This is a genomic window from Achromobacter veterisilvae (genome assembly GCF_900496975.1).
In the GTDB taxonomy this organism is placed as follows: domain Bacteria; phylum Pseudomonadota; class Gammaproteobacteria; order Burkholderiales; family Burkholderiaceae_B; genus Achromobacter; species Achromobacter veterisilvae.
The window spans coordinates 55271-111077 of record NZ_UFQC01000009.1 but is presented as its reverse complement, the minus strand read 5'-3'; the positions used below and the strand labels follow the sequence as shown (position 1 = coordinate 111077).

Annotated in this window: 54 protein-coding genes (2 of these 54 cut by a window edge); 15 read left to right on the top strand and 39 right to left on the bottom strand. The window is 68.5% G+C overall.

Translation table 11 applies throughout. The features are described 5' to 3' along the window. The 7 genes from rlmD to surE form a co-directional block, all read right to left on the bottom strand. On the bottom strand, positions 1-436 hold the 5' portion of the coding sequence (gene rlmD, locus AVE30378_RS10270; protein WP_129240750.1) for a 23S rRNA (uracil(1939)-C(5))-methyltransferase RlmD. Its footprint begins 1007 nt before the window's first position; only the first 436 of its 1443 coding nucleotides appear in the window; it begins with the start codon at positions 434-436; its stop codon lies beyond the left edge, outside the window. 117 nt (positions 437-553) lie between these two features. Next, entirely contained in the window at positions 554-1306 is a 753-nt protein-coding gene (locus AVE30378_RS10265) for a TorF family putative porin (RefSeq protein ID WP_129240749.1), read from the bottom strand. Positions 1307-1609: 303 nt separating this feature from the next. Further along, positions 1610-2215, bottom strand: coding sequence for a hypothetical protein (locus AVE30378_RS10260; protein ID WP_129240748.1), 606 nt, complete (start codon positions 2213-2215; stop codon positions 1610-1612). A 167-nt stretch (positions 2216-2382) separates the two neighbouring features. Next, positions 2383-3162, bottom strand: coding sequence for a 3'-5' exonuclease (locus AVE30378_RS10255; RefSeq protein ID WP_129240747.1), 780 nt, complete (start codon positions 3160-3162; stop codon positions 2383-2385). After that, on the bottom strand, positions 3159-4010 hold the full coding sequence (locus tag AVE30378_RS10250) for a peptidoglycan DD-metalloendopeptidase family protein (protein ID WP_129240746.1): 852 nt from the start codon (positions 4008-4010) through the stop codon (positions 3159-3161). The genes AVE30378_RS10255 and AVE30378_RS10250 overlap by 4 nt, the downstream gene beginning before the upstream one ends. Positions 4011-4027: 17 nt before the next feature. Continuing rightward, positions 4028-4852, bottom strand: coding sequence for a protein-L-isoaspartate(D-aspartate) O-methyltransferase (locus AVE30378_RS10245; RefSeq protein ID WP_165360143.1), 825 nt, complete (start codon positions 4850-4852; stop codon positions 4028-4030). Beyond that, a complete protein-coding gene (gene surE, locus AVE30378_RS10240; protein ID WP_129240745.1) occupies positions 4837-5595 on the bottom strand; it encodes a 5'/3'-nucleotidase SurE in 759 nt (252 codons plus the stop codon). Before surE ends, AVE30378_RS10245 begins: the two co-directional genes overlap by 16 nt. Before the next feature lie 190 nt (positions 5596-5785). Here surE and plsY point away from each other — a divergent pair, with 190 nt between their 5' ends. Further along, the gene (plsY, locus tag AVE30378_RS10235; protein WP_129240744.1) at positions 5786-6424 is read left to right on the top strand and encodes a glycerol-3-phosphate 1-O-acyltransferase PlsY; all 639 of its coding nucleotides are present in this window, start codon (positions 5786-5788) and stop codon (positions 6422-6424) included. Positions 6425-6451: 27 nt separating this feature from the next. Here plsY and tsaD read toward each other — a convergent pair whose 3' ends face one another. Beyond that, entirely contained in the window at positions 6452-7483 is a 1032-nt protein-coding gene (gene tsaD / locus AVE30378_RS10230; protein WP_129240743.1) for a tRNA (adenosine(37)-N6)-threonylcarbamoyltransferase complex transferase subunit TsaD, read from the bottom strand. 75 nt (positions 7484-7558) lie between these two features. Here tsaD and AVE30378_RS10225 point away from each other — a divergent pair, with 75 nt between their 5' ends. From AVE30378_RS10225 to AVE30378_RS10215, 3 genes are all read left to right on the top strand, one after another. Further along, the gene (locus AVE30378_RS10225) at positions 7559-8851 is read left to right on the top strand and encodes an NCS2 family permease (protein ID WP_129240742.1); all 1293 of its coding nucleotides are present in this window, start codon (positions 7559-7561) and stop codon (positions 8849-8851) included. A 212-nt stretch (positions 8852-9063) separates the two neighbouring features. Then, positions 9064-10080: an LLM class flavin-dependent oxidoreductase gene (locus AVE30378_RS10220; protein ID WP_129240741.1), complete on the top strand. Its 1017-nt coding sequence runs from the start codon at positions 9064-9066 to the stop codon at positions 10078-10080. A 145-nt stretch (positions 10081-10225) separates the two neighbouring features. Next, the gene (locus AVE30378_RS10215) at positions 10226-10600 is read left to right on the top strand and encodes a thioredoxin family protein (RefSeq protein WP_129240740.1); all 375 of its coding nucleotides are present in this window, start codon (positions 10226-10228) and stop codon (positions 10598-10600) included. A gap of 349 nt (positions 10601-10949) precedes the next feature. Here AVE30378_RS10215 and AVE30378_RS10210 read toward each other — a convergent pair whose 3' ends face one another. The 17 genes from AVE30378_RS10210 to AVE30378_RS10130 form a co-directional block, all read right to left on the bottom strand. Next, positions 10950-11534: an IMPACT family protein gene (locus AVE30378_RS10210; RefSeq protein WP_129240739.1), complete on the bottom strand. Its 585-nt coding sequence runs from the start codon at positions 11532-11534 to the stop codon at positions 10950-10952. Positions 11535-11581: 47 nt separating this feature from the next. Continuing rightward, the gene (locus AVE30378_RS10205) at positions 11582-12388 is read right to left on the bottom strand and encodes a substrate-binding periplasmic protein (protein WP_129240738.1); all 807 of its coding nucleotides are present in this window, start codon (positions 12386-12388) and stop codon (positions 11582-11584) included. A 7-nt stretch (positions 12389-12395) separates the two neighbouring features. Further along, the gene (locus AVE30378_RS10200) at positions 12396-13169 is read right to left on the bottom strand and encodes an ABC transporter permease (protein WP_129240737.1); all 774 of its coding nucleotides are present in this window, start codon (positions 13167-13169) and stop codon (positions 12396-12398) included. Beyond that, positions 13166-14164 (bottom strand): ABC transporter substrate-binding protein, encoded by a 999-nt coding sequence (locus tag AVE30378_RS10195; RefSeq protein WP_129240736.1) that lies wholly within the window; start codon positions 14162-14164, stop codon positions 13166-13168. The genes AVE30378_RS10200 and AVE30378_RS10195 overlap by 4 nt, the downstream gene beginning before the upstream one ends. 68 nt (positions 14165-14232) lie before the next feature. Further along, positions 14233-15003 carry an ABC transporter ATP-binding protein gene (locus AVE30378_RS10190; protein WP_129240735.1) on the bottom strand — a complete coding sequence of 257 codons (771 nt, stop codon included), beginning with the start codon at positions 15001-15003 and terminating at the stop codon, positions 14233-14235. 104 nt (positions 15004-15107) lie between these two features. Then, positions 15108-16334: an MFS transporter gene (locus AVE30378_RS10185; RefSeq protein ID WP_129240734.1), complete on the bottom strand. Its 1227-nt coding sequence runs from the start codon at positions 16332-16334 to the stop codon at positions 15108-15110. A gap of 153 nt (positions 16335-16487) precedes the next feature. After that, positions 16488-18092, bottom strand: a complete 1605-nt coding sequence (locus AVE30378_RS10180) for an ABC-F family ATPase (RefSeq protein ID WP_129240733.1) — start codon at positions 18090-18092, stop codon at positions 16488-16490. Between the two features lie 118 nt (positions 18093-18210). Continuing rightward, positions 18211-19233: an LD-carboxypeptidase gene (locus AVE30378_RS10175; RefSeq protein ID WP_129240732.1), complete on the bottom strand. Its 1023-nt coding sequence runs from the start codon at positions 19231-19233 to the stop codon at positions 18211-18213. Then, a complete protein-coding gene (gene tadA / locus AVE30378_RS10170) occupies positions 19230-19721 on the bottom strand; it encodes a tRNA adenosine(34) deaminase TadA (RefSeq protein ID WP_129240837.1) in 492 nt (163 codons plus the stop codon). The genes AVE30378_RS10175 and tadA overlap by 4 nt, the downstream gene beginning before the upstream one ends. A gap of 10 nt (positions 19722-19731) precedes the next feature. Next, positions 19732-20580, bottom strand: a complete 849-nt coding sequence (locus tag AVE30378_RS10165) for an HAD family hydrolase (protein WP_129240731.1) — start codon at positions 20578-20580, stop codon at positions 19732-19734. Between the two features lie 107 nt (positions 20581-20687). Further along, on the bottom strand, positions 20688-21170 hold the full coding sequence (locus tag AVE30378_RS10160) for a hypothetical protein (protein WP_129240730.1): 483 nt from the start codon (positions 21168-21170) through the stop codon (positions 20688-20690). A gap of 220 nt (positions 21171-21390) precedes the next feature. Continuing rightward, positions 21391-21732 (bottom strand): monovalent cation/H(+) antiporter subunit G, encoded by a 342-nt coding sequence (mnhG, locus tag AVE30378_RS10155; protein ID WP_129240729.1) that lies wholly within the window; start codon positions 21730-21732, stop codon positions 21391-21393. Then, positions 21729-22010: a K+/H+ antiporter subunit F gene (locus tag AVE30378_RS10150; RefSeq protein WP_129240728.1), complete on the bottom strand. Its 282-nt coding sequence runs from the start codon at positions 22008-22010 to the stop codon at positions 21729-21731. Before AVE30378_RS10150 ends, mnhG begins: the two co-directional genes overlap by 4 nt. Continuing rightward, positions 22007-22489, bottom strand: coding sequence for a Na+/H+ antiporter subunit E (locus AVE30378_RS10145; RefSeq protein ID WP_129240727.1), 483 nt, complete (start codon positions 22487-22489; stop codon positions 22007-22009). The genes AVE30378_RS10150 and AVE30378_RS10145 overlap by 4 nt, the downstream gene beginning before the upstream one ends. Then, entirely contained in the window at positions 22489-24120 is a 1632-nt protein-coding gene (locus AVE30378_RS10140; protein WP_129240726.1) for a monovalent cation/H+ antiporter subunit D, read from the bottom strand. Before AVE30378_RS10140 ends, AVE30378_RS10145 begins: the two co-directional genes overlap by 1 nt. Then, on the bottom strand, positions 24117-24461 hold the full coding sequence (locus AVE30378_RS10135) for a Na+/H+ antiporter subunit C (RefSeq protein ID WP_062682538.1): 345 nt from the start codon (positions 24459-24461) through the stop codon (positions 24117-24119). Before AVE30378_RS10135 ends, AVE30378_RS10140 begins: the two co-directional genes overlap by 4 nt. Continuing rightward, positions 24461-27376 (bottom strand): monovalent cation/H+ antiporter subunit A, encoded by a 2916-nt coding sequence (locus tag AVE30378_RS10130; RefSeq protein ID WP_129240725.1) that lies wholly within the window; start codon positions 27374-27376, stop codon positions 24461-24463. The genes AVE30378_RS10135 and AVE30378_RS10130 overlap by 1 nt, the downstream gene beginning before the upstream one ends. Positions 27377-27931: 555 nt before the next feature. Between AVE30378_RS10130 and AVE30378_RS10125 the strand changes: the two genes are divergently transcribed. Both AVE30378_RS10125 and AVE30378_RS10120 read left to right on the top strand, forming a co-directional pair. After that, positions 27932-28918 carry a Bug family tripartite tricarboxylate transporter substrate binding protein gene (locus tag AVE30378_RS10125; protein ID WP_129240724.1) on the top strand — a complete coding sequence of 329 codons (987 nt, stop codon included), beginning with the start codon at positions 27932-27934 and terminating at the stop codon, positions 28916-28918. Positions 28919-29325: 407 nt separating this feature from the next. After that, the gene (locus tag AVE30378_RS10120; protein WP_129240723.1) at positions 29326-30207 is read left to right on the top strand and encodes a hypothetical protein; all 882 of its coding nucleotides are present in this window, start codon (positions 29326-29328) and stop codon (positions 30205-30207) included. On the opposite strand, the gene AVE30378_RS10115 is transcribed toward AVE30378_RS10120, so the two are convergent. The 6 genes from AVE30378_RS10115 to AVE30378_RS10090 form a co-directional block, all read right to left on the bottom strand. Then, entirely contained in the window at positions 30164-31072 is a 909-nt protein-coding gene (locus AVE30378_RS10115; protein WP_129240722.1) for a DMT family transporter, read from the bottom strand. The genes AVE30378_RS10120 and AVE30378_RS10115 overlap by 44 nt on opposite strands. 393 nt (positions 31073-31465) lie before the next feature. Further along, positions 31466-34090, bottom strand: a complete 2625-nt coding sequence (locus tag AVE30378_RS10110) for an AAA family ATPase (protein ID WP_129240721.1) — start codon at positions 34088-34090, stop codon at positions 31466-31468. Then, complete coding sequence (locus tag AVE30378_RS10105) at positions 34087-35214, bottom strand: metallophosphoesterase family protein (RefSeq protein WP_129240720.1); 1128 nt, start codon at positions 35212-35214, stop codon at positions 34087-34089. Before AVE30378_RS10105 ends, AVE30378_RS10110 begins: the two co-directional genes overlap by 4 nt. A gap of 48 nt (positions 35215-35262) precedes the next feature. Next, complete coding sequence (locus tag AVE30378_RS10100) at positions 35263-37056, bottom strand: acyl-CoA dehydrogenase family protein (RefSeq protein ID WP_129240719.1); 1794 nt, start codon at positions 37054-37056, stop codon at positions 35263-35265. 74 nt (positions 37057-37130) lie between these two features. After that, positions 37131-38357 (bottom strand): CaiB/BaiF CoA transferase family protein, encoded by a 1227-nt coding sequence (locus AVE30378_RS10095; protein ID WP_129240718.1) that lies wholly within the window; start codon positions 38355-38357, stop codon positions 37131-37133. Positions 38358-38388: 31 nt separating this feature from the next. After that, on the bottom strand, positions 38389-39354 hold the full coding sequence (locus AVE30378_RS10090) for a Bug family tripartite tricarboxylate transporter substrate binding protein (RefSeq protein WP_165360142.1): 966 nt from the start codon (positions 39352-39354) through the stop codon (positions 38389-38391). Between the two features lie 188 nt (positions 39355-39542). Between AVE30378_RS10090 and AVE30378_RS10085 the strand changes: the two genes are divergently transcribed. Further along, on the top strand, positions 39543-40424 hold the full coding sequence (locus AVE30378_RS10085) for a LysR family transcriptional regulator (RefSeq protein ID WP_129240716.1): 882 nt from the start codon (positions 39543-39545) through the stop codon (positions 40422-40424). A 68-nt stretch (positions 40425-40492) separates the two neighbouring features. On the opposite strand, the gene AVE30378_RS10080 is transcribed toward AVE30378_RS10085, so the two are convergent. Next, positions 40493-41794: a D-amino acid dehydrogenase gene (locus AVE30378_RS10080; RefSeq protein WP_129240715.1), complete on the bottom strand. Its 1302-nt coding sequence runs from the start codon at positions 41792-41794 to the stop codon at positions 40493-40495. Positions 41795-41929: 135 nt separating this feature from the next. Here AVE30378_RS10080 and AVE30378_RS10075 point away from each other — a divergent pair, with 135 nt between their 5' ends. The 8 genes from AVE30378_RS10075 to AVE30378_RS10040 all read left to right on the top strand — a co-directional run bounded on the left by AVE30378_RS10075 (position 41930) and on the right by AVE30378_RS10040 (position 48778). Further along, the gene (locus AVE30378_RS10075) at positions 41930-42397 is read left to right on the top strand and encodes a winged helix-turn-helix transcriptional regulator (RefSeq protein WP_129240714.1); all 468 of its coding nucleotides are present in this window, start codon (positions 41930-41932) and stop codon (positions 42395-42397) included. 125 nt (positions 42398-42522) lie between these two features. After that, the gene (locus tag AVE30378_RS10070) at positions 42523-43194 is read left to right on the top strand and encodes a DUF502 domain-containing protein (protein WP_129240713.1); all 672 of its coding nucleotides are present in this window, start codon (positions 42523-42525) and stop codon (positions 43192-43194) included. A 33-nt stretch (positions 43195-43227) separates the two neighbouring features. After that, positions 43228-43476, top strand: coding sequence for an RNA-binding S4 domain-containing protein (locus AVE30378_RS10065; RefSeq protein ID WP_129240712.1), 249 nt, complete (start codon positions 43228-43230; stop codon positions 43474-43476). Positions 43477-43507: 31 nt separating this feature from the next. After that, positions 43508-44083 (top strand): restriction endonuclease, encoded by a 576-nt coding sequence (locus AVE30378_RS10060; RefSeq protein ID WP_129240711.1) that lies wholly within the window; start codon positions 43508-43510, stop codon positions 44081-44083. A gap of 84 nt (positions 44084-44167) precedes the next feature. Beyond that, on the top strand, positions 44168-44545 hold the full coding sequence (locus AVE30378_RS10055) for a DUF2784 domain-containing protein (protein ID WP_129240710.1): 378 nt from the start codon (positions 44168-44170) through the stop codon (positions 44543-44545). Between the two features lie 124 nt (positions 44546-44669). Continuing rightward, complete coding sequence (locus AVE30378_RS10050; RefSeq protein ID WP_244235013.1) at positions 44670-45257, top strand: sigma-70 family RNA polymerase sigma factor; 588 nt, start codon at positions 44670-44672, stop codon at positions 45255-45257. After that, positions 45254-46303: a FecR family protein gene (locus AVE30378_RS10045; RefSeq protein WP_165360141.1), complete on the top strand. Its 1050-nt coding sequence runs from the start codon at positions 45254-45256 to the stop codon at positions 46301-46303. Before AVE30378_RS10050 ends, AVE30378_RS10045 begins: the two co-directional genes overlap by 4 nt. A 96-nt stretch (positions 46304-46399) precedes the next feature. Continuing rightward, entirely contained in the window at positions 46400-48778 is a 2379-nt protein-coding gene (locus AVE30378_RS10040; RefSeq protein ID WP_129240708.1) for a TonB-dependent siderophore receptor, read from the top strand. Positions 48779-48835: 57 nt separating this feature from the next. On the opposite strand, the gene AVE30378_RS10035 is transcribed toward AVE30378_RS10040, so the two are convergent. The 7 genes from AVE30378_RS10035 to AVE30378_RS10005 form a co-directional block, all read right to left on the bottom strand. Then, positions 48836-49963, bottom strand: a complete 1128-nt coding sequence (locus AVE30378_RS10035) for an acyl-CoA dehydrogenase family protein (RefSeq protein ID WP_129240707.1) — start codon at positions 49961-49963, stop codon at positions 48836-48838. A gap of 122 nt (positions 49964-50085) precedes the next feature. Further along, on the bottom strand, positions 50086-51906 hold the full coding sequence (locus AVE30378_RS10030; protein ID WP_129240706.1) for a glycoside hydrolase family 15 protein: 1821 nt from the start codon (positions 51904-51906) through the stop codon (positions 50086-50088). Beyond that, a complete protein-coding gene (locus AVE30378_RS10025; RefSeq protein ID WP_129240705.1) occupies positions 51906-52727 on the bottom strand; it encodes a glucose 1-dehydrogenase in 822 nt (273 codons plus the stop codon). The genes AVE30378_RS10030 and AVE30378_RS10025 overlap by 1 nt, the downstream gene beginning before the upstream one ends. A gap of 103 nt (positions 52728-52830) precedes the next feature. Beyond that, positions 52831-53562 carry an ABC transporter substrate-binding protein gene (locus AVE30378_RS10020; protein ID WP_129240704.1) on the bottom strand — a complete coding sequence of 244 codons (732 nt, stop codon included), beginning with the start codon at positions 53560-53562 and terminating at the stop codon, positions 52831-52833. A gap of 23 nt (positions 53563-53585) precedes the next feature. Next, on the bottom strand, positions 53586-54356 hold the full coding sequence (locus AVE30378_RS10015; RefSeq protein WP_129240703.1) for an MBL fold metallo-hydrolase: 771 nt from the start codon (positions 54354-54356) through the stop codon (positions 53586-53588). 3 nt (positions 54357-54359) lie between these two features. Next, positions 54360-55331: a Bug family tripartite tricarboxylate transporter substrate binding protein gene (locus AVE30378_RS10010; protein ID WP_129240702.1), complete on the bottom strand. Its 972-nt coding sequence runs from the start codon at positions 55329-55331 to the stop codon at positions 54360-54362. A gap of 32 nt (positions 55332-55363) precedes the next feature. Then, positions 55364-55807: the final stretch of an Ldh family oxidoreductase gene (locus AVE30378_RS10005; RefSeq protein ID WP_129240701.1), read on the bottom strand. 609 nt of this gene lie beyond the right edge of the window; only the last 444 of its 1053 coding nucleotides appear in the window; its start codon lies off the right edge, out of view; the stop codon is at positions 55364-55366.

Sequence of the window (55807 nt, the reverse complement as noted above, 5' to 3'; positions counted from 1 at the left end):
TCTTGCGTTCATGGAAGCCGACCAGCACCCCGCCCTTCTTCGGCACGACGCGCACGGACAGCCGCGCGCGGTAGCGGTAGCCCCAGGTCGGGCCTTGCAGCGGCGCCAGGATGCGCGCGGGGCGCAGCTTGCCGACGTGCCAGAACGTGTCTTCCAGCGAACGCTGCTTGATGGCCACCTGCGTGCTGGGTTCCAGGTGCTGCATGGCGCAGCCGCCACAGACGCCGAAATGCGGGCAGCGCGGCACGACGCGCTGGGACGACGGCCGCAGCACTTCATCCACGCGCGCGATCTCGTACGAAGGCTTGCGGCGCACCGTGACGGTCGAGACCCGCTCGCCCGGCAAGGCGCCTTCCACGAATACGACTTTCCCGTCGCGGCGGGCGATACCCCTGGCTTCCAGGTCCAGGGATTCGATACTCAAAACGTCAGACATCTCACGCAGTCCAGAATTACACGCAACCCAATATTGTAAAAGGACTGCGGCCAATCCCGGAAATGGCCCGCGGCGGGCCGCCGGCGGCCGGGAGGCGCCCCGGCCGCGCAAACCGCGTCAGAAGGAACGCGACACGGAGAAGACCGCGCCCAGGCGGCCCGAGGGGTGGCCGTACTTGGTGGGCAGCCAGTTGTCCTTGGTGGCCCCCACCGCGGCCAGGCCCAGGATCCAGCCCTTCAGGTCCTTGGTCACGCCGACCTTGTAATCGACGTAATGGCCGATGGAGTCGCCGTCCATGTTGACCTGGTTCTTGAGCTTCTGGTAGCCCAGGTGGCCGACCACGCCCCAGCCGTCGCCCAGGTCGAAGTTGGCCGTGCCGTCCAGGTACCAGGTGCCCTTGCTGTCGGGCGTGCTGAAGAAGTCGCTGGGCGTGTAGGAATACTTGAGGCTGTAGCTGTCGTAGGAGACGCCCAGGTACAGGTCGGTGTTGTTGTAGTTGCCGCCCTTCGGAGAGCTGGAACCCGGGTAGTAGTAATGCAGCACGCCGGCGTCCAGCGCGAAGCCGCCGCCGACGTCGCCCTTCCAGCCGCCGTAGAAGTCCATTTCCAGGTTGCCGTCGGTGAACACGAAGTCGGAAACGTTGGAGTTCCAGTTGCCCAGGTAGAAGCCGGAGCTGTGGGTCAGGTCGAAGCCCAGTTGCGCGGCGGGCCGGAAGTCGGTCTGCGAATAGCCGCGGAAGCGATAGTCGCTGGCGATGGTGGCATTGCCGCTGAGCGAAAAGCCGCCCCCCAGGTCGGTGGGTTCGGCCTGCGCCGACGCGGCGAAACAAACGGCAAGCACAAAAGGCAAGGCGGGCAGCGTCTTCTTCATGGTGCGGAGTCCTGATCGGATTTAACGAGGAGGCGGACGGCCTGAGGCGCATCCATCGGGCCGGCTCTACGGTATTCGTGACCGGTTCCCTATCCATGAAGCAATGTCCGTGCCAGCCCGCGGCGGGCGCATGCCGGGCGCGGGACGCACCAGGAACGTGCAGGCGCGGGCCGCCGGGCCCGTCCCGTGCGTCAAAATGGGGAGCGCGCGCCATGCTGGAGCATTCGGCGAAAAAAAACCCCGGCACGCGCGGGCGTGTCCGGGGTCCGGGTGGACGGCCGGCCTGGCGGCCGGCCGCGGCGCTTACTTGGCTGCCGGCGCGGCGGGCGGCGCGGCATCGGCGGGGCCCCTGCCCTTGCCGTGGCGTGCTTCCATCTTGGCGTGGCGTTCCTGCATCCTGGCTTCGCGGTCCTTGAGCATCTTGGTCACCTGGCCGCGCTGGGTGTCGTTCAGGCTGTCCCAGACCGCCAGCCACTGGCCGCGGACCTGCTTGGCCTGCGAGCCGAAGGCCTCGCGCGATTTCTCGGATTGCTCGACCAGCGCGTGCGGATCCAGCTTGCCGCTGTCCAGTTGCGCCTTCAGCAGGTCATGGCGCTTGCCGCCGGAAGCGCGCATCGCTTCATGCAGGCTGCGCTGGCCGTCCTGGGCGGTCTTGAACAGCGCCTGCTGCTTGTCGTCGAGCTTCAGTTCGGCGACCTGCGCCTTGGAAACGGGCCCCAGGCCGGGGATGAACAGGCCGTCGCGCATGCCTTTGTGGAAACCGCCGCCGTGATGGCGTTCGTGCATGGCGGCGGGGCCGCCGTCGGCCGGAGGAGGAGGAGCAGCCATAACGGTGCCGGCCACCAGGCCGCCCGTCGCGGCGACAAAAGCAAGAGCGGCCAAATTGGAGCGGATAGCGAATCGGGACATGAAGGTCTCCTGTGAGTGAAGAAAGCGAGACCATTGTGCGATCGGGCCCGTTTCATCCGGGTTTCGTCCGCGCAAGCCATGTTTCAGTCGATTGCGCCTGGCGGAGACGCGAAGACGGGGCCGCGCGGGCCCCGTCTTTCACTGCGCGCATTGCCCGCGCGGGCCGCTCAGGCGGCGTCCCAGGCAGCCATGTATTCCTTCCAGTGCGGCGCGTCGCTGGCGCTCAGGGTATCGCGCACCAGCGCGATTTCCGCCTCGTAGGCGGTGCGGTCGAGTTCGCCGCGCAGGAAACGGAAGCGGCAATACACCAGCCAGGTGTTGACCACGTCCGTTTCGCAATAGGCCCGCACTTCGTCGGCGCGGCCCTGGCTCCAGGCTTCCCACACCTTGCTGCCGTCCATGCCCAGCTTGCCGGGAAAGCCGCAAAGCTTGGCCAATTCGTCCAGCGGCGCGTTGGCGCGGCCGTTGTACTTGGCCAGCAGGTCCATCAGGTCCAGGTGGCGGGAGTGGTAGCGCGAAATGTAGTTGTTGAACTTGAAGTCGCGGTCTTCCTCGCCCATGTCCCAGTAGCGCGGCGCGGGCACGCCCTGGATCAGGCTGCGGTAATGCAGCACCGGCAGGTCGAAGCCCGAGCCATTCCAGCTCACGAGCTTGGGCGTGTAGCGCTCGATGGTCTTGAAGAAGCCCGCCAGCAAGGCGGCCTCGGGATCGTCGGGCTGGCCCAGCGTCTTGACGCGGAAGCCCTGGTCGTCGCGGAACACGCAGCCCACCACCGCCACTTTGTGCAGGTGCAGCGGCAGGAAATCGTGGCCCACGGCCTCGCGGCGCGCCGTCAGCGCGCGTTCGACCACTTCCTGGTCGGAGACCTCGGCCCCCCAGCCGTTGAGCTTGCGCAGCCCGTCGGCGTCGGGGATGGTTTCCAGGTCGAATACCAGGGTGGGCGTCATTTCGGGGGCAGGTATTGCATGGGATCCACCGGCGTGCCCTGGCGGCGGATTTCGAAGTGCAGGCGCGGCGACGTGGTGTCGCTCTGGCCCAGTTCGGCGATCTTGGCGCCGCGCTTGACGGTCTGGCCGGTCTTCACCAGCACCGCGCGGTTGTGCGCGTAGGCGGTGATGAAACCGTTCTGGTGTTCGACGATGATCAGGTTGCCCAGGCCGCGCACGCCATTGCCGCTGTACTTGACGAGCCCGTCCGCCGCGGCGGTGATCGGGTCGCCCAGCGCGCCGGCGATGTCGATGCCCTTGCTGCTGGCGTTGAAGCCCTGCACGATCTGCCCATTGGCCGGCCAGGTCCAATTGATGACGCCGGCGTCCGCCGCGCGCGTGGCGGGCTTGGTCTCGACCGGGGCGGGCGCCGGGGTCGGCGTGGTTTCAGGCGGCGGCGCCGCGGTTTCGGGTTGATCCAGCGGACGCGGCTGCGGCTTGGCGCCGCCGACCGGCGCGGTCTGCGCGCCGCCGCCCGCGCTGCCGGACATCTTCAGCACCTGCCCGACGGAAATCTGGTTGGGGTCGCTGAGGTTGTTCCAGCGCTTGACGTTCTCGATGTCGACGTTGTTGGCGCGGGCGATCTTGTACAGCGTGTCGCCCGGCTTGACCACATAGGTGCCGCCGGGCTGTGCCGAAGGCGAGGATTGCCCGCCGGTCATGTCGACCACCGGAGCGCGGGTACCTTTGGATGCGCAGCCGGCCAGGATGGCCAGGCTGAGCGCCCCCGCGACGAAGAGCGGGCGGCGCAGGCGCGTCGCGGACGCGCCCAGAGCGATATCGGTCAGTTGCAACTGCCCGTTGAGCATACGTTTCTCCTGTTTGCTCAAGATTGTATTCCGGCCCGTAGCGGCACAAAGCGCACGGCCTCTAGTTCAGTACGTTTCCAACTGGCCGCGCCTGTGCGTTCGATCAGAACCAGGCGCTGGTTGGCGCCCCCTTCAGGAGCGATCAGGCGGCCACCCGGCGCAAGCTGCGAGAGCAGTGCTTGCGGGATGGCGAGGCCAGCGGCAGCCACAACGATAGCATCGAACGGCGCCACGCCGGGCAGGCCCAGCATGCCGTCGCCGTATATCAGCCGGATCCGCGTGGTCAGCCGCAAGGCGCGCAAATGCTCGCGCGCCAGTTCGTACAGCCCGCGGATGCGTTCGATGGAATGCACCTCGCGCACGAACTGCGCCAGCACGGCGGCCTGGTATCCGCAGCCCGCGCCGACTTCCAGCACGCGGGTGGGCGCGCGGTCTTCGCACACCGCCGCGATCATGCGCGCCACCACCCAGGGCTGGGAAATGGTCTGCGAGTGGCCGATGGGCAGCGCCGCGTCTTCGTAGGCGCGGCTGGCCAGCGCCTCGTCCACGAACAGGTGGCGCGGCACCGCGCCCATGGCGGCGAGCACGCGTTCGTCGTTGATGCCCTGCGCGCGCAGTCGTTCCACCATCGCCTGGCGCAGGCGGTCGGAATTCAGGCCCAGGTTGCCGCCGGACGCGGGCGCCGGCGCCTGGGTCTGCCGCTGCAGCGTGGCGGCGGAGATGCGGGTGTTGCTATTGGCCGGCGTGACGCCGGGGCTGAGCCGGCCCGAGTCGTAGCGGACCGGGCCGGTGCGCCCGGGCACGGCCTGCGACACGTCCGGCTGGCTTATGCGTTTGCGCATAGCGGCTCCGCCCAGGCACGGATCTCGTCGAGCTGGCTGTGCTGGGTGAGATCCAGCCGCAGCGGCGTGACGGACACCGTGCCCTGTTCGACTGCATGGAAGTCCGTGCCCGGCGCGGCGTCGGCCGCCAGGCCCACGGGACCGATCCAGTACACCGTATCGCCGTAGGGCGTGGTGGTGCGCACCACCGGCTGCGAGGGATGGCGCTTGCCCAGGCGCGTGACCGCGAAACCGTGCATGTCTTCGAAGCGGCGGCTGGGGATGTTGACGTTCAGCAGCACCGGCGCGGCCAGGGGCTGCGCCAGATGGCGTTCGACGACCAGGCGCGCGGCGCGCGCGGCGGAATCGATGTGCTCCCAGCCTTTCTCGGCGAGCGAGAAGGCGATGGCGGGAATGCCGAACAGGTAGCCTTCGCTGGCGGCGGCCACGGTGCCCGAGTACAGGGTGTCATCCCCCATGTTGGCGCCGTTGTTGATGCCGGACACGACCAGGTCCGGGCGCGCGTCCATGAGCCCGGTGAGGGCCACGTGCACGCAGTCCGACGGCGTGCCGTTCACGGCGATGAAGCCGTTGGACGCGGTGCGCACCGACAAGGGGCGGTTCAGCGTCAGGGAATTGGACGCGCCGCTGTGGTTGGTCTCGGGCGCGACGACGGTGAGATCGCCCAGCCCTTGCAGCGCCGCGACCAGCGCTTCGAGCCCAGGGGCCGAGTAACCATCATCGTTCGAAACCAGAATTCGCATTATGCATCCGAAAGAAAATAAGACACTGATGGACGTGTCGGATTGTACCGTCCGCGGCCGCCATCCGGATGACGGCGTTGCGGGCCGCCACCCGCGCCCCGCTCGATAACCCGTAGCCGGCCCCGGCGCGGAGCGCGGTAGAATCCGCAGCGATTACGACACCATTACGACAATAACGGACTCCCTTTCCATGGCGATAACCGCACCCTCCCTGGCGTTCAACGTTGCGCTCATCCTGCTGGCCTACCTGATCGGCTCCGTCCCCTTCGCCGTGGTGGTCAGCAAGCTCATGGGCCTGCAGGACCCCCGCAGCTACGGTTCCAAGAACCCGGGCGCCACCAACGTGCTGCGCACCGGCAACAAGACCGCCGCCGCGCTGACCCTGCTGGGCGATGCGGCCAAGGGATGGTTCGCGGTCTGGCTGGCCGAAAAACTCGCCCCCGGCATCCCCGCCGGCGCGCTGGCGGCAGTGGCGCTGGCCGCTTTCCTGGGGCATCTGTACCCCGTTTTCCTGGGTTTCAAGGGCGGCAAGGGCGTGGCCACGGCACTGGGCGTGCTGGTGGCGATCCAGCCCTGGCTGGCGGTCGCCACGGCGGCCACCTGGCTGATCGTCGCCATCTTCTTCCGTTATTCGTCGCTGGCCTCGCTCGTGGCCGCGTTCTTCGCGCCCGTGTACTACGTATTCGGCTCGGGCCTGGCCTGGTACGCGCAGCCCGCCATGGGCGTGGCGCTGGCCATCATCGGGATCCTGCTGTTCTACCGCCACCGGGCCAACATCGTGCGCCTGCTCCAGGGCACGGAAAGCAGGATCGGCGGGAAGAAGAAGTAGGCCGGCAGACCCGCGGGCCATCGCCGTTCAGGCGATATCCGCCAGGTCCCAGCGCGGTTTTACCGTAAAGCCGTGCGCGTCCGGGTCCAGGGTCGCCAGGCCCGCCTTGACCCGCTCCGCGGCCGCGAAGGCGATCATGGCGCCGTTGTCGGTGCACAGTTCCAGCGGCGGGAAATAGGCGCGCGCCTTCAGCGGCCTGAGCGCGGCGTCCAGCTTGGCGCGCAATAGCTGGTTGGCGCCCACGCCCCCCGCCACCACCAGCCGCTTCAAACCCGTCTGTTTCAGCGCGCGGATCGCCTTGGCGGCCAGCACCTCGACGATGGCGGCCTGCGTGGCCGCCGCCAGGTCGGCGCGGGTCTGTTCGTCCAGGCCGCCGGCCGCCTCGGCGGCCTTGACCCGGGTCAGGACGGCCGTTTTCAGGCCGCTGAAGCTGAAATCCAGGTCGCCGCTGTGCAGCATGGGGCGCGGCAGCTCGAAGCGCGCCGCGTCGCCGCTGCCGGCCAGCCTGGCCAGCGCCGGGCCGCCGGGGTAGCCCAGGCCCATCAGCTTGGCGGATTTGTCGAAGGCCTCGCCCGCGGCGTCGTCCAGCGTTTCGCCCAGCAGTTCGTAGCGGCCCACGCCGTCCACACGCATCAGTTGCGTGTGGCCGCCGGACACCAGCAGCGCCACGAAGGGGAAGTCCGGCCGCGGGTCCGCCAGCATCGGCGACAGCAGATGGCCTTCCAGGTGGTGGATGCCGATGGCCGGCAGATGGCGGGCCCAGGCGAACGATTGCGCGACGCTGGCGCCCACCAGCAGGGCGCCAGCCAGGCCGGGGCCGGCCGTGTAGGCGACCGCGCCGATGTCGGACATCTGCAGGCCCGCTTCGTCGAGGACCTGGCGGGCCAGCGGCACGACGCGGCGGATGTGGTCGCGCGAGGCGAGTTCCGGCACCACGCCCCCGTATTCCTGGTGCATGGCGATCTGGGTGTGCAGCGCGTGCGCGAGCAGGCCCCGTTCCGTACAGACGGCCGCGACGCCGGTTTCGTCGCAGGAGCTTTCAAAGCCGAGAATGATCATGGCGGCAGAGTTTACAACTGATGCGAAAATAACAACCCGCAAGCCTGCAAACATACTGGGATACTGGGGACTCGAATGCTGGAGAAGCTATTCAAGCTGCGTGAACACGGCACGACCGCGCGTACGGAACTCGTGGCCGGCCTGACGACATTCCTGACGATGTCGTACATCATCTTCGTCAATCCGGACATCCTGTCGTCGACGGGCATGGACCGCGACGCGGTGTTCGTCGCCACCTGCCTGGCCGCCGCGCTGGGTTCGCTGGTGATGGCGCTGATCGCCAACTGGCCCATCGGCATGGCGCCGGGCATGGGCCTGAACGCCTTTTTCGCGTTCACCGTCGTCAAGACCATGGGCTACACCTGGGAGCAGGCGCTGGGCGCCGTGTTCATCTCGGGCGTGATCTTCCTGTTCCTGACGATCTCGGGCATCCGGGTATGGCTGGTCAAGGGCATCCCGCATTCCCTGCGCAGCGCCATCGCCGCGGGCATCGGCCTGTTCCTAGCCATTATCGCGCTGTCCAACGCCGATATCGTGGTCGCGCATCCCGCGACCAAGGTCACGCTGGGCGACCTGACCAAGCCCGGCCCGCTCTTCGCCATCCTGGGCTTTTTCATCATCGCGGCGCTGGACGCGCTGCGCGTGCGCGGCGCGATCCTGATCGGCATCGTCGCGGTCACCCTGCTGTCCATGGCGCTGGGCTACAACGAATTCAAGGGCATCTTCGCCGCGCCGCCGAGCCTGTCGCCCACACTGTTCAAGCTGGACATCCTGGGCGCCCTGCACAGCGGCTTCGTGCACGTGATCCTGGTGTTCGTGCTGGTCGAAGTGTTCGACGCCACCGGCACGCTGGTGGGCGTGGCCCGGCGCGCGGGCCTGATGCCCGAGAACCGGCCGAACCGCCTGGGCCGCGCGCTGTTCGCCGACAGCACCGCCATCGTGGCCGGCTCGATGCTGGGCACCAGCAGCACCACGGCCTACGTGGAAAGCGCCTCCGGCGTGCAGGCCGGCGGCCGCACCGGCATGACGGCGCTGGTCGTCGCGCTGCTGTTCCTGGCCGCGCTGTTCATCTCGCCGCTGGCCGGCGCCGTGCCCGCCTACGCCACCGCGCCCGCCCTGCTCTACGTGGCCGGCCTGATGATGCGCGAATTGATCGACATCGACTGGAACGACGTCTGCGAGGCCACGCCGGCCGCGCTGACCGCGCTGGTCATGCCGTTCACGTATTCGATCGCCAACGGGATCGCCTTCGGCTTCATCAGCTACGTCGTGCTGAAGACCGCCACCGGCAAGATCCGCGACGTGCATCCGGCCACCTGGCTGGTCGCCGCCCTGTTCGTGATCCGCTACGCCTTCTTCCCGGGCTGACCGGCAACGGGAAGGCCGCCGGCCGCGATTGGCGTCGTCAATCGGGGACATAGCCGCAGACAATACAACCCGCCAGCGCATAAGGTTGCTGGCGGCCCCGGTTGATTTCGCCGATACACTCCCCATGTATCACGGTATATGGAGTCCGCCTTGCGCCTTACCCGCCCTATCCCCGCCCTGTCCTGTCCCGCCGCGAGCACGGAGGTTTCCGCATGAGCAGCCTGGCCCGCATCCCCTTTTCCGTCCTCGACCTGGCCCCGATTGTGCAGGGCCGCGACGCCGCCGACGCCTTCCGCAACACGGTGGCGGTGGCGCAGCACGTCGAGCGCCTGGGATACAAGCGCTTCTGGCTGGCCGAACACCACAACATCAACGGCGTGGCCAGCAGCGCCACCGCCGTGCTGATCGGGCACGTGGCGTCCCATACCCGCAGCCTGCGGGTGGGATCGGGCGGCGTCATGCTGCCCAACCACGCCCCGCTGATCATCGCCGAACAGTTCGGCACGCTGGAAACCCTGTACCCGGGCCGCATCGACCTGGGCCTGGGCCGCGCGCCCGGCAGCGACGGCGCCACGCAGCACGCCCTGCGCCGCGGTCCGCGCAGCGGGCTGGAATTCCCGGCGCTGGTGGAAGAACTGCGCGGTTTCCTGGCGCCCTCCCGCCCCGGCCAGCCGGTGCGCGCCATTCCCGGCGAAGGCCTGGACATCCCCATCTGGTTGCTGGGCTCCAGCGATTTCAGCGCCCGCCTGGCGGCCGAGCTGGGCCTGCCGTTCTCGTTCGCCGGGCACTTCTCGCCCGAGGGCATGGCGGCGATGCGCCTGTACCGCCACCTGTTCAAGCCTTCGGCGACGCTGGCCCGTCCCTACGCCATGATCGGCGTGCCGGTCGTGGCGGCGGAATCCGACGCCGAGGCCCGGCGCCAGGCCACCACCCAGCAACTGAAGTTCCTGTCGCTGGTGCGGGGCAACCGGCTGCAATTGCAGCCGCCCGTGGACAGCATGGACGGGCTGTGGAACGAATGGGAGCGCGAAGCGGTCAATCAAAGACTGGGCGCCGCCATCGTCGGCGGCCCGGATACCGTCCGGCGCGAACTGGAGGCCCTGGTCGCCGAAACCGAAGCCGACGAAGTCATGATCGTCTCGGATTTCTACGACATCGCCGACCGCCTGCGCTCCTTCGAGATCGTCGCGTCGCTGAAGAACGGCGCCCCCGCCCCGGCCGCGGCCTGAACGCCGCCTATCGCGCCCGCCCCGGCGCCAACCATTGCGACACGGCGGCCACCCGCTCTACTATGGCCCAAAGAGGGGCGCGGAACGCCGCCGCGCCGCCTGATCAGACACCGCTATTTCGCCGTTGATGCGGCAAGGATTCGAAATGAGTACCGTTGAACTCACCAAAGACAGCTTCCAGGACGCCATCACGCCCGACGGAACCCTGATCGTCGACTTCTGGGCGCCCTGGTGCGGCCCCTGCCGCGGCTTCGCGCCGGTCTTCGAACAGGCCGCCACCGAGCATCCGGACGTCACGTTCGCCAAGGTGAACACCGACGTCGAACAGGAACTGGCCGGCGCGCTGGGCATCCGCTCGATCCCGACGCTGATGGTCTTCCGCGAAAAGGTCCTGCTGTTCTCGCAGCCCGGCGCCCTGTCGGCCGGCCAACTGAACGAACTGCTCACCAAGATCAAGGAAGTGGACATGGAACAGGTCCACAAGGAAATCGCCGCGGCGCAAAACGGGCAGGATGCGTAGGATGGGTGGAGCGCGAGAGTTCTTAAGAAAGAACTCAGGTATCCAGCGCGCGAAACCCATGCGGCCGAAATCGCTTGTTTTCCGGCCGATGCCAAACACAATCCCCGGGGTGTCTGACACCCGGGGAGACAAGCTTCAGCTTGCACCAGCATTTCAGGGGTGTCAGACACCTTGCCTTGCCATGGGTGTCTGACACCCGAGGAGACGAGCTTCGGCTTGCTCGGGCATTTCAGGGGTGTCAGACACCTCGCCTTGCCATGGGTGTCTGACACCCGAGGAGGCAAGCTTCAGCTTGCACCAGTGTTTCAGGGGTGTCAGACACCTGCATTGGGAGGCATCGGCGTAGAATTTACGTCACCTCCCAGCCCGCGCGGCCGCGCGTGATGTTGGCCACGGTCACGGCCAGTTCGGCGACCGCCGCGCGCGGCACCGTGAAGCGCAGCGCCGCCCCTTCCGCATTGAAATCTTCCTGCAGGATCGCGGCGCCCGCCTGCGCCAGCCGCGACTTCAGCAGCGGCAGTTCCGCGAATCCGCAGGTGCAGGCAACAGTGGCGAGATCGACGATCTCGGTCCGCTCCCCCAGCCGCAGGCAATTCGCCGCGCAGCCTCCGTAGGCGCGCACCAGTCCGCCCGCCCCGAGCTTCACGCCGCCGAACCAGCGCACCACCAGCACGGCCACCCGGTCCATGTCCTGCCCTTCGATGGCTTGCAGGATCGGGCGGCCCGCCGTGCCGCCGGGCTCGCCGTCGTCGTTGAAGCGGTATTCCTGCCCGATGCGGTAGGCCCAGCAGTTGTGGGTGGCCTCCGGATCGCCGCGCTCGGCGAAGAAACTCATGGCTTCCTCCACCGTCGACACCGGCGTCGCGTAAGCGGCAAAGCGGCTTTTCTTGATGTCTTCCTGGTAGGAACAGGGAGCGGTCAACGTGTGCGTCATGCCCGGCATTGTAAGTGCAGGCCCCGGGAGCCCGGCGCCGTCCGGCCCTAGCCGTGGCAGTCGGGGACTTCCTGGTCCAGGTACACGTCGAAGGCGACGTCGCGCGCCCATTTGGCCGTCATGGCCTTCCAGGCGCCGGCGCGGTCCCAGGCTCTCATCTCCTGGCCCAGCCAGTCGCGGCTGGCCGAATCGTCCGCGGGCAGCAGCCATACCCGTTCGCGCCTGGCGCCGTCGGCGGCCAGCGTGGACGAGAATTTCTTCCATTCCGGAAAACGGATCAGGGGATCCCAGACCGCGTCGTCCACCAGGCCGATGTCGCAGCTACCTTCGCGCACCGCGACCAGCGCATCGGACGGCACGCGGTAGGTGCGCACGACGGCGCCCCAGCTCTGCGCCAGGGCCCGCGACGCGGTCGCGGCCTCGGCCATGCAGACGCTGCGGCCGCGCGCGTCGGCCGGCCGGCGCAGGCGCGTGTCGCTGCGGATCACGGCCTTGGGGCGCGCGGCGTAGCCGGTGGGCTGGACGGCGACCGAGGCCGGCTGGCCGGCGGTGTCGTCGGCCAGCGCCAGGTCCACCTCGCCGGCCGCCAGCGCGGCCGAGGCCTGCTCCGGCGGTAGCTGGCGCAGGCGCACCGGCAGGCCCAGGCTCTGCCCCAGCCTGTCGGCCATGGCGGCGTCCAGGCCGTCCGGCGTGCGGATCTTGGCGCCGGCTTCGGGCGGCGGCGCCAGGTACGGCACCCCCACCACCAGTTCCCCGCGCTCGCGCGCCGCCGCGAACGGCCCGGCCTGCGCCTGCGCAGCGGCGCCCGCCGCCAGGCAGGCGCCAAGGACGAACAGGCGGAGATGGCGGATCATGCGGGCCTCAGACGTACTGGTAGCGCAACAGGCGGTGCTTGAGGTTCTCAAGCACGAACTGGTCGATCAGCGCCGCCAGCACCGCGATGACCAGGATATTGGTCATGACGCCGGTCATGTCGGCGATCTCGCCCGAGTAGGCCAGCGAGCGGCCCAGGCCCTTGCCGAAGCCGATCAGCATTTCCGCCGAGATCAGCGCGCGCCAGGCATTGCCGAACGCCAGTTGCGCGCCGGTGATGAGTTCGGGCATGACGGCCGGCAGGTACACGCGCTTGACCAGGCCCCAGGGCGTGGCGCCCATGACGCGCGCCGCCGCCACGTGCACGCGCTGCACGGATTCCGTGGCGTTCATCACGCTGAGCGCGGCCGGGAAGAACGCGGACAGCGCCACCACCACGATGATGGGCGTATTGCCGAACCCCATCACGATCAGGAACAGGGGCACCCAGGCGATCGACGGGATCGATTGCAGGATGACGATGGCGCTGCGCAGAACTTCGCGGAAGAAGAACAGCACCGCCGCCACCAGCCCGAAGCCGATACCGGCGGCCAGCGCCAGGCCGTAGCCCGCGCCCAGCCGCCCCAGCGTGCCCAGCAGGCTCTGGTGGAAGGATTGCTTGCCCAGGTCCTCGAACAGGCGCTCGACCACGGTCGGCACGCCCGGCATGAGGAAGTCCGGCAGCGCGAACGACGCCAACTGCCACAGCGCCAGGATGAACAGTACGCCCAAAACGCCCGCGAAATGCTTGCGGGCGCCGGTCACTCGGGTGGATGCGCTCAAAGCTTGCGAGCCTCTTGCCAGGACAGGTCGACGATGCTGGACACGTCGTACGGCTTGCCGTCGCGCGTCTTCAGCGAACCCTGGGCCTGCAGGATGTCGGCGATTTCCTGCATGCGGCGGGTGTCCTTGTCGGTCAGCTTGGGCGTGAAGACCTGCGTGCCGATGGCTTCGGTGATCACCGTTTCACGCGGCAGCTCGCCGCGGGTCAGGGTCTTGAGCGTGGGCTCCGCGATGAAATAGGAGGCGATCAGCTTGGAGGCCTGCGCGGGTTCTTTCTGCAGCAGTTCGATGGCCTGGTTCTGCGCGTCCAGCGCCTTCCAGACGTCGTCCTTGCGCTTGGCCAGCGTTTCGCCCGAGGTGATCACGACCATGCACGGGAACGGCCAGGCCTGGCCCACTTCGTAGATCTGCTTGACCGGCGCGATCAGTTGCGCGATGCGGTCGTAGGGTTCGAACAGGAAGGCGGCGTCCACGCGCTTGCCCACCAGCGACTGCACCGCCACCGCCGGGCTCACACCCATCACGTTGACGTCGTCGGCGCCCAGGTTGCCCTGCTTGAGCACCACGCCCTTCAGCACCACGTCGGCCGTGCTGCCTTCGGCCTGGGAAGCCAGCGTCTTGCCCTTCAGGCCGGCGATGTCCTTGATGCCGGAGTCGTCGCGCACGATCAGCGAATGGTAGCCCTGCTGCGCGCCGCCCACCACCTTCAGGTCGGCGCCCTTGGAGGCCCAGGCCACGGCGTTGGTGAAGCCCAGCACGCCGATGTCCAACTGGCCGCCCACGATGGCCTTGATCAGGTCGGTGCCCGACTTGAATTCGATCAGTTCGGAATCCAGGCCGGCCTTTTTGTAGTAGCCGCCCTCCTGGGCGACGATGGCCTGCGCGTCGTCCATCACGCGCAGGTAGCCCACGCGGAATTTCTCGGCGGCCATCGCGGGGGCCGCTGCCAGCAGCGCCGCGGCCAGCGGCAGGGACAGCCATTGCTTCAGTTTCATGAGAGGAGCTCCAGGGAATCGGGGATCGGCGGCGCGAATGCGCCGCGGGGAAGAATCCGGGTCAGGCGTCAGGCGGCCAGCGCCAGGTCGGCGTGTTCGCCCGCCCCGTCCACCGCGATGCCGAGCAGGCGCAGGATCTCGCGCTTCTCGGCCGCCAGGCCGGACAGGTCGTGGGTCTTTTCGTGGTGCGCCAGGTTGAACTCGCGCAGCACGCGCGCGGGACGCGGGCTGAATACGATGATGCGGTCGGCCAGGAACAGGGCTTCGTCCACGTCGTGGGTCACGAGCAGCACGGTGGGCTTTTCCTGGGCGATCAATTGGCGCAGCACGTCCTGCAGGCTCAAGCGGGTCAGCGCGTCCAGCGCGCCGAAGGGTTCGTCCATGAGCAGCGTCTGCGGCTGCGCGACGAACGCCCGGGCCAGCGCGGCGCGTTGCCGCATGCCGCCCGAGACCTGGTGGGGATAATAGTGTTCGAATCCTTCCAGGCTGACGCGCGCCAGCCACTGGCGAGCGGCCTCGCGGGCGCGGGCCTTGGGCGTGTTCTGGAATTCCAGCGCCAGCGCCACGTTGTCCAGCAGCGTCAGCCAGGGGTACAGCGCATGTTCCTGGAACACCAGGGTGCGGCTGGGGTGCGGGCCGGAGACGGCCTGGCCGTCGGCGAGCACGGTGCCCTGGGTGGATTTTTCCAGGCCGGCGGCCAGATGCAGCAAGGTGGACTTGCCGCAGCCCGACGGGCCGACCAGGGCGACCAGTTCGCCGGTCTTGATTTCGCTGGCAAAGTCATCCACCACGGGCAGGTCGCCGAAGTGCTTGTGGACGTGGTCGAAAGTAAGGTTCATGAACGGATCGTGGCGCGCGTGGAAACGAGCCTCAAATCTAACAATTCGTTATATGAATCCAAACGATCAATATTGAATGTCTTAACTTCTTTTAGTAATAAAGATCACGCCCCCGGGGCCGCCGGCACCGCGCGGACGGCGTGCCGCTGCAATCCGAAGGCGATCAGGAACCCGGTCAGCACCGACATGGCGGCCGCCAGGAAGATGGCCGGATAGCCGAAGCCGCTCGAAATATAGCCGGCGATGGGGCCGGTGACGCCCAGCGCCAGGTCCAGGAAGGCGGAATACGCCCCCAGCGCCGCGCCCCGGCTGCCCGCGGGCACGCGCGCCACGGCCTCGACGCCGATGGCCGGGAACACCAGGGCGAAGCCGCAGCCCGTCAGCGCGGCGCCCAGCAGCGCCGCGCCGGGATTGGGCGCCAGCCACAGCAGCAGCAGACCGGCCGCCTCCACCAGGAAGGACACCTGCGCCACGCGGAAGCCGCCGAAGCGCGCGATGGTGCCCGCGAACAGCAGGCGCACGCCGATGAAGGCGCAGCCGAAGGCGCTCAGCGCGTGCGCCGCCCCGTCCCAGGACGAGCTGGCGTAGTACAGCGCCACGAATGCCGCCAGCGTGCCGAAGCCCACCGATCCCAGGCCCAGCGCCATGCCGTGCGGGAAGACGCGCAGCACCACGCTCTTGAACGCCATGCGGTGCCCGCCCACGATGGCGACCGCCGCCCGAGAGACCGCCATCCCCAGGCCCGCCAGGCCCAGCAGCAGCACCGCGCCGCCCAGTGCGCCCATGCTCCATTCCTTTTCCAGGTACACGCCCAGCGGCGCGCCCAGCGCCAGGCCGCCGTACGTGCAGATGCCGTTCCAGGAAATGACCCGGGCGGTATGCAGCGGGCCCACGCGGGCGATGGCCCAGGTGGCCGAACCCGTGCCCACCCAGCTTTCGCCGAAGCCCAGCGCCAGCCGGCTGGCGATGATCGCCGCCAGACTGAGCCAGGCGCTGCGCTCGAAGGCGTAGGCCAGCAGCAGGAACACCCCGCTGGCGGCGCAGGCGGCCATGCCGATCACCACGGTCTGCTTCGGGCCGACCGTGTCCGCCATGCGGCCGGCGTGCGAGCGGCTGAGCAAGGTGGCCGCGTACTGCACGCTGATCGCCAGGCCGGCCAGCACCGAACCGTAGCCGAGCTGGCCGTGCACGTAGCCGGGCAGCACGGCCAGCGGCAGGCCGATGGCCAGATAGCAGATGAACGTGAAGAAAGCGATGGAAACGATGCGGAGCGTCAGCGTGAACGCGCCGATCTGCGCGCCATCGGGCGCGGCTTGCGAGGTGGGGGACATGAGGGAGACTGAAGAGATACCTGGCCGAAGCGGCACCAGGGTTTACCCTGATGATAGCTCAATCAGGTTTGCAACAGGCTGAACGCGGCGGCCAGGCGCCGTGAACCGCGCGGCCGGACACCCTCATGGCGCCTGGCCGCGCAAGCCCGGACCTCAGGCGTCGATGCCGCGCGAAGTCAGGTAGTCGTCGTAGGTGCCGCGGTAGTCGACGATCTCGCCCGAGGGCAGGATTTCGATCACGCGGGTGGCCAGGCCGGAGACGAATTCGCGGTCGTGCGACACGAAGACCAGCGTGCCTTCGTACTTTTCCAGCGCGAACTGCAGCGACTCGATCGATTCCATGTCCAGGTGGTTGGTGGGTTCGTCGAGCAGCATGACGTTGTGGCGGCCCAGCATCAGGCGGCCGAAGGTCATGCGGTTCTTTTCGCCGCCCGACAGCACCTTGGGCGCCTTGGGCAGGTCGTCCGCCGAGAACAGCAGGCGGCCCAGCACCGAGCGGATCGACTGGTCGTCGTCGCCCGGCTGGCGATGTTCGCCCATCCAGTCCAGCAGGTTGATGTCCGTTTGCAGGAATTGATCCGAGACGTCCTGGGCCATGTAGCCCAGGTCGGCGTTGTCGGACCACTTCACCGAACCCGAGTCCGACGCCAGTTCCGTGGCCAGCAGGCGCAGCAAGGTGGTCTTGCCCACGCCGTTCGCGCCGATGATGGCGATCTTTTCGCCGGCGTCGACCATGGCCGAGAAATTGCGGATGACGGGCGCGTCGTAGGCCTTGGACAGGTTTTCGACCGTGACCGCCAGGCGGTGCATGACCTTGTTCTGCTCGAAGCGGATGTACGGGTTCTGGCGCGACGAAGGCTTGACCACGACCTGGTCGGCCTTGATGCGGTCGATCTGCTTCAGGCGCGAGGTGGCCTGGCGCGACTTGGACTTGTTGGCGGCGAAGCGGCGGACGAAGTCCTGCAGTTCGGCGACGCGTTCCTTGGCCTTGGCGTTGTTGGACACCAGGCGTTCGCGGGCCTGGGTGGAGGCCAGCATGTAGTCGTCGTAGTTGCCGGCGTAAATGCGGATTTCGCCGTAGTCCACGTCGGCCATGTGCGTGCACACCTGGTTCAGGAAGTGGCGGTCGTGGCTGATGATGATCATCGTGCTCTGGTAGCTGTTGAGCACGTTCTCCAGCCAGCGGATGGTGTTGATATCCAGGTTGTTGGTGGGCTCGTCCAGCAGCAGGACGTCGGGATTCGAGAACAGCGCCTGCGCCAGCAGCACGCGCAGCTTCCAGCCCGGCGCGACTTCGCGCATGGGCAGGTTGTGCTGGTCGACGGCGATTTCCAGGCCCAGCAGCAGTTCGCCGGCGCGGGCTTCGGCGGTGTAGCCGTCGTATTCGGCGAACTTGGCTTCCAGGTCGGCCGCGCGCATGTAGTCGTCTTCGGTCGCTTCCGGGTTCGCGTAGATGGCGTCGCGCTCGGACATGGCGGCCCACATCTCGGTGTGGCCCATCATGACCACGTCCAGCACGCGCAGGTCTTCGAACGCGAATTGATCCTGGCGCAGCTTGCCCAGGCGCACGCCCGGTTCCAGCGACACGTTGCCGCCCGACGGCTCGAGGTCGCCGCCGATGATTTTCATGAATGTCGACTTGCCGGACCCATTGGCCCCGATCAACCCATAGCGGTTGCCTTCCCCGAACTTGACGCTGACGTTCTCGAAAAGGGGCTTGGGTCCGAACTGGATGGTGAGATTGGCAGTGGATATCACGGTGTTTTGGCTGGGATCTTGGTTTTGACGTCCCCGGGCGCCCGCGAGCGCCCGGAGAAACCCGATAGTGTACCAAGACCGCCGCCGCCACGCCGCGGGCCGCCCCGGCCCGAGTGGCTCAGTGGTGGTGCTCGTCCAGCACCAGGTGCGCCAGCCCCGGCTCGGTGGCCAGGCCCACTTTCTGGCCGATCGGCAGCGTGGCCTTGGTGGCCACGTGGCCATAGGGCAGCCCCGTCACCACCGGCACCTTGACGGTCCGACGCAGCCAGGCCACCGCTTCGTGCAGGTCGTAGCCCTTGTCGTGGGGGGCCAGTTTGTAGTCGGAGAAACGGCCCAGCACGATGGCCTTCTGCCGGCCCAGGATGCCGGCCTGGTATAGCTGGATCAGCATGCGCTCGATGCGGTAGGGATGCTCCGCCACGTCTTCCAGGAACAGGATGCCGCCGCGCACCTTGGGCATGTAGGGCGTGCCCACCAGCGAAGTCAGCATGGCCAGGTTGCCGCCCCAGAGAATGCCGCGGCAGTCCACCGGATCGGCGTCCTGGGTCTCGAAGCTGAGGATTTCCAGTTCGCCGCGCATCACTTCGCCGAACAGGGCTTCGGTCAGGTCGTCGACCTTCTTGCCGCCGAAATCGGCGACGGCGCTGGCGCCGGTATAGCTGACCGCGCCGGTCTGCGCCAGGAGGCCCAGGTTGAAGGCGGTGAAGTCGCTCATGCCCACGAAGCGCTTGCCGCTGTCGGCCATGGCCTTCCAGTCGATGGCGGGCAGCAGGCGGCCCATGCCGTAGCCGCCGCGGGTCACCATCACGATCGGCAGCTTCTGTTTGGCGGCCCGCGTCAGGCTGGCCAGGCGCTGGGCGTCGGTGCCGGCGAAGCGCTGGTGCTCGGCGAACGCGGTGCGGTCCACGGCCGTCTTGAACCCCTGGCGCTGCAGGCGTTCGCGCGCCAGGTCGACGGTGGCCGGATCGCGCACCGCGGACGAGGGCGAGATCAGGTAGATGCCGCGCGCGTCGGGCAGCGCGTGGGCGTGGCCGTGGTCATGCCCGCAGTCGTCGCTGCATTCGTGGCCGTGATCATGGCCGTGATCGTGGCCGGCGGCGGCTTTGGCGCCGCGCGGCTTGGCGGCTTTGGGGGTGCTCATGCGATGGATTCCTTGCTGCGGCGCTCGCGGAAGAACCGGCGCAGCAGTTCGCCGCAAGGTTCCGCCAGCACGCCGCCGGTGACTGAAGTGTGATGATTGAGTTTGGGAACCGAGCCCACGTCCAGCACGCTGCCGCAGGCGCCGGTCTTGGGGTCGTAGGCCCCGAACACGACGCGGGACAGCCGCGCGTGCAGCATGGCGCCGATGCACATGACGCATGGCTCCAGCGTGACGTACACGGTGATGCCGGGCAGCCGGTAGTTTTCGAGCGCCCGGGCGGCATGGCGCAAGGCCACGATCTCGGCGTGGGCGGTGGGGTCGTGGTCGATGATGGTGCGGTTGTAGCCGCGGCCCAGGATGTCGCCCTGCGCCGACACCACCAGCGCGCCCACGGGGACCTCGCCGAGGTCGTAGGCGGCCCGGGCCTCTTCCAGCGCCAGGGTCATGAAGCCGGCGTCCTGCGCGGTCCAGGGCGGGACCGCCGCCAGGGCGTCCGCCTCAACCACGGTACACCCGGGACTTCAATGCGATGCGGCCGGCCAGGCTGGTCACGGCCTCTTCCAGCCATTGGTAGAGTTCGGCCTGTTCGTCGTAGCGGGCCTGGTTCAGGTTCGACACCCGGCCCTCTTCGATGAAGCCCCACGCCCGGCTGCGCTTGTCGCGGTGTTTCGGGTCCCAGACGCCGAAGGCATAGCCGCCGGCGCGGCGGATCAGCGAAAAGCAGGGAATGTCCGTGTAGCCGTCGCCGACGAACACCATCTGGTCGAACGGCACGCGCAGGCGGTCTTCGGGGACCTTGCGGTTGACCTCGAAGGGCTTGTTGCGGAAGTCGCGGCCGATGATGCCTTTCTGGATGTGGAACAGATAGCGCGTCTTGTCGGTAAAGCTGACGATGCGGCGCGGGAACTCGATGCCGCCGTCCGCGCCGTAGACGAATTCGGACGCCCAGATTTCGGTGAATTCATGCGCGATGGGCGTGGAGCGGACCACGTCGCCGATACCGCTGGAAATCAGGTAGAACTCCAGTTGCACTTGCGGCTGCTCGGCCCTAACGGCGGCGCGCAGGCGCTGGAACAGCGTGGGCACGCCGTCGTGCAGTTCCAGGCGGGCGCCCCAGTCTTTCAGGCGCTGTTGCGTGATGAGCCCGTGCCCGCCCTCCTGGGAAAGCCGGATCATCTGGTACAGATAGGCGGGCACGGGGTCCCAGTCCTGCTGCGACAGCAGCGGGTCGACCTCGTCCTTCCAGAAGGACGCCGTGTCCACCCCGATGCTCTCCAGGAAGCCGGACGTGCTGTCCGAGGCCAGCGTGTCGTCGAAATCGAAAACCAGGGCGATGACGTCGGACATGAATGTGCGTGAAAAAGGGGCGACAGCCGCCATTTTGCCTGAATGTGGCGGCGCCCGCGCCCCGGAAGGCCGGGAACGCGCGGTTCCGGCCCTCCTCTGCCCCGCCCCTATTGGCGGATCGGCGCGCTCGTGCTGCCGCTGGCGGGCGGAGGAGCCGCGCCCGGGACGCCGGAAGCGGGCGGAACCGAATCCGCCGGCACCTGGATCACCGTTTCGCGCAGGACGCCGCCGCCCTGCACGCTGCCGCGCACGTTGGTGGGCGAGGTCATCTGGGTGACGCAGTCCTGGCGCGAGGCCGCCGGCAGGCGGTTGCAGCGGTCGATCATGTTCTGCTGGTACTGGTCGGTGCTGCCTTCCTTCAGGTTCTGGCGCCGGGCTTCCTGTTGGGCCGCGCCGGCTTCGCGTATGCACGCGGCCTGATCCTGCCCGGTGGCGCCGCTCTTGCAGGCCGCCACGTCCTGCTGGTACTGGGATTGGCCTGTGCCGCGGCCGGTCGCATCAGCCGCGTGGACCGCTCCCGCGGCCAGCATCAGGCCTGCCGCGCAAAGCGTCGCCGCAAGGCGTTTGGTGTGCATGGGTCGTGTATTCATGGCCAGCTCCTTCAATAGCGATTGCACCAGAGCGGCGCGGCCCGGAGGCCGCCTCCGCTCGCTCAAGGCCTGCCCGCCCCGAAGGGCGCAGGCCAATGGCCCACTATCCCACGACAGCGAGCCGCTAAGGTGTCCAGCAACGTGAAATCGTAAGCCTACGTTTCAATTATCGCAATGCAGCATGGCATTTACGAGGCGCGCGTCTACTAACGTGCGTCCGCTAACGCGCGTCCCTTTCCGCATCGGCGGGGGCCAGGCGGTTGCGGTAGGTCGCGGCGCGCATCAGCAGCATCGCGGTGACCGGCGAGGACACGATCAGCAGCAAGGTGATGACGACCTCGTGGAACACCGGGCGGGCCGACAGCGCCGAGAAAACCAGGATGGACGCGCCCAGCACGCAGCCGCAGCCCATGGTGTTGCCCAGCGTGGGCGCATGGATGCGCGCGTAGAAAGTGCGGAACCGCAGCAGGCCGGCCGAGCCGGTCAGGGCCAGCAGGCCGCCGAAAACCAGCAGGATGCTGGCCGGGATGCCTGCCCACAACGGGATCTGGGCTTCTATCATGGCTCGATCACCTCGCCGCGCAAAAGGAAACGGGCCATCGCGGTGGACCCGACGAAACCGAACAGCGCGATCAGGAGCGCGATGTCGAAATACACGGACGTGCCGGAACGGATGCCGAACGCCAGCATCGTCAGCATGCCGTTGATGTAGAGCGTGTCCAGGGCCAGGACGCGGTCCTGGGCGGTGGGCCCGCGCAGCAGGCGGACGGTGGCGCACACCATGCCCAGCGCAAAGCAGACCAGGGCGAAGGACGCGGCCCAGTAAAGTACGGTGTTCATTCGAATATCTCCATCAGCGGACGCTCGTAGCGTTCCTGCACCAGCCTGATCCAGTCGCCTTCGTTCTGAAGGTCCAGCACGTGCAGCTTCAGGTGGTGGTCGTCGGTCAGGTTCACCCAGACCGTGCCGGGCGTGTAGGTGACGATGCAGGCCAGCATGGCCAGGCCGTGCGGGTCGCGCATGGTCAGCGGGATCATGATGAACCCGGGCGAAAAATCGTTGGGCCGCGGGTTCAGGACCAGCCTGCCCACGGCGATGTTGGACTTGATGATGTCCCACGTGACGTGCAGGAACAGCGGCACGGCCTTCCACAGCCGGTGCGGGCGCGCATGCAGCGGGCGCAGGCGCGACGCCGCCCAGGTGAACCAGAGCGCGAGCGCGGTGCCCAGCGCGATCTGGCCCGCGGACAGGCTCTGGTTCAGGACCAGCCACAGGACGAACAGGAACACCGGCAGGAACGCGAAATAGAGGCGGCGCATCAGCTTCCCCCCTTGAGGCCGCGCACCGTCTGCGCGGACATGACGGCCTCGATGTAGGACTTGGGCTGGTCGAGCGATCGGGCCGCGTCGTCGAGATAGGCCGACACCGGCCCCGCGCCGGCGGCCAGGCCCACGCACAGCAGCAGCAGCACGGCCACCGGGCCGGCCTCGATCACGCGCAGGCGCGGCGTGCTGCGGTCGTCGCTCGCCCAGAACACGCGGATGCCGGTGCGGCCCAGGCCGATCAGGCCGGCCAGGCCGGAAACGAGCACGGCGGCCACCAATATCCAGGCGTCCATCGGCAGGGCCGATTCATTGGCGGCGGACACCGCGGCCGACAGCAGCGAAAACTTCGCGACGAAACCCGACAGGGGCGGCAGGCCGGTCACCAGCAGCGCGCAACAGATGAAGGCCAGCCCCAGGAAGGCCATGGCGGCGGGAATGGCCACGCCCACCACGTCGTCGGAACGGTTGACCGAGGCGGGGTCGTCCAGGTCGAAGGCGTCCAGGGTCACCGCCAGCACGTTGGCGCCAAAACTGCGGGTGCGTTCGATCAGTTCGGCCAGCAGAAAGAACGCGCCCGTGGTCAGCACCGAACTGATCAGGTAGAACAGCGCCGGGCCGGTCAGCGTCACGCCGGGCATGCCCAGGGCGGTCAGCAGCGTGCCGGCGGACACGATCACGCAGTAGCCGACCATCTTTTCCAGTTGCTGCGTGGCCAGCAGGCCCAGGCCGCCGAACAGCAGCGTCGCCAGCCCGGCCGCGAACATCCAGTCCAGGCTGAACGCCGCCGGCGCGCCCGACGGCAGCAGCAGCGAGCCGATGCGCAGCAGCGCGTAGATGCCCACCTTGGTCATGATCGAGAACATGGCCGCGACCGGCGCGCCGGCCGAGCCATAGCCCTTGACCAGCCAGAAGTTCAAGGGCCAGGCGCCCGCCTTCACCAGGAAGGCCACGCCCAGGATGGCCGCGCCCGCCTCGAACAGCATGCGGTCGGCGCCAGCCAGGTTGCCCGCGCGCTGCGCCAGGTCCGCCAAATTGAGCGTGCCCGTGACGCCGTAGATCAGCGCGATGCTGATCAGCAGCAGGAACGAGGCCGCCAGGTTCACCGCGATGTATTGCAGGCCCGCACTGACGCGCGCCACGCCGGAACCGTGCAGCAGCAGGCCGTAGGAGGCGGCCAGCAGCACCTCGAAGAACACGAACAGGTTGAACAGGTCGCCGGTGAGGAAGGCGCCGTTCAGCCCCATCAGCAGGAACTGGAACAGGGAATGGAAATGCACGCCCGCGCGGTCCCAGCGGGCCAGCGAGTACACCAGCGAGGCCAGGCCCAGCACCGCGGTCAGCGTCAGCATCACGGCGGCAAGCCGGTCCACCACCAGCACGATGCCGAAGGGCGCGGGCCAGTCGCCCACCAGATAGACCCCTACCCCGTCGGGCCAGACGCCCGGCACGGCGCCGCCGGCGACCGCCAGCAGGGCAATGGCGGCGGCCAGTTGGGCCAGGATGGACACGAGCGCGACCGCGCCGCGCGCATAGCGGCTGGTGTCGGCCAGCAGGAGCATCGCCGCGCCCGCCAGCAGCGGGGTGACGATGGGCAATATGGGAAGATGCTGCAGCCAGAAACTCAAAATTGGGACTCCCGTCCATCAACGTGGTCGGTACCCGTGAGGCCGCGCGAGGCCAGCAGCACAACCAGGAACAGCGCGGTGGTGGCGAAGCCGATCACGATGGCCGTCAGCACCAGCGCCTGCGGCAGCGGATCCGCGTACCAGGAGGGATCGTGGGCCGCGGCCGGATCCACCACCGGCGGGCGGCCCGAGGTGAGCCGGCCCATGCCGAAGATGAACAGGTTCACCGCGTAGGAAACGAGCGACAGGCCCATGATGAACTGGAACGTCCGCGGCCGCAGAAGCAGCCACACGCCCGAGCCCGCCAAGACGCCGATCGCGACGGCGTAGATCAATTCCATCAGGCTTCCCCTGTTTGAGCGGCCGCCGCCTGGATCTCGGCGGCTGCCTTGCGTTGCGCGCGCAGCGATTGGTGGGCCAGCGCCACCAGCACCAGCACGGTGGACCCCACGACCAGCATGTACACGCCCAGGTCGAACAGCAGCACGCTGGACAGGTGCACGTGGCCGATCAGCGGCAGCGCGATGTCCCAGGACAGCGCGGCCAGGAACGGCTTGTAGGCCAGCCAGGCGGCCATCGCGGCGGAGCCCGCGAACAGCAGGCCGATGCCGATCCAGTTCTGCGGGTTGAGCCGGCTGCGCGATTCGACCCAGTACACGCCGCCGACCATGTATTGCAGGATGACGGCGGTGGCGAATATCAGCCCGCCGACGAATCCGCCGCCGGGTTCGTTGTGCCCGCGCAGCAGGAAATACACCGAGATCAGCGCGGCCGTGGGCAGCAGCAGGCGCACCAGGACCGTGGGCACCATCATCGAGCCCGAGGGAACCGGGGACTTGATGTCCGGCGCGGCGGGCACGCCGCCGTCCTGGTCGATCTGCTGGCGCGGCAGGTCCGCGCTTTCGGCGGCGGGACGGAAGCGGCGCAGCAGCGCATAGACCGTCAGCGCCACGATGCCCAGCACCGTGATCTCGCCGAAGGTATCGAAGCCGCGGAAGTCGACCAGGATGACGTTCACCACGTTGGTGCCGCCGCCGTCGGGCAGCGCGCGGTCCACGAAATAGGAGGAAATCGTCTCGCCCTGCGGACGCGTCAGCACCGCGTAGGCCAGCGCCGACATGCCGGCGCCCGCCGCCACGGCCATCAGCAGGTCGCGCAGGCGGCGGCCGCGGGCGCGCAGCGTGGCCCCCAGGCTTTCATCGTCGTCCTGCGCGATCCGCCGGGGCAGCCAGCGCAGGCCCAGCAACAGCAGCACCAGGGTCACGACCTCGACGGACAACTGGGTCAGCGCCAGGTCGGGCGCCGAGAACCAGACGAAGGTCAGGCAGGTGATCAGCCCCGCGCCCCCGGCCAGGGCCAGCGACGCCAGGCGGTGGTACTTGGCCTGGTAGGCCGAGGCCACGGCGCAGACCCCGCCCACCAGCCACAGCAGTGCGAACGCCGGGTCCACCGGGGTCAGGTGGCCCGCCCCGTCCAGCCAGCCGCCCGCGCGCAGCGGCAGCCAGGCGACGAACAGGGTGCCCAGCACGATCAGCAGCATCTGCACCTGCAGGCGCGAGGACGCCAGCCAGCGCAGCAGCCAGGCGGCGGCCACGCTGGAGCCGTCCAGCAGCGCCTCGAACGTGCGGCGGCCGTCCAGCCGGTAGATGAAGGGCACGCGGCCGGGGTTGGCGCGCTGGTGCGCGCGCAGGGCCAGGTACAGCAGCACGCCGGCCGTGGTGGCGACCAGGCTCATGACCAGCGGCAGGTTCACGCCGTGCCAGACGGCCAGGCTGTACTCGGGCATGTCCTCGCCCAGGATGCTCTGGGCCGCGGAGGCCAGGAACGGGCCCACGGTCAGCCCCGGCAGCACGCCCACCAGCAGGCACATGAACACCAGCAGCGCGCTCGGGAACAGCATCCACCGGGGCGGCTCGTGCGGCGCGCGCGGGAGGTCGGTGGCCGGCGGGCCGAAGAACACCTGGAGGATGAAACGCAGCGAATACGCCACGCTGAACGCCCCCGCGATGGTGGCCAGGAGCGGCAGGCCGACCTGGGTGATGCTGTCGCCGCTGACGAAGGTGGTCTCGGCGAAGAACATTTCCTTGGACAGGAAGCCGTTGAGCAGCGGCACGCCGGCCATCGAGGCCGCCGCCACCATGGCCAGTGTGGCGGTGATGGGCATGGCCTTGTACAGGCCGGACAGCCGGCTGAGGTCGCGCGTGCCGGTTTCGTGGTCGACCACGCCCGCGGCCATGAAGAGCGAAGCCTTGAAGGTGGCGTGGTTGATCATGTGGAAGATGGCCGCCACCAGCGCCAGCGTGCTGTTCAGCCCCAGCAGCAGCGTGATCAGCCCGAGGTGGCTGATGGTGGAATAGGCCAGCACCCCTTTCATGTCCTGCTGGAAGATGGCGGCGTAGGCGCCCAGCACCAGCGTGACCAGCCCCGCCCCGCCGATGATCCAGAACCATTCGTCGGTGCCCGACAGCACCGGCCAGAACCGCGCCAGCAGGAACACGCCCGCCTTCACCATGGTCGCCGAATGCAGGTAGGCGGACACCGGGGTGGGCGCGGCCATGGCGTTGGGCAGCCAGAAATGGAACGGGAACTGGGCGCTCTTGGTCAGCGCGCCCAGTGCCACCAGGATCAGCACGGCCGGATACCAGGGGTCGGCGCGGACCAGGTCGCCGGCGGCCAGCACGCGGTCCATGTCGTAGCTGCCGACGATGTGGCCCAGGATCAGCACGCCGGCCAGCAGGCACAGCCCGCCCCCGCCCGTGACGGTCAGCGCCATGCGCGCGCCGCGCCGGGCGTCCAGGCGGTGGTGCCAGTAGGCGATCAGCATGAAGGACGCCAGGCTGGTCATTTCCCAGAACATGACCAGTTGGATCAGGTTGCCCGACAGCACGACGCCGAGCATGGCGGCCATGAAGGCCTGGAAAAAAGAGAAGAAGCGCGGCACCGGATCTTCCGGCGACATGTAGTAGCGCGCGTACAGCACCACCAGCGCGCCCATGCCCGAGACGATCAGCGCGAACAGCCAGGCGTAGCCGTCCATCCGCAGGGTGAACTGCAGGCCCAATGCGGGCGCCCACGGGATGTCGACCCGCACCACGCCGCCGTTGGCGACGTCCGGATACAGGCCGGCGACCAGAACCACACAGGCCAGGGCGATAAGGCCCGCCAACCAGGCCTCGGCATTGCGGGCGTTGGAAGGCAGCAGCGCGGCGCACAGGCTGCCGGCGAACGGCAGAGCGAGGATCAGGATCAGCGACATGGCGTTCCGAGAATGTCCGGGCCCCCTCCCGCCAGCGCAAGGCAGCGAAAGACGAAACAGACCGGGGATTGAAAAACGGACGGAACCCTGGCCCGGTGCGTCGCTGCACTACACGTTGCCCCGCGGGGACATCAACCAACGCCATTGAACGGCGCAGACAGAAACAAACGCAATAGCTTTCTTGCAAGACCGGCCAAGAATCTCATCCGAAAAATATCAGATTCTTGTAAGTTATGCAGAAATTTATGTGTGAACGGGGGTGATGACGACACGTTCGATGCGCAATGATTGCGCAATCGGCAAGTTTCGGCACCGATTCATCTCTTTGTCAGCATTGGGTTTTTTCCGCTATTGCCGGCTATTTCGCGCAACATTGCGTCAACGCAAAACAACCCGGTCCGTTCAGGGTCGATCCGGGTTGACCGAGGGGAGTTTCCTGTGTGGAATGGCGCCCACGAAGCGTCGGTCGGGCCCGCATCCGGGCCAGGCGCGCCTCACCGACGCCGGCCGCAGAAGCCGGCCGGGTCGGAAAATTCAATAATATGGAGAAGACTCTTGACCGTGCTGTCCCAAGCAAAGGCCGTCCTGGCCGCCGCAATCGCAGGCGTCTGCTTTAGTACCGGCGCGCATGCCGCCGACCCCTACCCCAACAAGCCCATCCGCCTGATCGTCCCCTTCGCCGCCGGCGGCACCACCGATATCGTCGCCCGCATCGTCTCCGAAGGCCTGGGCCGCGAACTCGGCCAGCCCGTCGTCGTCGAAAACCGCGGCGGCGGCGGCGGCTCCATCGGCGCCGACGCCCTGGTGCGCTCCGCCCCCGACGGCTACACCCTGGGCGTGGCCACCGTCAGCACCATGGCCACCAACCCGGCCACCAACCCCAAGAACCCGTACGACCCGCTGAAGGACTTCGCCCCCATCACCAATATGGTGAACGTGCCGAACGTGCTGACGGTGAATCCCGCCGTGCCCGCCAAGACGCTGACCGAATTCATCGCCTTGCTGAAGGCCAATCCCGGCAAGTACGCGTACGCCTCCTCGGGCTCGGGCGGCATCGGCCACCTGGACGGCGAACTCTTCAAGTCGCTGACCCAGACCGACATGGTGCACGTGCCCTACCGCGGCTCGGGCCCGGCGCTCAACGACGTGATCGCGGGCCAGGTCAACGCCCAGTTCGACAACCTGCCCTCGTCCATGCCCCACATCCAGGCCGGCAAGCTGCGCGCCCTGGCCGTGGCCGCCCCCAAGCGCCTGCCGGCGCTGCCGGACGTGCCGACCTTCATCGAAGGCGGCCTGCCCGATATGAACAACATGGCCTGGTACGGCCTGGTCGCGCCCGCCGGCACGCCGCAGGCGGTGATCGACCGCGTCCATGACGCCGCCGTCAAGGCGCTCCAGGATCCGAAGACCGTGCAGCGCCTGGCCGACGGCGGCTCGCTGGTGGACGGCAATACGCCGGCCGAGTACGCCGCCCAGATCAAGCGCGAACTCGAACTGCGCCAGCGCATCGCCAAGGAACGCAACATCCAGTCGACGAACTGACCCCACGCGCCCCCCGGCGGCCGGCCCCTGCCGCGGGGCCCGCCCCGGGGGCCGGCGCTTGACTGTAATCGCCCGGCTGGTAGCATGTGCGACCGTGCGATCCCAATTTTCTCCCCTCCCCTGCGCCGCATGCGCCATCTGCGCCCTGCGCTCGACCCTGTTGAGCTCGCAGGAAGTCGCCGCGCGTTCCGCCTACGCGCGTTCCAAGCCCGGCTAATCGCCCGGCTCTTCCCTCTCTGAGCCTCATCCCGGCCCGCCGCCGGCTGCCTGCGCACATCCGCGCTTCGCGCAGCTCGCCGCCGGCCGGCGGACGCCCCGCCGCGTGGCCGGGCGCCGCGCTTCGTCCCGTTTCCGCATGCCTCCGGATGGCCTGCGGCCAGGCCACGCACCGACTCTTTCCAAGCGCCATGCAACTTACCAAGAATTTCGTCAAAGCCAAGAACCCCTGCGCGGGCGGCTACAAATGGTTCATCCGCGACCACAACGGCCAGGGGGACTACCAGGCCGTGCTCGATGCCCTGGTCGCCGACGGACGGGTCAGCGACGCCTGCTGGCTGCTGGACCAGTTCGGCCCCACCGACGCGGTGCTCAAGCTGGACGCGGTCGACGCCCACGCCATCGTTTTCGCGGGCACCCTGGAAGTGCGCATGGGAATCAACGTGGACACCGTCGTGCGCGCCGGACGCAGCATCGTGACCGGTGGCGGCATCCGCGCGGGCGAGACGATCATGGCGGGCGAGAACATCGCCGCGGCCGGCAACATCGCCAGCGGCGGCGACCTGCGCGCCGGCGGGGACATCAGCGCGGACTGGGGCATCGAGACCGCCACCCGCCTGGACTGCGGCGGCAACGTCCGCGCCAAATGGGACATCTGCGCGGGCCAGGACCTGGCCGTGACCGGCCACCTGCACGCCGGCCAGGACGTGCAGGCGCAAGGCGCGATCAAGTGCGGCCAGGGCATCAAGGCCGGCGGCGACGTGCGCGCCGAAAAGGAAATCGACGCGGCCTGCGGCATCCAGGCCGGCGGCTCCATCCTCTGCGGCGACCACCTGGCCTCCGGCTGGGGGCTGATCGCGGGCGAGGACATCCGCGCCGAAGGCGCGATCCGGGCCGGCGAAGGCGTGCAGGCCGCCGGCCTCATCGAAGCCGGCGCGGGGCACGGCATCTACGCCGGCCTGAGCGTCCGCCTGGACGCCTGGTCGGCCTGCGCCCGGGTCGTGGCGCAGGCCCGCCCCGAACAACTGGTCAGCGGGTATTGGACGGACCCGGAGCCGGGATCGCCGAACTAGCGGCGTCCCGCGCCGGGTTGCGCAGCACCAGCATCAGGCCCAGCAGGATCGCCCCCATCCCGGCCACGCTCAGCGCGGACAGGCGATTGCCCAGGATCAGATAGTCCAGCATCGCCGTGCCGGCCGGCACCAGGTAGAACAGGCTGGTGACGTTGACCAGATTGCCGGCCTGGATCATGCGGTAGAACAGCAGGGTCGCGCCCACCGAAATCACCAGCCCCATCCACAGCAGCGGCAGGACGAAGCCCGCCACCCATTCCACGCGAATGGGCTGGAACGGCGCGAACAGCAGGCACAGCGCCAGGCTGACCGCGTACTGCAAGGGCATCACGTCCATCGGCGCCTGGCGCACCCGCTTCTGCAGGATCGCTCCCAGCGTCATGCACGCCAGCGCGGCGAACGCGTACGCCATGCCGGCGACCGAAAAGCGCGCCATGCCGATGCTCTGGACCATCACCATCGCCAGGCCGCAGAACGCCAGGAACAGTCCGGCCAGGCGCGCCCGCGAGTAGCGCCGTTCCAGCAGGGCCAGCGTCAGGATGGGCTGCGCGCCCAGCAGCGTCGCCAGCACGCCCGGCGTAATGCCATGGTCCAGCGCAAGCAGGTAGCAGATGGAATAGCCGCCGATCAGCAGCAGGCCCGTCGCCGCGACGGTGGCGCGCGTGCCCGGCTCGGGCAGCCAGCGCCACCTTCGCGCGCAGATCAGCAGCAGCGCGGCCAGGGCCAGGATGAAGCGCAGCAGCAGGAACGCGAAGGCGGAGGCATGGAACAGCCCCCATTTGGCGAAAATCGCGCCGCCGCTCCACAGCAGCACGAACAAGGCGGTGGAGCCATGGGAGGTCCACGCGGATCTATCGAAAGACATGAGGTTTCTACCTGTCGAAGTCATAACAGGCTCCGCCCCTGCCCGGGCACGGCGATCGGCCGCGTCAGGGCGCAAGCCGGCGCGCGGCGGACACGGCGCGCGTCAAAGCGCGCGGGGCATCGGCGGGCAGACTTGGGAGGGGCTGGAGTCGGGTGCGGACGGCGTCAGCCGACGACGGCCGCGGACGGCGGGCATGCGCCCGCCACCACGCCGCAAGGCGGCGAGACGGGCGGCGATACCACCGTGGAGACGACAGGAGAAAAACCGGGAGAAACCGCGGAACGCCGTGACATCGCGCGCGCGCGGCCGCCGGCTGCCGAAGCAGCGGATGCGAAGCCGAGGAGGCGCGTGAAGTCAGGCATGCGCGTAGGCTACCGGCAGCGGGAAACGCCGTCAAGCGATCCGCCGCTGCTCCACCCCCATGTCGCGCCACGCTTCGCCGTGGCAGGTGAACATCAGGATCTGGTGCCGGGTCGCGGCGTCGAACAGCGCGCGCTTCATGAAGTCGCGCCGCGCGTCGTCCGTGTGGACCAGCGCGTCGTCGAGCAGCAGCAGCGTCGGCCGCCCGGCTTCGCGCAGCAGGTCCGCATAGGCGAAGCGCGCCAGGATGCCAAGCTGCTCGCGCGTGCCGAAGCTGAGCGCGGCCAGCGCGTCTTCGCCGCCGCCGCGGCGCAGCGCCGCGGGCAGCAAGGCGTCGTCCAGCCGCAGCTCGGCCTCGGGAAACAGCAGCGCCAGGTAGTGGTTCAGGCGGCGCGCCAGCGGCGCCTGCAGCCGCTGGGTGGCGGCGGCGCGCTGGTCGGTAAGCAGTTTCAGCAGCAGGTCCAGGGCCGCGGCGCGGCGGGCCAGTTCGTCGCGCCGCCGCTCGAGGCGTTCGCAGGCCGCGGCGGTCTCGGACAGGCGTTCGCCCAGGCCCTGCGCGCCCGCCTGGTCCAGCTTGCCTTGCAGTTGCAGGATGTCGCCGTGGCGCTTGTGCTGCGCGTCGCGCTCGATGGCGGCGGACTTCTCGTAGCGCAGGACGTCCTGTTCCGCCAGTTCGGGCCGATGCCCGGCCAGCGCGGCCTGCGCTTCGCGCACGCGGCGTTCGAGTTCGTCGTGGCCGCTGCGCGCCTCGGCGAGCCTGCCGGCGCGGGACTGGCGCTGCGCGGCGCGTTCGGGCGATTGCAGATCGGCGCCGCGGGCGGCGGCCTGGCCTTCGAGCAGGTGGGCGCGGGCGCCGTCGGCGTCCAGGGCGCGCTGCGCGGCCGCCAGCGTTTTCTCGGCCTGGGCCGCGACGGCCTCGGCCTCGCGCAGCGCCTGGACCGCCGCCGGCAGGTCGACGCTGGCCGTCTCGTCCGCGGCGGGCAGCCTGGACAGGCGTTCCTCCAGTTGGGCGCGGCGCGCCAGCGCCTCGTCGCGCTGGCTGCGCAACGCGTCCACGCCCCTGGGCGCATGGATGCCCAGCGTCTTGCGCATGCCGTCCAGCTCGCGCAGCAGCGCGCCGTGGCGGGCATGGCGCTGCTCGGCCTCGGCCAGCGTCTCGACCCCCACGCGCTTGAGCAAGGCGGCGCACGCCGCCTGGGCCTCGCCCAGCTCGCGCTGCAAGGCGGGCAGGTCCTTGCCGCCCGGCTCGATGCGGAAACGGCCGACGCCCGGCAGGTCCAGTTCCGCCGCCGCCGTCAGCAGGACGTCGCCGGCGCCGGCTAGCGGCCGCCCGTCCAGGCGCGCTTCGCGCCCGGCCTCCAGCCGGTAGGACAAGCGCGTGGCGATGGCCTGCTGCTGCAACTGCAAATTGGCCACCTCGCGGTCGGCCTTGCGCAAGGCGTCGACATCGGCGTCGGACATCTCCGTGCGCACGCTCTCCGCCTTCAGCGCCGATCCTTGTTCGATCAGCGCGGCGGCCTCCTTCAGCGCGTGGTCCAGGCGTTCGATCTCGGGGTCGAGCTGCGCCAGTTGATGTTGCAGGTCGACCCGGTCCGCCACGGCCTGCACGGACGCGACGCGCCGGCGCTCGGCGTCCACGGCATCGGCATGGGCCTGGCGCTGCTGTTGCGCGCGCGCCAGGGGTTCGCGCGACGCCTCGGCGCGGGCGCGGGCGGCGCGGGCCTCTTCGGCCAGCGCCTGGAGTTCGGCCTCGTCCTGCTGGTCGCGCCGAACCTGGTCCTGCAACAGGGCCAGGGTCTGCGCGGCCTGCGCCTGTTCGCGGCGCAGGCCCTCGAACGCTTCGCGCTCCTTGGCCACGGCGTCCAGCCGCGACCTCGCCTCGGCGGCCTTGGCCTCGAAGTCCTTCCAGGGTTCGTCCGCCTGGGCGCGCTGGTGCGCGTGGCGCAGTTCGGCCAGGCGATCCACGTCGGCGTTCAACTGGGCCATGGCCTGCGCGCACTCGTCGCGTTCCGCCACGGCGCGCGCCAGCGCGTCCTCGGCCTCTTTGTAGACGCCCTTCGGACGGCCGTTGCGCGCATCCAGCAGCGCGCCGCGCTCGGCGGCCACGCGCTCGTACAGGCGGTCGCCGTCGCCGGCGGCCAATTCGCCCGAGAGCTGCGTCAAGGCGTCGCGCAGATGCGCGCCCGCGTATCCCGCCGACTCCTGCAGGTTCTGGCCGTCTCCCTGCTGGATCCACAGCAGCCCGGGAATGCCCGCGAGGTCGGGCTTGCTCTGGCCGCGCGCGGCCAGTTCGAAGCCCAGCAGCGCGGCCAGCGCGTTCTCGGCTTCCTCGCCGTCCAGCCGCCGCGCGCCGTCGTCGATCAGCAGTTCGCAGCGGGCGCGGGACAGGAACTGTTTTTTCAGCACATAGCTGTGGCCGGCGTGCGTGAACGCCAGTTCGACGCTGGGACGCGCGCCTGATTCGCCGCGGGGCGCCAGGTCGGCCACCTTGCTGGTGCTGTAGCGCTCCAGGAAAGCGGAGCGGATGGCCATGGCCACCGTGCTCTTGCCGGCTTCGTTCGGCCCCACGAACAGGTTCAGGCCGTCTTGCAGGCCGTCCAGCACCAGGGGCTGGCGGAACTTGCGGAATTCTTCCAGGGCGATGCGCGAGAGCTTCATTTCGCGCCTCCCGGCATGGCGCTTTCGCGCTGGAACCGCAGCAGCAGCCGCAGGGCCTCACCCGCGACCGCGGACTGCGCGGCGTCCGCCTGCAGCGCCTGCAATTGCGCCGCCACTTCGCCCACGTAGCCGCTGGCGCGCAGTTCGGCCAGGTCCGCGTCGTCCGGCTCCAGCTTCAGGCCCGACAGGTCGGGCAGCAAGGCGCGCACCTGCGCGGCGGCCCGGTCCACGGCCTGCTGCAGCGCGTCCCAGGTTTCCATGTTGACGTGCCCCTGCACGTCCAGCCGCAGCACGTCTTCCGCGCGCAAGGCGGCCATGCGCTCGGCCAGCGCCTGTGCATCGGTGGGCAGGCTCAGCGTTTCCGACCAGGCCGACCAGCGGTACTTGCCCGTGGCCAGCCGTTCCACCGCCGGCACGGCGCCGGGCGCGTCGATGCGCACGTCCAGCACGTAGCCGGGTTCGTTGCCGCGGAAGCGGTCCTGCTCGGGCGTGCCGGCGTACCAGGTGCGTTCGTCGACGGAGAGGCAGCCGTGCCAATCGCCCAGCGCCAGGTAGTCCAGGCGGGCGCGCGCCGCGCGGTCCGGCGCGATGGGATTGGTGGCGTCGATGTTGTCCGGCAGCCGCCCCGCCACGCTGCCGTGCGCCAGGCCGACGCGGATGCGGCCGGGTTCGGTGTCCAGGGCGTCGAAGGCCTGGGTCGCGTCGTCGTAGGTATGGCGCTGCGTCAGGGGCGCGGCCAGGACGGCGAGGTTGATGGCCGCCAGGTCCACCACGCCCGTGGCGAGCGGCACGTGGACGTTGGCGGGGATGCAGCCCAGTTGCATCGCGCGGCTCCAGACGCTGTCGGCAAGCGCCGCGTCGTGGTTCCCGGCGATCATGACCCACGGCCCGGCATAGGCGGCCATGGCGGCGAACAGCCGGCGGATCGTGCGGTCGGACACGCCCTGCGTGTCGAACACGTCGCCCGCGACCAGCACGGCGTCCACGCCGCGCTCGGCGGCCAGCGCCGCGATGCGCGCCACGACGTCGAAGCGCGCCTCGGCCAGCATGGCGGCGTCATCGGTTTCGAACTGGCCGTACTGTCGGCCGATCTGCCAGTCGGCGGTGTGCAGAAAATGGGTCATGCGGGGAATTGTAAGAGGAAGATGCCTCCTTCCCCGCACCGGACGCGCTCAGGAGGCCGAGGTCAGCAAAGGCAGTACCTGGGCAAGCGTCAAGGGCCCCTCTTCCAGCAACAGCTTGTCACCTTGCGTTTCGCCTTCCTCGCCAGCAGCGCGCAAGGGGTCCGAAGCAAGCAGGCGGTGGCGCAGCAGGGCGTCGGCAAGCAACAAGCGCCTGGCGTCCACGCCTGGCTGGCAGCCCTCCCAAGCCATGAACACGGAGGCCGACACGTAGTAGAGTGCCGACGCCGCGCGGCGCACCTCAGCCTCAAGCCGCTCCTGCGTCCCAACAGCCTGCGCCAGGCCGATCGCGCGGCGAACGCAATCACGCAAGGTTGCGCGCCACGCCGCCGGCAGCGCCGTCGCCTGCTCTAGTCTGTTTTCCAGCAGGGCCGACAGCGCTTCGTGCGCGCTGTCCTTGCGCACGGCCCGCTGGATCGCGTCCAGCGCATTGATATTGCTGGTGCCTTCCCACAACACGCCGATATGCGCGTCGCGCACCAGGCGGGCATTGACGAAGTCCTCGATGTACCCATTCCCTCCGCGTATCTCCATCGCGCCCGTCGCGACGGCGATATTGTCCCGGCAGGTCCGCAGCTTGAGCAGCGGCGTCAGCAGACGCAGCACCCGCGCGGCCGCCACATCGCCTTCATGGGCACGCCCCATGACTTCCGCCGCCGCCATGACCATGGACAATGCCGCTTCCGTCGGCGTCAATAGCTTGAGCAACTGCCGACGCAGCAGCGGATAGCCGATGAGGTCGCGCCCGAACGCTCGGCGGTGACGCGCGGCCAACATGGAGTCGTTCAGGCAACGACGCATCATTGCCGCCGCTCGCACGCCATGCGACAGGCGCGACAGGTTGACCTGCTCCATCATGTGCTTCAGACCTTTGTCCACCTCGCCGACCAGATACGCCAGCGCCCCCTCCAGGCGGATTTCTCCGCTGGCCATTGAGCGGGTGCCCAGCTTGTCTTTCAGCCGCACGATGCGATAAGCGTTGCGGCTGCCGTCGTCCAGGCGGCGGGGCATCGCAAACAATGCCAGCCCACGCGTACCCTGCGGCGCGCCTTCCGGGCGGGCCAGCAGCAAGGCAACATCCGCATCCGTATGGGAGCAGAACCACTTCTCTCCATGCAGACGCCATTGCCCGTCGACCTGGCGCGCGACGGTCTCCAGGGCGCCGACGTCCGAGCCGCCCGTCTTCTCCGTCATGAACTGCGTCCCCTTCCAGAGCGTGGCCGGATCGTTCGACAGCATGCGCGGCAGCAGCTTTTCCCGCAGGGCCGGGCTGCCGAACTTCCGGATCAGGTGGATGGACGTGTCCGACACGCTGATGGGGCACATCTGGCCGAACTCGGCCTGGACGAACAGGTACTGCAGCGCATACTTCGCCGCCGGCGGCAGCGGCGCGTCGCAGCCCAGGACCCCGGCCCGATGGCTCATGGCATGGAACTGGAAGTCGCCGAAGGCGATGTGCTCCATCTCCTGGTAGGCGGGGTGATATTCGATCCAATCTTCGTCTTCGCCCCAGCGGGTACGCGCATGCAGCACGGGCGGAAACTTGTCCGCCACGGTGGCCAGCGTATTGAGGCGGCCCCCGGCCAATTGCCCCATGCGTTCGAACTGGGGCAACAGCGTGGCGTGCGCGGCGGCCGGCAGATAGAGCCTGAGCAGATCCTGCAAGCCCCGGTCCAGCGCGAAGAAATCCAGGCCGGCGCAGTCGGGCGCAAGGTGGTGGGAACTCTGGGAAGACCGCTGCGGACGCGGGCGGACATACTCGTCATATTTGGCTTGGAATGACACGGACAGCTCCTGAAGGTCGAGGTTCGGCATCGCGCCGGACGCGGCGCGGGCAGGTACATCACGCAGGGACAGGCTCAGATCACGCCGGCGGCGCGCAACTGCGTCAGCGCCGCCTCCGGCAGGCCAAGGCGCTGCGTCAGCACGTCTTGCGTGTGCTCGCCCAGGGCCGGGGGGCCCAGCGTGTGGTCCAGCGGCGTCTCCGAGAAGCGCATCGGGCTGGCGATGCCAGGGCATGTGCCGCCCGTGGATAGCGGCAAGTCCACCCTCAGCTTCCGGTGCACCACCTGCGGGTCCGCGAAAGTCTCGGAAAAGGTGTTGATGGGTCCGCAGGGCACGCCCTCGCGCTCCAGCCGCTCCTGCCAGGAGGCGGTGGTATCCATCGCCATCGCCCGCGACAACTGGGGCAGCAACGTATCTCGATGGACGAGGCGGCCGCTGACCTTGGCATAGCGCGGGTCCAGCGCCAGGTCCGGCCGCTGGATTTCCTGGCAATAGGCCGCGAACTGGCTGTCGTTGCCCACGGCCACGATCAATCGCCCGTCCCGCGTATCGAAGACCTGGTACGGCACCGCGTTGGCATGCGCGTTGCCGTAGCGCTTGGGCTCCTTGCCGGACACCAGATGATTGACGGCGGGATTGCTGCCGAAGGCCAGGATGCAATCCAGCAGGGCCATGTCGATATGCTGCCCTTGCCCGCTGCGCTCGCGCCAGGCCAACGCCGCCGCGATCGCCAGGCTGGCGTACATGCCCGTCGTAATGTCCGCAACCGCGACGCCCACTTTCTGCGGGCCGCCGCCCGGCAGCCCATCGGCTTCGCCGGTCACGCTCATCAAACCTCCCATGCCCTGGAAAATGAAGTCGTATCCCGGGCGGTGCCGATAAGGCCCCGTCTGGCCGAAGCCCGTGATCGAGCAATAAACCAGCGAAGGATGGTCTGCGCGCAGGTCCTCGTAGCCCAGGCCATAGCGCGCCAGGGTGCCGACCTTGTAGTTCTCGACCAGCACATCGCACTGCGCGGCCAGCCCGCGGACGATGTCCTGGCCCTGCGCGGTGGAGATATCCACGGTCACGGACTTCTTGCCGCGGTTGGCCGATGCGTAGTAGCCGGAGTCCTCTCGCGGCTGCCCGTGGGCGCCCGGCATCCACGGCGGGCCCCAGCCGCGGGTATCGTCCCCGGTGCCGGGGCGTTCGATCTTGATGACCTCGGCGCCCAGGTCGGCAAGATTCTGGGTGCACCAGGGGCCCGCCAGCACCCGGGTCAGGTCCAGCACGCGTATGTGGGAAAGCGGTTTGATCGTCATGTCCAGGATTCCGGTGCCCGCGGGCACGCCATTAGTCGATGCGGATGTGCGCGTCTGCGATCACGCGCCCGTAGCGGGCGCTTTCGTCGCGCATGTAGGCGCTGAACGCGTCTCCGGAATAGCCCACGGGCTCTCCTCCCGTGCGCAGCAAGGCTTCGCGCACATCGGGCTGCGCCATGATTTGCTCGATCGTGCCGCTCAAGGTCTGGACAATGGCCGGCGGCGTGCCCGACGGCGCCAGGATCCCGACCCAGGCGGACATCTTCATGTCGGGATAGCCCAGTTCCGCGGTGGTGGACAGGTCCGGCAGCACCGCGGAACGCTTGTCGCTCATCACGGCCAGGGCGGTCAGCTTGCCCGCCTGGATTTGCGGCAAACCGGTAAACGCGGGTTCGAACGTGACGGAGACCTCGCCGCCCATCACCGCGGCCTTTGCCGGCGCGCTGCCCTTGTACGGGACGTGCAAGAAATTGCTCTTGGTCCTGGACCGCAGCATTTCGCCCGCCAGGTGGGCCGTCGAACCGTTCCCATATGAGGCGTAGCTCAGTTCGCCGGGCTTGGCCCGGGCCAGATCCACGAGCTGCTGCAGCGTTTGCACGGGCACTTTCGGATTGACCACGATGACGCTGGGCGTGGTGGCGATCAGCGCGATCGGTGCGAAGCTCTTGACCGCGTCGTAGGGCAGCTTGGGATACAGCCAGGGATTGATCGTCAGGGTCGTGTTGGTCGCCGCCAGCAAGGTGTAGCCATCGGGCTTGGCGTTGGCCACCATTTCGGCGCCGATGATGGTGGCCGCGCCCGCGCGGTTCTCCACGATCACGGGCTGGCCCAGCCGTTCACCCAGTTTCTGGCCGATGACGCGCGCCACCACGTCCGTCATGCCGCCCGCCGAATACGGCACGATGAGCCGGATGGGCATGCGGGGATAGTCCTGGGCCTGCGCGGCGGCGGTCAGCGACAAGGCAGCGATAAGCGGGATTAGGGTATTGATACGCAAAACAGTCTCCTTGGTGGATCGCGGGTCTGCGCCCCGATTCATTGCCGCGTACCGCTGCGGTGAAACCCATTATTCGCGTCGTGATTTTTCTCGTCCAATATATTTTTTCGTGCTATTCATATTGATATTGGATTAATCTTTGACCGCCGCGACGAGCGATCGCCGCGTCCCCAACCCACGAGCCGCCCATGGATCTGCGCCAACTTCGGTACTTCGTCGCCGTCGCCGAGGAACTGCACTTCGGAAGAGCCGCCAAGCGGCTATCCATCACCCAACCGCCGCTCAGCTTCAACATCCGCCAACTGGAAGCGTCGCTCGGCATGGAGCTGCTGCGGCGTACCACGCGCGAGGTGGCGCTCACGGAAGCGGGGAAAGTGATCTATCGGGAAGCGCTGAAGCTATTGACGCTGGCGCGCAGCGCAGAAGAGCAGGCGCGGCGGGCCGCCAGCGGCGAAGCGGGCGTCGTGCACATCGGCTTCGTGGGTTCGTCGTTCCTAACGAGCCTGGCCTCGGACATACGAGACTTTGCGACGACGAGGCCGGAGGTTGAAGTAGTGCTGTACGAACTCAGCAGCTACGAACAGATCGACGCATTGCAGCGAGGCCAGATCGACATCGGGATCGTGCATCCCCGCGTCATGCCGTCCGGCATCGCCTCGCGCGTGCTGCACCGCGAGGCCTTCGCCTGCCTGCTCCCGGAAACGCACGCGCTGGCGCGGCGGGAAATCATCGACTTGCAGCAGTTGCAGCATGACGACTTCGTGCTATTTCCCAGAGACTTTTCCCCTGGCTATTACGACAAGATTCTCTCGCTTTGCGTGGAGGCCGGCTTCACGCCGCACATCCGGCACAAAGTCCGGAACATGCTGACGATCGCCACCTTGGTGTCGCACGAATTCGGTGTCTCCCTGGTGCCGGCGTCGCTGGGAAAAGTGCAGTTGCCGAATCTGGCATGCCGCCCGCTTTCGCATGCCGCAAACCCGTCGGATCTGCGCGGCATCTGGCGCCAGGACGAAGAACAGCCCGCGGTGCTGGCACTGCTGTCCTGCCTGGCGGCATCGCCAGGCTAGTTCGCCCGACAGAAAAACAATGGCCCGGCCGGCATGTCGCGCCGGCCGGGCCCGGTAAGGGACCAGTATCAGGCGCCCTTGCCGCCCAGCACCAGCCGCTGATTGGACGCCGCCTTGCGGTCGTAGCGGGACAGGTCCAGGCCTTCGGTGCGGATGGCGGGGCGCTGGCCCATGACCAGGTCGGCCACCAGCTTGCCGGAGCCGCAGGCCATGGTCCAGCCCAGCGTGCCGTGGCCGGTATTCAGATAAAGATTGCCGTAGCGGGTCGGGCCGACCACCGGCGTGCTGTCCGGCGTCATGGGGCGCAGGCCCGTCCAGAACTCGGCCCGGGCCACGTCGCCGCTGCCGGGGAACAGGTCGTTCACGACCAGTTCCAGCGTCTTGCGGCGGGCGTCCTTCAGGCGCAGGTCGAAGCCCGAAAGCTCGGCCATGCCGCCCACCCGGATGCGCTTGTCGAAGCGCGTCACGGCGATTTTGTAGGTTTCGTCCAGGATGGTCGAAACGGGCGCGGCGGACTCGTCCGTCATGGGGATGGTCAGCGAGTAGCCCTTGACCGGATACACCGGCAGGTCCAGGCCCAGCGGTTCCAGGAAGCCGCGCGTGTAGCTGCCGAACGCGGCGACGTAGCGGTCCGCGGTCAGGACCTCGTTGCCGACGCGCACGCCCGTGACCTGGCCGCCCGCGGTGTTCAGCCCGGAAACGGATTGGCCATAGCGGAATTCCACGCCCAGGCCCGCGGCCATTTCCGCCAGGCGCGTGGTGAAAAGCTGGCAGTCGCCGGTTTCGTCGTTGGGCAGGCGCAGGCCGCCGGACAGCTTTTCCATGGAGCGCGCCAGCGCGGGCTCGGCGGTGGCAAGGCGGTTGCGGTCCAGCAATTCATAGGGCACGCCCACTTCTTCGAGCACGGCGATATCGCGGCGGGCGGCTTCCAACTGGGCTTCCGTGCGGAACAACTGCAAGGTGCCGCGGGTGCGCTCTTCATAGTGGATGCCGGTGGACGCGCGCAGTTCGCGCAGGCAGTCGCGGCTGTATTCGGACAGGCGCAGCATGCGCTCCTTGTTCACCGAATAGCGCTCGGCCGAACAATTGGCCAGCATGGCGGCCATCCACTTCAACTGGTAGAGGCTGCCGTCCAGGCGGATCGCCAGGGGCGCATGCTTCTGGAACAGCCACTTGATGGCCTTCAGGGGGATCCCGGGCGCGGCCCAGGGCGTGGAATACCCCGGGGACACCTGGCCGGCGTTGGCGTAGCTGGTCTCCAGGGCCGCCGCGGGCTGGCGGTCCAGCACCGTCACTTTGGCGCCCTGGCGGGCCAGGTAATAGGCGGTCGTGGTGCCGATGACGCCGCTGCCGAGGACGATCACATGCATGATTCTTTCCAGTGTTTGGTTTTGTGCAGGAATTTCGGTAGTCTATGAGCCTCCTTGCAGTGAAAGACACTGAAAAATTCGCTTTGGCAGTGGTTTTTCCCGGCTCTTTCCTGTTTTCCGATTGCCGGAAGTGAAATGCGCGACCTCGACCGTATCGACCTGAAAATCCTGGATATTCTGCAGCGTGAAGGCCGGATTTCGGTGACCGAACTGGCCGACCGGATCAACCTGTCGGCCACCCCCTGTTCCGACCGCATCAAGCGCATGGAGCGCGAAGGGGTCATCACGGGTTACCATGCGCGCGTCAACCCCGCGGCGCTGGGCAAGAACCTGCTGGTCTTCCTGGAGATCAAGCTGTCGGCCAAGTCCGGCGACGTGTTCGACAAGGTCAAGAAGGAACTGCTGTACGTGCCCGAGGTGATGGAATGCCACCTGGTCTCGGGCGACTTCGATTACCTGGTCAAGGCCCGCCTGACCGAAATGAATGAATACCGCCGTCTCCTGGGCGAAATCCTCAAGCGCCTCCCGGCATCCGCCGAATCGCGCAGCTATGTGGTCATGGAGGAGATCAAGGAGACCCTGTACCTGCCGGTGGACCGCTAGGGGCTCCCGGCGTTGGCGCGGCATCGTTCCACGCGGTTTGTTACCGGACGGCGCCGCGCCGGCTGCTATGCTGGCGGCCCTCCGGCTTGCGCCGCCGCGCACCGACCCCATTTTTTTCCTTGCCTATGACTCGTCTCTACAAATACTTCTTCCGCGGCCTGATCACCGTCCTGCCGCTGGCGCTGACCATCTACCTGCTCTACATATTCCTGGCCTGGACCGAAGCGGTGGCGCTGACCTTCCTGCGCCCTTTCATCGGCGGATTCTACGTGCCGGGCATGGGCCTGGCGCTGGGCATTCTCGGCATCCTTGCGATCGGCTACCTGGTGTCCAAGGAGCGCGTGCAGCGCGTGCTGGCGCTGCTGGAAATGCCGTTCACCAACCTGCCGGTGGTCAAGAGCATCTATTCGTCCCTGAAGAGCTTCGCGGACTATTTTTCGCCCAGTTCCAAGAACACCGCCCAGCAGGTCGTGATCCTGCGCATGCCCGGCCAGCAACTGGAACTGGTGGGGCTGGTCACCCGCCGCAGCATGGAAGGCCTGCCCGAAGGGTTCTCCCAGGACGGCCGGGTGGCCGTCTACCTGCCGATGGGCTACATGATCGGCGGCTATACCGTCTTCGTGCCGCAGGAATGGGTGCAGCCCATTCAGATGTCCGTCGAGGAAGCCATGCGTTCGTCCCTGATCGCCTGGATGGCGCGCGCCGAGAACAATAACCGGCCGGCCGCGCCCGCCGTGCCGGAACCTCCGGGCGACGCCCCCGGCGCCCCGGGCGCCGGCAGCGGCGGCCAGGCCTGAGCCCCCATCCCTCTTTCATCCCCCAGGCGCGACATGCCCATCATCGAATTCATGCTTGCCGAAGGCAGCCCCTATATTGAAGTCAACCAGTTGCTGAAGGCCACCGGCGTGTGCGACAGCGGCGGCGCGGGCAAGATGCTCGTGGCCGAGGGCCGCGTGAGCGTGGGCGGCGTCGTGGAAACCCGCAAGACGGCGAAGATCCGCGCCGGCCAGATCGTCACCTGCGGCGACGCGCGCATCGTGGTGCGCGCCCCCGAGGCCGCCGACGGCGACCCCGCCTGACCCTTCCATCCCAGCAACGCCGCGAGCCGCCATGAAATTCAAGATGTCCCAGAACTCCATCTTCGCCGTCCTGCTGCGCTCGCCGTGGTGGATGAGCGCCGGGGTGGCCGTGCTGCTGTCGGCGGGCGGCTTTGCCGCCCTGCCCCTGGAATACGCCGCGATGGGCGTGTTCGCCGCGGTGCCGTTCGCGGTCATCGCCATCATGGCGGCCTGGAAGCAATTGCGCGCGCCCTCCGGCACGCGCGTGCAGGCCGTGGCCGAGGCGGCGGCCGCCATGTCCTGGGCGGATTTTTCCCGGACCGTCGAGGCGGGCTTCCGGCGTGACGGCTGCGAGGTGCAGCGCCTGCAGGTCCCCGGCGCCGACTTCGCGCTCAGCAAGGACGGCCGCGTGGCCATCGTCGGCGCCAAGCGCTGGAAAGCCGCGCGCGTGGGGGTCGAGCCGCTGCGCGAACTTCAGGCGGTGCGCGAACAGCGCGGCGCGCGCGAAGCCATCTATATCGCGCTGGGCGAAGTGTCGGACAACGCGCTGCAATACGCCAAGTCGCAGGGCGTGTCCCTGATGACGGCGCCGGAACTGACCAAGCTGCTGCGGGACCTCAAGATCTGACGCCGCCGCGGCGCGCACCGGCTTACGATTAAAGGCGCATTCCGCCCCGTCGCGGGCGGAACGATCCACCCGAGAGCTACGCCGATGACCTATCGCATCCTCGCCGACCTGGTTCTTGTCGCGCATGGCCTTTTTGTCGCCTTTGTGATGTTCGGCGGCCTCCTGGCGCTATGGAAACGCTGGGTCGCCTTCCTGCACCTGCCGGCGCTGGCCTGGGGCGCCATGGTGATCGGCATGGGCTGGATATGCCCCCTGACGCCGCTGGAGGTATCGCTGCGCGAACGGGCGGGGCAGGAAGGCTATTCCGGCGGCTTCATCGCACACTACGTCCTGGGCATCATCTACCCCGAAGGCATCGCCAGAACCACGCAGGTCGTGCTGGCGGCGCTGCTGATCGCCGGGAATATCATCGTCTACATCCTGTGGGCGCGGCGGCGCCGGCTTCCCATGACCCGCGCCTGATCCGGACGCCGGACGCGGCGCGCGCTTTCGTGGCGGACATCGTTTCAGCTATGCGATAATAGAGATTAATTCTCATTACAAACCCCTGAAGCGACACGGCCGCCGGACACGCAAGGCCGATAGCTTGTCCAACCAAGACCCTATCCGCCTTGCCGTGCTGGAGCGCTACTACCGCGAACTGCTGAACTTCTGCAACCGGATCATCGGGAATTCGGATGCGGCGGCCGACGCTGTCCAGGAAACCTATGCGCGCGTGCTGTCGGCGCAGCGCAAAGACCGCGACGTGACGGAACCGCGCGCGCTGCTGTATCGTACGGCGCGCAATCTGATCACCGACCAGCACCGCCGCAATGTCGTGCGCGGCCAGACCGCCGGCAGCGATGCAGAGCCGGACGCCGACCTCGTCCTGGACGACCTGGCGGCCCCCTTGGCCTTGGAGCCGGAAGCCGCGGCCATGTCCGCGCAAGCGGTGGCCGCCATGCTGGACGTGATCCGCGCCCTGCCCCCGCGCTGCCGCCAGGCGTTCGTGCTGCACCGTTTCGACGGCCTGTCGCATGCCGAGATCGCCGAACGCATGGATATTTCGCGCAAAATGGTGGAACAGCACATCAAGGTGGCGATGCTGGCCTGCCGGCGCGGCAAGTCCGAATGGGACCTGCGCGCGGGCGAACGGCCCGCCGCCGCCCCCAGCACCGAATTTTTACAGCCATGACCATGAATCCCGCCCAGCCTACGCTTGCACCGACAGCCTCGGCGGACGAGGCCGCGCTCGACTGGCTGATCCGCCGCAAGGACTCCCCGGACGCCGCGACCGAAGCGCGTTTTCGCGAGTGGCAGGCCGCATCGCCGCTGCACGCGCAGGCGTATGCGCGCTGGGAGCGCGACTGGAACGGGCTGGACACCGTTCCCGAAACCGCCCGGGCGCAGTGGCGCGCGGAATGTCCGCCCCCCGCCTCCGCCCAGCCGAACCGGCAGCGGCGCGCCCGATGGCGCCTGGCGGGCGCCGCGCTGGCCGCCTGTGCCGTGGCGGCCGTGGCCGCGCTGCTCGCGGCGCCGTCCGCGCCCCAGTACCAGATGCGCTACGCCACGGCGCCCGGCCAGCAGCAGGAAATCACGCTGCCCGACGGCAGCCAGGTCGCGCTGGACACCGCCACCCGCGTCGAGGTCCTCTACACCAAGGGCCGCCGCGAAGTGCGGATGGCGGAAGGCCAAGCCATGTTCAAGGTGCAGAGCGACGCCGGCCGGCCGTTCGACGTGGTCACGGGCAACGTGCGCGTCACCGTCGTCGGCACGCGTTTCAGCGTGCGCCATACGCCGGCCACGCCCGGCTATCCGGGCGTGCACGTCGGCGTCGCGTCCGGGCATGTCCGTGTCGGCCCCGAGGCGCCCGCCGCGTGGTGGGAGTTCTGGCGCCCCGGACGCGACCGGCAGGTCACCGACCTGACCGCGGGCCAGCAGATGACGGTGGACGAGTCCGGCCTGCCGGGCCGTATCGCCCGGATCGACGCCGCCAGCGTGGCCCCCTGGCTGGACCACCGGGTCGCGTTCGACAACGCCACGCTGGCGCAGGCCCTGGCCGAGTTCGGCCGTTACGGCCACCCCGTGCCGGTCCTGGGCGACCCGCGCCTGGCGTCCTTGCGCCTGACCGGCAGCTTCGACACCCGCAGCCTCGCCACCTTCTACCGGGTGCTTCCCCAGGCCCTGCCGGTGAGGATCGACACGCGCGGCGCGCTGCCGTCCATCGAACCCGCGCAATAAATTTTTCGAGATCCGAGACGCCGGACCTAGGGTTTTTTGCCGCTGCCGCGTCTACATGAGAAATGTATCCATTCTCATGACTTGACGAGGCCCTGCATGCATCACCCCCGTTTTACGTTCGCGCCGCTGACGCTGGCGCTCTGCCTGGCCCTGGCCGGCCCCGCCGCCCACGGCCAGACGGCCGAACCCCACGTCCAGATGTCGCTGGCCGCCCAGCCGCTGGGCCAGTCGCTGAACGCCCTGGCGCGCCAGGCGGGCCTGGACCTGATCGTGCGCGGCGACCTGGTGCAGGGCTTGAACGCCCCCGCCGTCTCCGGCAACCTGACGGTGCGCGCGGCGTTCGACCGCGTTCTGGCGGGCAGCGGCCTGACCGCGCGGATCGATGGCTCGGCCGTCGTCATTTCGCGCGACCCGTCGGCCGGCGCCATCCAGCAGATGGACCAGATCACCGTGACCGGCAGCGAGGAAACCGCCACCAGCCCGGTCTATGGCGCCGTCGCCCGGCGCACCTCCACGGGCATCAAGACCGACACCGACCTGCTGGAAACCCCGCAATCGGTTTCGGTGGTGACGCGCGAGCAGATCGAACTGCAGGGCGCGACGGGCATCGACGAATCGCTGCGCTACACCTCCGGCGTGGTGTCGGCCGCCTACGGCCAGGACCCGCGCGGCGACTGGATCCGCGTGCGCGGCTTCGCGCCCGCCAAGTACCTGGACGGCCTGCCCCTGCCCGACGGCGTCTGGACGGCCAACACCCGCTACGAGCCCTATGCGATGGAGCGCATCGAGGTGCTCAAGGGACCGTCCTCCGTCATGTACGGCGCGCTGCCGCCCAGCGGCTTCATCAACGCCGTCAGCAAGCGCCCCCAGGCCGAGGCCGCCCATGAACTGGGCATTTCGTATGGCACCGACGACCGCAAGGAAATCAGCGGGGACTTCACCGGCCCGCTGACCGAGGACGGCAAGGTGCTGTACCGCGTCGTCGGCCTGGCGCGGGACAGCGACACGCCCAGCGACTACGGCTACGACCGCCGCTACCTCCTGGCGCCGTCGCTCACCTGGAACCCCAGCACCGATACCAGCCTGACCGTGCTGGCGATGCTGCAAGGCGCGCGCTCGCGCGGCTGGGGCGGCTTCCTGCCCGCCGAAGGCACCGTCCTGCCCAACCCCAACGGCAAGATCGGCCCCAGCTTCTACGGCGGCGAACCGGGCTTTGACCGCTACGAAAAGAACACGCAGTCGATCGGCTACCTGTTCGCGCACCGCGTGAATCCGCAACTGACCCTGCGCCAGAACGCGCGCATGAACTGGGCCGACGTGGACCATCCCTCCGTGGGCCTGCTCGGTTTCGTGCCGGGCAGCCTTCGGACGCTGAGCCGCTATACCTACACCCCGCGCGAAGACTCGCGCGTATTCTCGATCGACAACCAGGCCGAGTACAAGCTGGACACGGGCCCCGTTTCGCACACGCTGCTGGCGGGCTTCGACTACAAGCGCTCGCGCAACGACTACGCCGTCGGCATGGGCTTCGATGCGCCGACGCTGGACGCCTTCGATCCGGTCTACGGCACGCAGTCGATCGTCAAGCCCGCCGATACCCAGCACACACTGCAAACGCAGCAGCAGCTTGGCGTTTACGTGCAGGACCAGATCCGGTGGGACCGCTGGGTCGCCACCCTGTCCGGCCGCCACGACTGGGTGGACACCAAGACCGACGACAGGCTGGCCAACACCTCCAGCAAGCAGGATGACCGCAAGTGGTCGGGCCGCGTGGGCCTGAACTACCTGTTCGATTCGGGCTTCTCGCCCTATGTCTCGTACGCGACGTCCTTCGAGCCCGCCATCGGCCGCACGTATTCGGGCACGCCCTTCGTGCCCGTGACGGGTTCGCAGGTCGAGGTGGGGTTCAAGTACCGCCCGACCAACAGCGAATCGCTGTACACGATGGCCGTGTACGACCTGCGCCAGAAGAATGTTCTGGTCACCGACGTGAACGCGCCCGTGTTCGGCTACCAGATCCAGCAGGGCGAGATCCGCTCGCGCGGCGTCGAACTGGAAGCCCGCGCGCAGGTGGCCGACGGGCTGACCGTCATCGGCAGCTACACGTATACGGACGCCGAGGTCAAGAAGTCCACCGACCCCGCCACCATCGGCAAGCAGGTGCAATCGCAGCCGCGGCACCAGGCCGCGTTGTGGGTCGACTACCGCTTCCCGCAGGATATCGCCCCCGGCTTCGGCCTGGGCGGCGGCGTGCGCTACACCGGCAGCAGCTATGGGGATTCGGCCAATGAATGGCAGACCGGCTCCAACACGCTGGTGGATGCGCAGGCCCACTACACCACCGGCAACTGGCGCTTGCTGCTGACCGTGAACAACCTGTTCGACAAGGAGTACATCGCGGCCTGCAACAGCATCACCTGGTGCTACTACGGATACGGCCGCAACGTGAACCTGACGGCGCGCTACACCTGGTGATCGCAAAGCGGGAAAGCCCGCGGCGCGGGCTGAGGCCCGCGCCGCCGGCAGCCCCGCCTACAGGTTGCGCGCGATGACCAGCCGCTGGATGTCGCTGGTGCCTTCGTAGATCTGGCACACGCGCACGTCGCGATAGATGCGTTCCACCGGGAAGTCCTTCAGGTAGCCGTATCCGCCCAGCGTCTGGATGGCCGCCGAACACACCCGCTCGGCCATCTCGGAGGCGAACAGCTTGGCCATCGAGGCCTCGGTCAAGGCCGGCCGGCCGGCGGCGCGCAAGGCCGCGGCATGCAGCACCATCTGGCGCGCGGCGTGGATCTGCGTGGCCATGTCGGCCAGGCGGAACGACACCGCCTGGTGTTCCATGATGGGCTTGCCGAAGGCCTGCCGGTCGCGGGCGTAGTCGCGGGCGCATTCGAACGCCGCCCGCGCCATGCCCACCGACTGCGAAGCGATGCCGATGCGGCCGCCTTCGAGGTTGGACAGGGCGATCCTGTAGCCCTCGCCTTCCTCGCCCAGGCGGTAGGCCGCCGGGATGCGCAGGTCTTCGAAGGCGATCTGGCAGGTGTCCGACGCGTGCTGGCCCAGCTTGTCCTCCACCCGCAGCACCTGGTAGCCCGGGGTGTCGGTGGGCACGATGAACGCGGAGATGCCGCGCTTGCCCGCGCCCGGGTCGGTCACCGCGAACACGATCACGGTCTGGCCGTTGCGGCCGGACGTGATGAACTGCTTGGCGCCGTTGAGCACGTAGCCGTCGCCGTCGCGCTGCGCGCGGGTGTGCAAGCTGCTGGCGTCCGAGCCGGCCTGCGGCTCGGTCAGCGCGAAAGCGCCGATGTGCTCGCCGCGGGCCAGCGGCCGCAGGAACTGTTCCTTCTGCGCATCGGTGCCGAATTTCAGGATGGGCATGCAGGCGACCGAATTGTGCACGCTCATGATGGTGGAGCAGGCGCCGTTTCCCGCCGCGATCTCCTCCAGCGCGACGGCGTACGACACGTAGCCGCTGTCGTTGCCGTCCCATTCCTCCGGCACCAGCATGCCGAAGAACCCGAGCTGCGCCATCTCGGCGATGGCGTCGGCGGGATAGTGAGGGTCGCGGTCCCAGCGCTCCGAATCGGGCGCCAGGCGTTCCTGCGCAAACCGGCGCGCCATTTCCTGGACGCTCTGCTGTTCTTCCGTCAAAAGCATGCTTGTCTCTCCTGGGTGCGCCGGCCGGCGTGCGGGATCGCCGCCAGGCTCTGTCTGCGCGAAAACGGGGCCCGTCGTGGGGGCCCCGCATGACTGCCAGAATATACCGCGCCCGCCCGCTCTCAGGCGCGCGGCGCGTCCTGTTCGGCGCGCTGGCGGGCCGGGCCGACCGCCCGGCTCAGGTTGTAGGCCGTGTTCACCAGGCCGATGTGCGAAAAGCCCTGCGGGAAATTGCCGACCAGCCGCCTGCGGACCACGTCGTATTCCTCGGACAGCAGGCCCAGGTCGTTGCGCAGCGACAGCAGCCGCTCGAAGAGGCGTTCGGCGTCGTCCAGCCGGCCCTGCATCACGTAGGCGTCCGCCAGCCAGAAGCTGCACGCGAGGAACACGCCCTCTTCGCCCTCCAGGCCGTCGTCGGTATGGTCCGTGGAATAGCGCCGCAGCAGCCCGTCGTGCAACAGCCCGCGCTCGATGGCCCGCACCGTGCCCGCCACGCGCGGATCGTCGGCGGGCAGGAAGCCCACCTGGGGAATCAGCAGCAGGCTGGCGTCCAGCGCCGCCGACCCATAACTCTGCACGAAGCAGCCGCGCTCGGCGTCGTAGCCGTGTTCGCAGATGTCGGCGCGGATCTGTTCGCGCAGGCGGCGCCAGGCCGCCACCGGGCCTTTCAGGCCGAAGCGTTCGCAGCCCTTCACCGCGCGGTCGAACGCCACCCAGCACATCAGCCGCGAATGCGTGAAGGCGCGCCGTTCGCCGCGCACTTCCCAGATGCCGTGGTCCAGGTCCATCCATCGGCGCGCCAGCGGTTCCAGCAGCACCTTCTGCAGGCGCCACGCTTCGGCCAGCGGCGCCAGGTCCGCCACGCGCGCGGCGTACAGGGTTTCGATGAGTTCGCCGTAGACGTCGAGCTGATTCTGTCCCGATGCGCCGTTGCCGCTGCGCACCGGCAGGCTGGACGCGTAGCCCGGCAGCCAGGGAATCTCCAGTTCCGGCAGCCAGCGCCCGCCGGCGATGCCATACAGGATCTGAAGTTGGTCGGGATGCCCGGCCACCGCCCGCAGCAGCCATTGCCGCCAGGCCTCGGCCTCTTCGCGGTAGCCGGCGTTGAGCAGCGCGTAGAGGGTCAGCGCCGAATCGCGCAGCCAGCAATGGCGGTAGTCCCAGTTGCGGTTGCCGCCCAGCGCCTCGGGCAGCGAGGTCGTGGGCGCGGCGATGATGCCGCCGGTCGGCTGGAAGGTCAGCAGTTTCAGCGTGATCAGCGACCGCAGCACCGCGTCGCGCCGCGCGTCCGCCGGTCCGTCCCAGTGGCAGCGCTTGGCCCATTCCTGCCACCAGGAGATCGTGCGGTCCATGCTTTCGACGCGGTCCGGCACGAAGTGCGGAGTGCGGTGCGAACGGTGGTACGACAGCGTGAAGGGCACCACGCGCCCCTCGTGCACGCTGAAGCGCGCCGTGGTCTTCAGATCGTGCCCTTCCAGTTCCACGGGCGTATGCAGTTCGACCGCGTCCGGCCCGGCGATGGCGCTCAGGCCGTAGTCGCGGCGCCGCACCCAGGGCACGGCCTGGCCGTAGTTGAAGCGCAGCACCAGGTCCATGTCCATCTGCACGTGGCCCGATTCGCCGCGCACTACCCGCACCACGTCCACGCGCTCGTCGTCGTCGCTGAGCGGCATGAAGTCATACAGCGTGGCGGCCCCGGAGGCGGTCTCGTAGCGCGTTTCCAGCACGGCGGTGTCGGGCACGTACCGCCGCGAGACCGCGGCGTCCTTGTCGTGCGGGGCGATGCGCCAGCGCCCGTGGCGCTGGTCGCCCAGCAGCGCCGCGAAGCAGGCCGGCGAATCGAAATGCGGCAGGCAGAGCCAGTCGATGGACCCGTCGCGCGCGACCAGCGCGGCGGAGAGCATGTTGCCGATGAGCCCGTAGTCCTCCAGCGGTTTGGACATCAGCCCGCTCCGCGGAATTCCGGATACAGCGTCATTCCGCCATCCACGAACAGGGTCGTGCCCGTGACGTAGTCGGACGCGTCGCCGGCGAGCCACAGCGCGGCGCGCGCCACGTCTTCGGGTTCGCCGATGCGGCCGTAGGGAATCAGCTTGAGCAGATTGGCCAGGCTGTCGGGCGTGTCCCAGGCGGGCCGGTTGATGGCGGTGCGGATGGCGCCCGGCGCGATCGAATTGACCCGGATCCTGGCGGGCGCCAGTTCCTGGGCCAGGGATTTCATCAGCAGGGACACGCCGCCCTTGGAGGCCGCGTAGTTCACCTGGAACGCCCAGGGAATGACTTCATGGACCGAGCTGATGAAAAGAATGTTGCCCTGGGCCAGGCCCTGCCGAGCCGGATTCGCGGGCTGCGTCTCGAAAGCCCGGGCCGCCGCGCGGGCGCACAGGAAATGGCCCGTGAGGTTCACGTCGATCACCCGCCGCCAGTCGTCCAGCGTCATGTCGGCGATGGGCGAAGGATGCTCGATGCCCGCGTTGTTGACGAGGATGTCCAGCCGCCCGAAATGCCGGGCCGCCTGTTCGAACAGGTGGTCCACCTCGGCTTCCCGGCTGATGTCGGCCGCCGCGGCCACGGCGTGGCCGCCCAGGCGCTGGATGTCTTCCACCACCACGGCCGCGCGCGCCTGCGAATCGCCGCCCGCCCGGTGATTGACCACCACGCGCGCGCCCGCCTCGGCCAGCGCGATGGCGATGGCCCGGCCGATGCCCGACGACGCGCCGGTGACCAACGCGACGCGCCCTTGAAGGTCTGAACCCTGCCGCATGCCGCCTCCTGCGCGGCGCGCGCCTGGCGCCGCCGCTCGGTGTACGAGTCAATCAGGTTAGTCCCACCCTTCCGCAGGCACAACCCCGATGCGCAACAGGGTTTTACATGGCGGGCGCGACGGCGGCCCCGGCGATGCCGTGGCGCGCGAGCGCCTCCCCGACGAAGCCGCTCACCTTCATCTCTTCGACGAAATCCGATAGCGCCTTCTGCGCCTCGGCCCCCCGGCTCCGGGGCAGGCCCATCGCCTGCCGTATGGTCATGAAGCTGCCGGGCAGCAGCCGCAGGCCCGCGTGCTTCCGCGCGTCCGCCTCCAGTTGCTGGAGCACGCCCGCGGCCACGTCGGCGCCCTCGGCCAGGAACGTGGCGACGACGGACGGGGAAGTCGGCGCGCGCGTGATCGTGGCCCGCTTCAGTTCGCGCGTCAGGAACAGGTCGTACGCGCTGCCCTTTCCGACGGTGACGCGGTGGCCCTCGCGGTCGACCTCTTCCAGCGCCCGCAGCGGCGACTGCTCGCGCACCAGGTAGGCGCCCTGGATGAGCACGTACGCGTCGGTGAAGGCGATGCCCGCGGCGCGCAGCGGATCGATGGCGAAAAAGCCGATGTCGGCGTCTTCCCGGCTTACCGTTTCCACCGACGCGCCCGCGCTGTCCAGCACGACCAGGTCCAGGGGAACGTCCAGCTTGCGCGCGAACGCCCGCGCCAGGTCGACGGACACGCCCGCGGGCTGGCCGGACGCATCGCGCCCCGCGAGGATGGGGTTGCCCAGGTTGATGGAAGCGCGCAGGCGGCCCGTGGGCGCGAAGGTGGAAACGATGCGATTGTCCAGTTTCATGATTGCAAGCAAAGAAGAAGGGTTCAGGCGCTGCAGCGGCCCAGGGCGCCGCCGCAGCAAAGGTCGATGCGCACCGGCTCCAGCGTGTCGCCGAACCAGGCGTTGAGCGCCGCGCGGCGTTCCCCGACGTAGACGGGCTGCCCGGCGTCGTCGAGCGTCATGCCCAGGTCGTGGCCGGGCACCAGCAAGGTTCCGGGCACCTTGCGCCACAACTCCCAGATGCGCTCCAGCGTGGCGCGGCTGGCGGCCATGTCCGCGGTATCGTTGACGCTGCCCGACAACAATTCCGCGCGGTTCTTGGCGGCGTCCCCGGTGAACAGGACCGGCTGCCGGCGGGCGTCCACGTAGAACAGCAGGTGGCCGGGCGTATGGCCCGGCGAGGCGATCGCGCGCATCCCGGGCAGGAATGCGTCGCCGTCGCGGATCCGGCGGACGCGCTCCGAGACCGCCAGCTCGCGCACGTACAGCTCGGGCAGCGGATTGAATCCCGGAGGCTGGGCCGCCGCCCAGGCCAGTTCCTCTTCGCCTATCCAGACCTGGGCATTGGGAAACAGCGTGAAGTTGACGGCATGGTCGTAGTGCGCATGCGTCAGCACCACGTCCGTGATGTCGGCCGCCGCCACGCCGCAGCGTCCGAGGTGCTGGCCCAGCAGGTGCCGCACGCCGAAGGCGCCCACGTCCACCAGAATATTGCGGCCGCCGCCTCGCAGCAGCGTCGTCGTGCTCCAGCCCAATCCGCCGTGGCACAGCGAACGGCCCGGATAGCCCTGTATCAATACGTCGACGTCGTACATGGCCTACTCCGCCTGGACGCGCGCATCGGCGATCAGCTTGCGGTAGCGCAGCAGGTCTTCCTGGATCTGGCTGGCGAATTCCTGCGGGGTGCCCGCCACGATCTCGTTGCCGCCCTCGGTCTGGAGCTTCTGGACGACGTCGGGCAGGCGGGCGGCGCGCACCACTTCCTCGTGCAGCCGCGCGATGATTTCCGGATCCGTTCCCGCCGGCGCCAGCAGCCCCTGGAACTGCGTCACCACGAAGTCCCGGTATCCCAGTTCCTCCATGGTCGGAATATCGGGCAAGGCCTCGGCGCGGCGCGGGCCGGACACGGCATAGCCGCGCAGCTTGCCCGAGCGCAGGTGCGGCGTGGCCGTCACCACGGTATCGAAAGTGAAGCTCAGTTGTCCGCCCAGCACGTCGGTCAGGGCCTGCGCATTGCCCTTGTACGGGATGTGCGTCAGTTGCGTCTGCGTCATGACCGACAGCAGCTCGCCGGCCAGGTGGCCGCCCGCCCCCACGCCCGCCGAACCGTAGCTCAGTTGCCCGGGCTTGGCGCGCGCGGCGGCGATCAGGTCGTCGACGCTGTGGATCGGCGATTGCTGCGGCACGACCAGCACGTACTGGTAGCTGGTGATCTGGCTGATCGGCGCCAGGTCCGCGACGGGATCGTAGGGCGTCTTGCGATACAGCGACGGGTTCACGACCAGCGGCCCGCTCGCGTCCAGCAGCAAGGTGTAGCCGTCCGGCGCCGCCTTGGCCACGTAGTCCGTGCCTATCATCCCGTTGGCGCCGGGCTTGTTCTCGACGACGAAGGCCGCGCCCATGCTGACCGACATTTTCTGCGCGATCACGCGGGCCGTGATGTCGGCCGCGCCGCCCGCGACGTAAGGCACGATCACGCGCACCGGCTTGCTGGGATAGCCCGCCGCCTGCGCGGATGCCGTCAGCAGCGCGCCCGCCACGGTCGCGGCGATTGCGGCTATGTTCTTCATGTTTGTCTCCGTATTGGTATTGCCGGCGGGCGTCAGGCCGCCGGCGCGTCCGCGTGGCGGCGCAGCAGCGCCAGGACTTCCGCGCTCAGCGAAATGCCCTGCTCCTTTTGCCGCGCCATCTTCGCCAGTTCGATCTCGCCCGGCTGGATCACGGGCCTTGCGGGATCCGCCGGCGCGCTGTCATGCAGGATCCGCGCGAAATCGTTCATGCGCTCGGTGAGCCATTGCGCCGACCCGAGCCGGCGCGTATCGATCAGCAGGAAGAAATGCCCCAGGTCCTGCGGCTGGTCCGGCGCGTCCACCCATGACTTCACGTGCGTCAGGTAGGCGGCGTTGGACAACAGCCCCGCGAACAGATCGACCATCAAGGCCAGGCCGTAGCCTTTGTGCCCGCCGATCGGCAGCAGGAAGCCGTCGAGCGCGGCCTTGGGGCTGGTCGTCGGCTTGCCGGCCGCGTCGGTGGCCCAGGTGTCCGG

Bases quoted from the DNA above. Each gene is read 5' to 3' on its own strand.
- AVE30378_RS10025 (WP_129240705.1), bottom strand. From the start codon at position 52,727: ATGCGGCAGGGTTCAGACCTTCAAGGGCGCGTCGCGTTGGTCACCGGC.
- AVE30378_RS10160 (WP_129240730.1), bottom strand. From the start codon at position 21,170: ATGAATACACGACCCATGCACACCAAACGCCTTGCGGCGACGCTTTGC.
- AVE30378_RS10075 (WP_129240714.1), top strand. From the start codon at position 41,930: ATGCGCGACCTCGACCGTATCGACCTGAAAATCCTGGATATTCTGCAG.
- AVE30378_RS10085 (WP_129240716.1), top strand. From the start codon at position 39,543: ATGGATCTGCGCCAACTTCGGTACTTCGTCGCCGTCGCCGAGGAACTG.
- AVE30378_RS10030 (WP_129240706.1), bottom strand. From the start codon at position 51,906: ATGTCCAAACCGCTGGAGGACTACGGGCTCATCGGCAACATGCTCTCC.
- AVE30378_RS10205 (WP_129240738.1), bottom strand. From the start codon at position 12,388: ATGATCCGCCATCTCCGCCTGTTCGTCCTTGGCGCCTGCCTGGCGGCG.
- AVE30378_RS10130 (WP_129240725.1), bottom strand. From the start codon at position 27,376: ATGTCGCTGATCCTGATCCTCGCTCTGCCGTTCGCCGGCAGCCTGTGC.
- AVE30378_RS10220 (WP_129240741.1), top strand. From the start codon at position 9,064: ATGAGCAGCCTGGCCCGCATCCCCTTTTCCGTCCTCGACCTGGCCCCG.
- AVE30378_RS10210 (WP_129240739.1), bottom strand. From the start codon at position 11,534: ATGACGCACACGTTGACCGCTCCCTGTTCCTACCAGGAAGACATCAAG.
- AVE30378_RS10215 (WP_129240740.1), top strand. From the start codon at position 10,226: ATGAGTACCGTTGAACTCACCAAAGACAGCTTCCAGGACGCCATCACG.
- AVE30378_RS10245 (WP_165360143.1), bottom strand. From the start codon at position 4,852: ATGCGCAAACGCATAAGCCAGCCGGACGTGTCGCAGGCCGTGCCCGGG.
- AVE30378_RS10110 (WP_129240721.1), bottom strand. From the start codon at position 34,090: ATGAAGCTCTCGCGCATCGCCCTGGAAGAATTCCGCAAGTTCCGCCAG.
- AVE30378_RS10250 (WP_129240746.1), bottom strand. From the start codon at position 4,010: ATGCTCAACGGGCAGTTGCAACTGACCGATATCGCTCTGGGCGCGTCC.
- AVE30378_RS10010 (WP_129240702.1), bottom strand. From the start codon at position 55,331: ATGAAGAACATAGCCGCAATCGCCGCGACCGTGGCGGGCGCGCTGCTG.
- AVE30378_RS10070 (WP_129240713.1), top strand. From the start codon at position 42,523: ATGACTCGTCTCTACAAATACTTCTTCCGCGGCCTGATCACCGTCCTG.
- AVE30378_RS10265 (WP_129240749.1), bottom strand. From the start codon at position 1,306: ATGAAGAAGACGCTGCCCGCCTTGCCTTTTGTGCTTGCCGTTTGTTTC.
- AVE30378_RS10115 (WP_129240722.1), bottom strand. From the start codon at position 31,072: ATGTCTTTCGATAGATCCGCGTGGACCTCCCATGGCTCCACCGCCTTG.
- AVE30378_RS10185 (WP_129240734.1), bottom strand. From the start codon at position 16,334: ATGTCCCCCACCTCGCAAGCCGCGCCCGATGGCGCGCAGATCGGCGCG.
- AVE30378_RS10225 (WP_129240742.1), top strand. From the start codon at position 7,559: ATGCTGGAGAAGCTATTCAAGCTGCGTGAACACGGCACGACCGCGCGT.
- AVE30378_RS10135 (WP_062682538.1), bottom strand. From the start codon at position 24,461: ATGGAATTGATCTACGCCGTCGCGATCGGCGTCTTGGCGGGCTCGGGC.
- AVE30378_RS10080 (WP_129240715.1), bottom strand. From the start codon at position 41,794: ATGCATGTGATCGTCCTCGGCAGCGGCGTCATCGGCACCACGACCGCC.
- AVE30378_RS10165 (WP_129240731.1), bottom strand. From the start codon at position 20,580: ATGTCCGACGTCATCGCCCTGGTTTTCGATTTCGACGACACGCTGGCC.
- AVE30378_RS10055 (WP_129240710.1), top strand. From the start codon at position 44,168: ATGACCTATCGCATCCTCGCCGACCTGGTTCTTGTCGCGCATGGCCTT.
- AVE30378_RS10175 (WP_129240732.1), bottom strand. From the start codon at position 19,233: ATGAGCACCCCCAAAGCCGCCAAGCCGCGCGGCGCCAAAGCCGCCGCC.
- AVE30378_RS10190 (WP_129240735.1), bottom strand. From the start codon at position 15,003: ATGAACCTTACTTTCGACCACGTCCACAAGCACTTCGGCGACCTGCCC.
- AVE30378_RS10040 (WP_129240708.1), top strand. From the start codon at position 46,400: ATGCATCACCCCCGTTTTACGTTCGCGCCGCTGACGCTGGCGCTCTGC.
- AVE30378_RS10020 (WP_129240704.1), bottom strand. From the start codon at position 53,562: ATGAAACTGGACAATCGCATCGTTTCCACCTTCGCGCCCACGGGCCGC.
- AVE30378_RS10195 (WP_129240736.1), bottom strand. From the start codon at position 14,164: ATGAAACTGAAGCAATGGCTGTCCCTGCCGCTGGCCGCGGCGCTGCTG.
- surE (WP_129240745.1), bottom strand. From the start codon at position 5,595: ATGCGAATTCTGGTTTCGAACGATGATGGTTACTCGGCCCCTGGGCTC.
- AVE30378_RS10065 (WP_129240712.1), top strand. From the start codon at position 43,228: ATGCCCATCATCGAATTCATGCTTGCCGAAGGCAGCCCCTATATTGAA.
- plsY (WP_129240744.1), top strand. From the start codon at position 5,786: ATGGCGATAACCGCACCCTCCCTGGCGTTCAACGTTGCGCTCATCCTG.
- AVE30378_RS10105 (WP_129240720.1), bottom strand. From the start codon at position 35,214: ATGACCCATTTTCTGCACACCGCCGACTGGCAGATCGGCCGACAGTAC.
- AVE30378_RS10255 (WP_129240747.1), bottom strand. From the start codon at position 3,162: ATGACGCCCACCCTGGTATTCGACCTGGAAACCATCCCCGACGCCGAC.
- mnhG (WP_129240729.1), bottom strand. From the start codon at position 21,732: ATGATAGAAGCCCAGATCCCGTTGTGGGCAGGCATCCCGGCCAGCATC.
- AVE30378_RS10145 (WP_129240727.1), bottom strand. From the start codon at position 22,489: ATGCGCCGCCTCTATTTCGCGTTCCTGCCGGTGTTCCTGTTCGTCCTG.
- AVE30378_RS10060 (WP_129240711.1), top strand. From the start codon at position 43,508: ATGAAATTCAAGATGTCCCAGAACTCCATCTTCGCCGTCCTGCTGCGC.
- AVE30378_RS10150 (WP_129240728.1), bottom strand. From the start codon at position 22,010: ATGAACACCGTACTTTACTGGGCCGCGTCCTTCGCCCTGGTCTGCTTT.
- AVE30378_RS10015 (WP_129240703.1), bottom strand. From the start codon at position 54,356: ATGTACGACGTCGACGTATTGATACAGGGCTATCCGGGCCGTTCGCTG.
- AVE30378_RS10035 (WP_129240707.1), bottom strand. From the start codon at position 49,963: ATGCTTTTGACGGAAGAACAGCAGAGCGTCCAGGAAATGGCGCGCCGG.
- tsaD (WP_129240743.1), bottom strand. From the start codon at position 7,483: ATGATCATTCTCGGCTTTGAAAGCTCCTGCGACGAAACCGGCGTCGCG.
- AVE30378_RS10095 (WP_129240718.1), bottom strand. From the start codon at position 38,357: ATGACGATCAAACCGCTTTCCCACATACGCGTGCTGGACCTGACCCGG.
- AVE30378_RS10045 (WP_165360141.1), top strand. From the start codon at position 45,254: ATGACCATGAATCCCGCCCAGCCTACGCTTGCACCGACAGCCTCGGCG.
- AVE30378_RS10260 (WP_129240748.1), bottom strand. From the start codon at position 2,215: ATGTCCCGATTCGCTATCCGCTCCAATTTGGCCGCTCTTGCTTTTGTC.
- AVE30378_RS10120 (WP_129240723.1), top strand. From the start codon at position 29,326: ATGCAACTTACCAAGAATTTCGTCAAAGCCAAGAACCCCTGCGCGGGC.